We start from the raw sequence: 57,094 nt of genomic DNA, 5'->3' as shown, positions 1-57,094 counted from the left end.
TGATTTTGCGCCCACGCCAGCAGCAGGAAAGCCTGACCATCCCGCTGGCGGCGGTGCAGCAGGACGCGCAGGGCTTCTACAGCTGGGTGCTGACGGAAAATAACACCGCCGCGCTGCGTCGGCTGACGCTTGGCGAGCAGCAGGGACAGCGCTACGCGGTCGCGCAGGGGCTGGACGTTGGCGAGCGCGTGGTGACGGAAGGCGTACAGCGCCTGCGTGACGGCGCCGCCGTTGTGCTACTGAAATAAGAAAGGAGAAGGGATGCTGACGTTTTTTATCCGTCGCCCGCGCTTTGCGATGGTGATTGCGCTGCTGATAACCTTTGCCGGCGCGGTGGCGCTGAAGCTGATTCCGGTTGAGCAGTATCCACAGATTACGCCGCCGGTGGTGAGCGTCAGCGCCAGCTGGCCGGGCGCCAGCGCGGCAGACGTGGCCGAGGCCATCGCCGCGCCGCTGGAAACCCAGCTCAACGGCGTTGACCATATGCTCTATATGGAGTCCACCAGCTCCGACGAGGGGACCTACAGCCTGAGTCTGACCTTCGCGGCCGGTACCGACGCCGACCTGGCGGCGATCGACGTGCAAAACCGCGTCTCGCAGGCGGTGGCGCAGCTGCCCGCTGAGGTGCAGCAGAACGGGGTACAGGTGCGCAAGCGGGCGACCAATCTGCTGATGGGGATCAGCCTCTATTCGCCGACGGAAACGCTCTCGCCGCTGTTTGTCAGCAACTATGCCAGTACCCAGGTGCGCGAAGCGCTGGCCCGGCTGCCGGGCGTCGGCGAGGTGCAGATGTTCGGCGCCCGCGACTACAGCATGCGCGTCTGGCTGCGTCCGGATCGCATGAATGCGCTGAACGTCACCAGCGAAGATATCGCCCAGGCGCTGCGCGAGCAGAACGTGCAGGGCGCCGCCGGGCAGGTGGGGACGCCGCCGGTCTTTAACGGCCAGCAGCAAACGCTGACCATCAACGGTATTGGGCGCCTGAGCGATGCGGCAAGCTTCGGCCAGATAGCGATCCGCAGCGGCGAGCAGGGGCAGCTGGTGCGCCTGGCCGAGGTGGCAACCATCGAGCTCGGCGCCCGCAGCTACAGCTCCGGCGCGCAGCTCAACGGCCGCGACTCGGCCTATCTGGGGGTTTATCCGACGCCGACCGCCAACGCGCTGCAGGTAGCCAGCGCGGTGCGCGCCGAGCTCACGCGGCTACACGCGCGTTTCCCGCCGGATCTCACCTGGGAGGTGAAGTTCGACACCACGCGTTTTGTGTCGGCGACAATCAAAGAGATTGGCGTTTCGCTGGTGCTCACCCTGCTGGCGGTAGTCGCAGTGGTTTCGCTGTTCCTGCAAAGCTGGCGGGCGACGCTGATCGTCGCGCTGGCGATCCCGGTCTCGCTGATCGGCACCTTTGCGGTGCTCTATCTGCTGGGCTACAGCGCCAATACCCTCAGCCTGTTTGCGGCGATCCTCGCCCTGACGATGGTGGTGGACGACGCCATTGTGGTGGTGGAGAGCGTCGAGAGCCAGATGGCGGAAGGCCTGAGCCGCCTTGAGGCCACCGCCCAGGCGCTGCGCCAAATCGCCGGGCCGGTTATCGCCACCACCCTGGTGCTGCTGGCGGTGTTCGTGCCGGTGGCGCTGCTGCCGGGCATCGTCGGCGAGCTTTATCGCCAGTTTGCGGTCACCCTCTCCACGGCGGTCACGCTGTCGAGCGTGGTGGCGCTGACGCTGACGCCGGCCCTCTGCGCGCTGCTGCTGCGCCCGCGACCGGCGCAGCCTGCGGCCGTCTGGCGGCTGTTCAATCGCGGCCTTGATGGCCTGCGCGACGGCTACGGGGCGATCGTCGCCCGCATGAACCGCCGTCCGTGGCTGGCGCTGGCGGCGGTCGCGCTGGCCGCCGGGGCGGTGGCGTTCAGCTTCAGCAGCATGCCGAAGGGCTTTCTGCCCGAGGAAGATCAGGGCTACTTTTTCGCCAGCGTCCAGCTGCCGGAGGCGGCTTCGCTGGAGCGCACCGAGGCGGTAATGTCCCAGGCGCGCGAGCTGCTGCTGGCCAATCCGGCGGTGGAGGACGTCATTCAGGTGTCGGGCTTCAATATTCTGAACGGCACCAGCGCCTCAAACGGCGGGTTTATCTCGGTGATGCTGAAAGACTGGCACCGGCGGCCGCCGCTGGAGCAGGTGATGAGCAAGCTGCAGGGGCAGCTGCTGGCCCTGCCGGAGGCGACGATTATGGCCTTTGCGCCGCCGACCCTGCCGGGGTTGGGCAATGCCTCGGGCTTTAACCTGCGCATTCTGGCCCAGGCCGGGCAGTCGTCGGCGGAGCTGGAGCGCGAGGCGCTGCAGGTGCTGCAAATCGCCAACCAGCATCCGCAGCTGAGCCGGGTCTTTACCACCTGGAGCAGCAGCGTGCCGCAGCTGACGCTTACCGTTGACCGCGATCGCGCCGCCCGCCTGGATGTCCCGGTTTCGCGGATCTTCAGCAGCCTGCAGACGGCATTTGGCGGCACCCGCGCCGGGGACTTTAGCATCAATAATCGGGTCTACCACGTAGTGATACAAAACGAGATGCAGTGGCGCGAGCGGGCGGAGCAGATAAGCGAGCTCTACGTGCGCAGCAACCACGGCGAGCGGGTGCGGCTGAGCAATCTGGTCACCGTTACCCCGGCGGTGGGGGCGCCGTTTATCCAGCAGTACAATCAGTCCCCGTCGGTTTCGATAAGCGGATCGGCGGCTGAGGGCGTCAGCAGCCGGGCGGCGATGGCCGCAATGGCGGAGATTCTGCAGGCCCATCTGCCGCAGGGTTACGACTACGCCTGGAGCGGGATCTCGTGGCAGGAGCAGCAGACCGGCAACCAGGCTATCTGGATCGTGCTGGCGGCGGTGGCGATGGCGTGGCTGTTCCTCGTCGCGCAGTATGAAAGCTGGACGCTGCCGGCGAGCGTGATGCTGTCGGTGCTGTTCGCCATCGGCGGGGCGCTGCTGTGGCTGTGGGCAGCCGGCTACGCCAACGACGTGTACGTGCAGATTGGCCTGGTGCTGCTCATCGCGCTGGCGGCGAAGAACGCGATTCTGATCGTCGAGTTTGCCCGCGCGAAGCGCGAAGAGGGGATGTCGATAGCCGATGCCGCCCGGGAAGGGGCCACCCGCCGCTTCCGCGCGGTGCTGATGACCGCGGTCTCGTTTATTATCGGGATCGTGCCGATGATGTTCGCCACCGGCGCCGGGGCGCAGAGTCGGCGGATTATCGGCACCACCGTGTTCAGCGGCATGCTGGTGGCGACGGTAATCGGCATTCTGTTTATCCCCACGCTGTTCGTTCTCTTTCAGCGCCTGCGCGAGTGGGGGCACCGGCGGATGTCGGCCCGGCGCTAGCGGGCTTCCACCGTAATCATGCTGACGAACGGATGGTACTGCCAGGGCACGCCGCCGCCCTGCTGGTACATTTTCGAAATGGTGCCGTCGAGGTAGAGCATCTGCCGGACGTTGAGCTTTGACTGCGCGTAGCAGGCGAAATCGTAGAAGTTGGTTTCGCGCTCGCTGAGCATGAATATCACCTGACCCTGGCGGGTGAGGCCGACGCCGTTGCGCAGCTTGCGCGATCCGGCGGACGGCTTCAGCCGCCAGTTTATCCTGCCGTTTTCAATCAGCATCGGGCCGGACTGCACGGCGTAATCGATGGCCGGCGACGGCCGGTATTTATCGATGCTGACGATCCCCGCCTGCTGGCCTTTAACAAAAAAGACCCCGCCGGGACGAATGAAAAAGTTGCCGCCGCCGGAGGCGCGGTTGAGCGCAACCCTCTGTTTGCCCTTTTCGATATAGAGCCCCAGCGGCGCATAGGCCTTATCGTAAATCCCGCCGTTCATCGCCATCCGCACCCGGCCGTCGCGGTTGATATCCGCCAGCAGCGATCGCAGGGAGCTCCAGGCGCTGCCGTCGCCGTTTTTCCAGTACATGGCGATCCGCTCCTGCTGCGGATTGACGGCGTAGCTTTGCAGCGTCAGCGACGGGTCGGTGAGGGCGCATTTTGCGGCGGCAAAGGCCGAAAACGGCAACAGCATAAGCGCGACGAGTCGCGGCGAGAGGCGCGGGGGCATGGGTATTCCTTGAGGCGGCAAAGGCGGGCAGTATACCTTTTTGCCGCCGCTACGCCGCCCAGATCTCGCAGTGCTTTTGCACCAGGCCGATCAGCGAGCCGCCGTTGGCGACAAATTCGCGCATCCGCTGGGCCTCGCTGCGATCCTGCTGCGCCTGGCGCACGATGGCGTCAAGGGCGCTGGTGGCGTTGAGCCTGTGGGCGAAGGGCTCCAGGCGCTCCGCCAGGCGTAAAATCTCTTCCCGAATGCTGCGCTGCTCGCCGGAGTGGACGTCGGTGACGATCCCCTCAAGGCCGTAGCGGCAGGCCTGGTAGCGGTTGAAGGGATAGAGCAGATAGTCCTCGGCCTGCGGCTTAAACGGCCTTTCCGCCAGCAGCCAGCAGGCAATTATCTGAATATAGCCGGCGATATTCACCGCCTGCGCCACGGTCAGCGGGGTATCCATCACCCGCACCTCCACGGTGCCGAAGCGCGGGCTGGGGCGGATGTCCCAGTGCAGGTCCTTCATGCTGTCGATCATGCTGGTATAGCTGAGGCGCCGGAACAGCCCGTTAAACGCCTGCCAGCTGGTAACCCACGGCATCGGACCGTTGTCGGGGTAGGCGGAAAAGAGGTTCAGGCGGGCGGTGGCGAAGCCGCTGTCGGCCCCGTCGAGCCAGGGCGATGCCGCGTTAAGGGCAATGAAATGCGGCACGAAGCGCGACAGCCCGTGGACAAGGTAAATCGCATCGTCGCCGTTTTGGCAGCCAACGTGGACGTGCTGGCCGAACACCGTTGACTGCTGGGCGAGGTAGCCAAAGTGCTCGACGGTTTTCAGGTAGCGCGGATTGCTGCTGATCTGCTGGCGCTGCCAGGCCTGGAACGGATGGGTGCCGCCGCCGCAGATTTGCAGATGCTGCTGCGCGCCGGCGCGCAGTATCTCCTGCCGAATAGTCGTCAGCTGCGCCATCGCCTGGTGGATGTCGCGGCAAATCCCGGTCGCCACCTCCAGCATGCTTTCGGTGATGTCGTGCTTCACCTCCCCGGCGGGAATGGCGTCCTCCACGGCGGCAATCAGCGCCGAGGAGTCCTGGCTCAGATCGTATCCCGGCGGGTTGACCACCTGCAGCTCCAGCTCGATACCGAGCGTAAAAGGCGCCGAAACGTGAAAATCAGGTAATGACATGGCGATTCCTTGCGTACGGATATGCAGGAAGTATAGGTAAAATTTCTCCGGCTTAGCGTCGGCCCTCGTCAGGCGATCGGCGCGAGCCCTTATAAATAAAGCAGAATTATGAATTTATTTTATATTAAGTTGCGCTGCGTTATTATTACCTGCCGCGACAAAATAGGCTGGTGCAGTTCTGCAACATATTTCACAACGGCGGTGCGCAAGCATAAGCTGTTATTATTTTATCAATACATATCATGTAGATAGTATAATTTATTCTTATTTTATAAGCACTTTCACACTTATTTTCCTTGCTTTCATAAGTGGTATGCATCTTGCCTGTTAAATAACGACTTTTTATTTAACAGGGACAATGTGATGCTCAAAAATACCTTACCTTTGCGTAAACGCCGCCCCCTCGTCGCCGCGGCCGGCGCGCTGGCGCTGCTGACCTCCCTGCAGGCGAGCGCCTCAACGCTGCGGATAGCGATGACCGCCGCCGATATCCCGTTAACCCTCGGCCAGCCTGACCAGGGCTATGAAGGCAACCGCTTTACCGGCATCCCGCTGTATGACGCGCTGGTGGAGTGGGACCTCTCGCAGGGGGAGAAACCGAGCGGGCTGGTGCCGGGCCTGGCGACGGAGTGGCACGTCGATCCGCAAAATCAGACCCGCTGGATCTTTACCCTGCGCCCCGGGGTGAAGTTTCATGACGGCACCGAGGTTAACGCCGACGCCATCGTCTGGAACGTCGATAAGGTCCTGAACAAAACGGCCCCGCAGTATGCGCCAGGGCAGATCGGCAATACGCTGTCCCGCATGCCGACGCTAACCGGGGCCGAAAAAATTGACGATCGCACCGTGGCGCTCACCACTTCCGAAGCCGATGCCCTGCTGCCGTACAATATTACCAACCTGTTTATCGTCTCGCCGACGGCATGGCAGAAGCTGTATGCCGCGGTGCCGGCCAGCGCCGGCGATACCGCCGCGCGCAGCAAGCTGGCGTGGACGGAGTTCGCCGCCCACGCGGTGGGCAGCGGCCCGTTCAAAATGGAAAAACTGGTTCCCCGCCAGCAGCTGATCCTCGATAAAAACCCGGACTACTGGAATAAAGATCGCATCCCGCGGGTCGATAAGGTGGTGCTGATCCCGCTCCCGGAGGCCAACGCCCGCACCGCGGCGCTGCTGTCGAAGCAGGTGGACTGGATTGAGGCCCCGGCCCCGGACGCGGTGGATCAAATTAAATCCCAGGGCTTTAAAATCTACGCCAACACCCAGCCGCACCTGTGGCCGTGGCAGTTCTCATTCGAAAAGGGCTCGCCGTGGCAGGATATTCGCGTGCGCAAGGCGGCCAACCTGTGTCTTAACCGCGCGGAGCTGAAGAGCTACCTCGGCGGCTATATGACCGAAGCGACCGGCGTCTACGAGGCCGATAGCCCGTGGCACGGCAAGCCCACTTTCCAGATCAAATATGACCCGGAAACCGCCCGTAAGCTGATGACCGAAGCCGGCTACAGCGCCGGTAAACCGCTGCACGTCACCGTCGCCACCTCGGCCTCCGGCTCCGGACAGATGCAGCCGCTGCCGATGAATGAGTACATTCAGCAGAGCCTGAAAAGCTGCTTCTTTAACGTCGACATCAAGGTGACCGAATGGAACACCCTGTTCACCAACTGGCGCCTCGGGGCAAAAGACCCTTCGGCAAAAGGCATTGATGCCATCAACGTCAGCGCGGCGGTTAACGACCCTTACTTCGGCATGATCCGCTTCTCGACCGCCAAAGCGTTCCCGCCGGTGGCGACCAACTGGGGCTACTTCTCTACCCCGGAGACCGAAAAGCTGGCGACCGCGGTGAAGCACGCCTTTACCCCCGATGAGATGAATAAGGCGGCCGGCGAGCTGCACGCCGCGCTGGTGGACCAGGTGCCGTTCCTGTTCGTCGCGCACGACGTGGGGCCACGGGCCATTTCGCCGGCGGTGAGCGGCGTGGTGCAGCCGCAGAGCTGGTTTATCGATCTCAGCCTGGTAAGTAAGAAAGAGTAATCGTGACGGGAGCCAAAGATGATCAATACGCTGCTGTACCGCGTTCTGCTGGCCGTGCCGACCATGCTCGGCGTGGCGATAATCTGTTTTATGCTGGTGCAGATCGCGCCGGGGGACCCGCTGGTGTCGGTGATGCCGCCGGACGCCTCGGAGGCGCTGCGCCAGACGCTGATGCAGGCCTACGGTTTTGATAAACCGCTGCCGCTGCAGTTCGTTCACTGGCTGTGGCGAGCGCTGCACGGCGACCTGGGGATGTCGGTCGCTACCGGCCGCCCGGTGATCGGCGAAGTGATGACCGCCGTCAGCTACTCTCTGCGCCTGGCGCTGCTGGCGACGATTATCGGCTTCGTGCTCGGCAGCCTGTTCGGCTTTGTCGCCGGCTATTTTCGCAACAGCATTATCGATCGCCTGGCATCGGTGCTGTCGGTGTTTGGCGTCAGCGTGCCGCACTACTGGCTGGGAATGCTGCTGGTGATCGCCTTTAGCGTCAAGCTGGCGGTCCTGCCCGCCACCGGCGGCGGGCCGATCGGCGAAATTGGCTGGCAGTGGGACTGGCAGCATCTGCAGTTTATGCTGCTGCCGGCGATAACCCTGTCGGTTATCCCGACCGGGATCATCGCCCGCACCGTGCGCTCGCAGGTGGCCGATATTCTCAGCCAGGAGTTTATCGTCGGGCTGCGTGCCCGTGGCCTTGGCGAATCGCGCATTTTCCTCCACGTGGTAAAAAATGCCGCCCCCACCGCGCTGGCGGTGATGGGGCTGCAGGTGGGCTATCTGATGGGCGGCTCGATTCTGGTGGAAACGGTGTTCTCGTGGCCCGGCACCGGCCTGTTGCTCAACACCGCTATCTTCCAGCGCGATCTGCCGCTGCTGCAGGGCACCATCTGGGTGCTGGCGCTGTTCTTCGTGCTGCTCAATCTGCTGGTGGATATGCTGCAAACCGCCCTCGACCCGCGCATTAAGAGGAGCTAACCATGGTGGATACCTTGACGACAAAAGCGCGACCCGCATCCGTGGCCATCCCCGCCCGCCAGGGCTACTGGCACGGCGTATTCCGCCGCCTGCTGCGCGATCCCGGCGGCGTGGCGGTCGGGTCAATCATCCTGCTGCTGCTCATTCTGGCACTGTTTGGCCCGTGGCTGATCGCAAAAGACCCTTACCAGACGTCGATGTTTCTGCGCCTGAAGCCGATTGGCACCGACGGCTTCCCGCTGGGCTCCGACGAGCTGGGCCGGGATATGCTGTCGCGGCTGATCCTCGGCACCCGGCTGTCGCTGTTTATGGGGATTGTCCCGGTGGTCTTCGCCTTTTTCATCGGCGGCGCTATCGGCATCGTTGCCGGCTACGCGGGCGGCAAAACTAACACCATCATCATGCGCACCGTCGACGTGTTCTACGCCTTTCCCTCGGTGCTGCTGGCGATCGCGCTCTCCGGCGCGCTGGGCGCCGGCATCGGCAATGCGCTGCTGTCATTAACGCTGGTATTTGTCCCGCAGGTGGCGCGCATCGCCGAAAGCGTCACCGCCCAGGTGCGGCACATGGACTATATCGACGCCGCCCGGGCAACCGGGGCCAGCGCGCTGACCATTATCCGCGTTCAGGTATTGGGCAACGTGCTGGGGCCGATCTTCGTCTTCTCAACCGGTTTGATTTCGGTCTGCATGATCCTCGCCTCCGGGCTCTCGTTTCTTGGCCTCGGCGTGCGTCCGCCCGAGCCGGAGTGGGGATTGATGCTCAACACGCTGCGCACGGCGATTTACACCCAGCCGTGGGTGGCGGCCCTGCCGGGATTGATGATTTTTATCACCTCCATTTCGTTCAATATCCTCGCCGACCGCCTGCGCGCGGCGATGGCGATCAAGGAGTAAACGATGCAACCTTTTGTCAATATTGACCTCGGCGGCCCGGCCCAGCCGCTGCTGCAGGTCAACAATCTGTTGAAGTACTTTCGCGCCGGTGGCGGAAAGGGACATGAAGTGGTGCAGGCGGTGGATGACGTCAGCTTTACGGTGGTCAAAGGCGAAACGCTGGGCGTCGTCGGGGAGTCGGGCTGCGGGAAATCAACCACCGCGCGGCTGCTGATGCAGCTCCTGAACCAGGATCGCGGCGAGCTGGTTTTCGACGGGCTGGAGGTGGGATCGTCCCGCCTGCCGATGAAAGAGTACCGTCGCCAGGTGCAGATGGTGTTTCAGGATAGCTACGCCTCGCTCAACCCGCGGATGACCATGGAGGAGAGCATCGCCTTCGGCCAGCGCGTGCACGGCGTCGGCGCGAAGGAGGCCAGCGAGTACGCGCGCTATCTGCTGGCGCACGTGGGACTTGAGCCGGGGCGCTTCGCCCACCGCTATCCGCACGAGCTCTCCGGCGGCCAGCGCCAGCGGGTGAATATTGCCCGCGCGCTGGCGATGAAGCCGCGGCTGGTGATCCTCGACGAAGCGGTTTCGGCGCTGGATAAATCGGTAGAGGCGCAGGTGCTGCAGCTTTTGCAGGAGCTGAAGCGCACGCTGGAGCTGACCTACGTATTTATCAGCCACGACCTGCACGTGGTGCGCTGGCTGTCGGACCGGATCCTGGTGATGTATCTCGGCGAGGTGGTGGAAATCGGGCCGGCGGAGCAGCTGTTTACCGCTTCGGCCCATCCCTATACCCGGGCGCTGCTGAGTTCGATGCCGTCGATGGACCCGCAAAACCGCACCCTGACCTCGCCGCTCAGCGGCGATCCGCCCAGCCCGATTTCCCCTCCGGCGGGCTGCCGCTTCCATACCCGCTGCCCGCACGCCAGAGCGGTCTGCGCCGAGGTGAAACCCACTCTCGAAAGCGTGGGGGAGGGGCACCAAAGCGCCTGCCTGATGGCGCAGCCGGCGTCGCCCTGGCATCAGGCTGTCACCGTACGGGAGGTGCGCCATGTCGCATGAAGCCTTTGTCCATATCCGCGACCTGCGGGTTGAGTTCCGCCGCGACGGTCAGACGATCAATGCGGTCAACGGCGTCTCTTTTGATGTGCAAAAGGGCGAGGTGCTGGCGCTTATTGGCGAGTCTGGCTCCGGAAAAAGCGTGACCCTCAGGGCGCTGATGCGCCTGCATCCGCCTAAAAGCAGCGTTCTTTCCGGAACCCTGCGGGTGGATGGCGAAGCGGTGCTGGAGATGAACGCTTCCCGGCTGCGGCGCTATCGCGGCGCGCGCTGCGCCATGATATTTCAGGAGCCGCTGCTGGCCTTCGACCCGGTCTATACCGTCGGGCAGCAGATTAGCGAAGGCCTGCGCCGCCACGAAGGGCTTTCGCGCCCGGCGGCAAGGGCGCGGGCGCTGGAGGCGCTGCGTCAGGTACGTATTCCGAGCCCCGAGCGGCGGCTGGATGCCTATCCGCACGAGATGTCCGGCGGGATGCGCCAGCGGGCGATGATCGCCCTCGCGCTGTCGTGCAACCCGCAGCTGCTGCTGGCGGATGAGCCGACCACCGCCCTCGACGCGACGGTGCAGATCCAGATCCTGATCCTGCTGCGCGAGCAGCAAAAGGAGCGCGGGCTGTCGATTATCTTTGTTACCCACGACATCGGCGCGGCGGTGGAGATTGCCGACCGCGTGGCGGTGATGTACGCCGGGCGCATCGTCGAAGAGGCGTCGATGGAGGATATTCTCTACCGTCCGCGCCACCCTTATACCCAGGTTCTGCTGGGCAGCCGCCCGAAAGAGGGGCTGAAAAAAGGCGATGCCCTGCGCTGCATCCCCGGTTCGCCGCCGGATCTGGCGCGCCTGCCGGCGGGCTGCGCGTTTGCCGACCGCTGTCCCCACGCGAGGGCGGCCTGCGGGCAAAGCCAGCCGGCGACGGAGCAGGCTGGCGAGCGCCACGTGGTGAGCTGCCATCGCTGGCGGGAGCTGGCCGCCAGCGTCGAGAGCCCGGCGCAGTACGCCTGAATTCATTAAGGAGACAAGCATGCAGGATGATATTCGCGCGTTTATGCCCTATCCGGCGCACCCGGTGCCGCACGCGCACGGCGGGCCGCTGAGCGGCATAACCTTTGCGGTAAAAGATCTGTTCGACGTGGCGGGCTACCCGACCGGCGGCGGCAATCCGCATCTGCTGGCGCTCTCAGGGATTAAAAGCCGCACCGCGCCGGTCGTGCAGAGGCTGCTGGATAGCGGCGCCCGCTTTATGGGTAAAACCCACACCAGCGAGCTGGCCTATTCGATGAGCGGCCACAACATGCATTACGGCACCCCGCGTAACGGCGCGGCGCCGAATCACATCCCCGGCGGCTCCTCTTCGGGGTCGGCCTCGGCGGTCTCCAGTGCGGTCTGCGATTTTGCTCTCGGCACCGACACCGGCGGCTCGGTGCGCACGCCGGCGAGCTACTGCGGGCTGTTCGGCCTGCGCCCCAGCCACGGGCGGATCTCCCTCGACGGCTGCCAGCCGCTGTGCGCCACCATGGATACCTGCGGCTTCTTTGCCCGCTCGGCGGAGGTCTTTCGCGCTGTCGCCGAATGCCTGCTCGGCGGCGAGCGCCCGGCGGTAGATGGCGTCAGGCTGGCCTGCCACGAGGCGCTGTTTTCGCGCCTGCCGCTGCGCAGCCAGCAGGCGCTGCTGCCGGTACGCCAGCGTCTGGGCCGCGCTTTTGGCGAAATCGCCTCGCTCAGCGCGCCGCTGCCGGACGTCGACGAGATCTATCTCGCCTTCCGCCAGATCCAGGGCTATGAAGCCTGGCAGGCGCAGGGAGAGACGATTGAGCGCTACGGGCTGCAGCTGGGGCCGGACGTGCGCGAGCGCTTTCTGTGGGGAAAAGCGGTGACGGCGGCGCAGTTCGACAGCGCCTGTCAGCTGCGGGCCCGCTTCAGCGACTGGTGGGATCGGCAGCTGGGCGAGGCCATCTTAGTGCTGCCGACGGTGCCAGACGGCGCGCCGCTGCTGACGGCGCAGGCCGCTGAAATTGAGGCGGTACGCCGCCTGTCGCACGATCTGCTGCTGATTTCCGTGATGACCCGGCGCCCGCAGGTGACGCTGCCGGTCGCTCAGGTGGGCGGCCTGCCGCTGGGTATTTCATTTTTGGGGCCGCGCGGCAGCGATCGTCTGCTGGTCGAGCTGGCCGCCGCATTTATGCAAGGAGAAGACCATGAGCAGTGATGTCCTTTTTACCCCGGTTGCCGGGATTGACGCCGGTCGGGTCAACGGCGAACGGCTGTGGGATTCGTTAATGGCGCTGGCGGAGATTGGCGCCACGGCGAAAGGCGGCTGCTGCCGCCTGACCTTAACCGATCTCGACAGGCAGGGGCGGGATCTGGTGATCGGCTGGGCGAAAGCGGCCGGGATGAGCGTCAGCGTGGATAAAATCGGCAACGTCTTTATGCGCCGGGAAGGGCGTAACCCGCAGCTGCCGCCGATCGTTTCCGGCAGCCATATCGATACCCAGCCCACCGGCGGCAAGTTTGACGGCAACTACGGCGTGCTGGCGGCGCTGGAGGTGGTGCGCACGCTCAACGATCTTGAGATCGAAACCGAAGCGCCGATTGAAGTGGTGTTCTGGACCAACGAGGAGGGCTCGCGCTTTGTGCCGGTGATGATGGGCTCCGGGGTCTTTGCCGGCGTGTTTGCGCTGGAAGAGATCTATGCCGTACAGGATGCGGAAGGGAAAACGGTGGGCGAAGAGCTGGCGCGCATTGGCTATATCGGCAGCCAGACGCCGGGGGAGCGGCCGATCGGCGCCTACTTTGAAGCGCATATTGAGCAGGGCCCGATCCTCGAAGCCGAAGAGAAGGTGATTGGCGTGGTGCAGGGCGTGCTGGGCATTCGCTGGTACGACTGCGTGGTCAGCGGCCAGGAGTCACACGCCGGGCCGACGCCGATGCGCCTGCGCAAAGATGCCCTGCAGGTGGCTACCCACATTATGCAGGAGGTAGTGGCGATCGCCGGGCGCAGCGAAGAGGGGCGCGGGACCGTGGGCCGGGTGCAGGTCTATCCGAACAGCCGCAACGTGGTGCCGGGCGAAGTGACCTTCTCTATTGATATGCGCAATCTCAGCGACGCGCTGGTGGATGAGATGGACCGCCAGCTGCGGGAGTTTATCGGCAAAATCGAGCAGGAGAGCGGCCTCGCGGTGGCGCTAAAGGAGGTCAGCCACTATCCGGCGGCGCCGTTCCACGCCGAGTGTCAGGCGGCGATTGCCGCAGCGGCCCAGCGGCTGGGCTATCCGGCCCGCGAGATCGTCTCCGGCGCCGGGCATGACGCGGTCTACATGAGCTATCTGGCGCCCACCGGCATGATTTTTATCCCCTGCAAGGACGGCATCAGCCATAACGAAATTGAGTACGCCTCGCCGGAGCACGTCACCGCCGGCGCTAACGTGCTGCTGCAGGTGATGCTGCAGTACGCCCGGGCGCTATAGTCCGACCCGCGCAACGGTAGCCCTTAGCCGGGCTACCCCATCTGCTCCAGCTGACCGCACAGTACCTCAACTCCCTGCTCGATGGCGTCGGGGTTGATGGCGTGAAACCCCATACGAAAGAAGTTATCCGGCGGCGCGTCGCTGAGAAAATGGCGCGCGCCGGGCTCAATCAGCACTCCCGCATGGGCGGCGCGCCAGGTGAGCTGCTGGGTATTGATATGTTCCGGCGTCGCCAGCCAAAAGGCGTTGGCGTACTCGCTGCCGGGGATGATCCGGCACTCCGGGAGATGGTTCTGCAGGGCGCTATTGAGCCGATCCCAGCGCTGGGCCGAGTCGTAATGGTAGCGCCGCAGGTGCGTTTCATAGTGCCCCTGGGCGAGGAAGTGCGCCATCTGATACTGAATATTGGTGGGCGGATGGCGATAGATCAGGCGCCGCAGCGCCCGCGCCTCGTCGATAAGATCCGGGTCGGCCACCATAAAGCCCAGGCGCAGCCCCGGCGACAGCGCTTTGGACAGGCTGCTGACGTACACCACCCGCCCGCTGCGATCGCTGGCCTTCAGCGCCGGCAGCGGGTTGAGCATAAAGTTACTCTCCGAATCGTAATCATCCTCCACGATCACCGCGTCATGGCGCGCGGCGTATTCCAGCAGCTGGCTGCGCCGGGCTTTACTCATCGCCACGCCGGTGGGGACCTGGTGGCCGGGCGTCACGTAGTAGTAATCGCAGGGGGCCTCGTTGAGCACAATCCCTTCGTCATCCACCGGATGCGGCACGATGTCGGCATCTGCCAGCAGGAAGGTATTGATCGCCTCGCGAAAGCAGGGGTTCTCCACGCCGACCCGGGTGGCGGAGGACATCAGCAGGCGGGTGAGCAGGTAGAGCGCGTTCTGCGAACCGAGGGTTATCAGAATTTCATCCGCGGCGGCCACAATCCCGCGCTTCGGCAGCACCCGGGTGCGGATTTGCTCAATCAGCATCGGCACGTCCTGGTCAACGTGATCGACCACCCACGCCGGATCGCGCACGCCGCCGTGCAGCCAGTTGGCCGCCGAGCGCCAGGTGGCCAGCGGGAACTGGCGGGTATCCGGCTGGCCGTAGATAAACGGATAGCGGTAGTTCATCCAGCCGGCGGGTTTGAGAATCGACTCCTGCTGGCTGGGCGTCATCTGCAGCCGGGCGCTCCAGCGTGGTGCAGCGGCCTCGTCCTGCGGTGCACTTTGCACGGCGGCGCCGGCGGCGGGCTGCACATAATCCGGGTGCAGATAGAACCCGCTGCGCGGCCGGCTGATGAGATAGCCTTCGTTGACCAGACTTTCAAAAACCAGCGCCGTGGTATTGCGCGAGACCCGCAGCTGGCTGGCCAGCTGACGGCAGGAGGGGAGCGGGGTATCGGCGGCGAAGAAGCCGCTCAGAATGGCGTTAATCAGCGTCTCTCGCACCTGTTCCTGCAGCCCGCGATGCGGGTCGAAATCGACGTGTAAAAGGTGACGGATCATGCTCAGCTCCTTACGCAAAAACGGTATCGGTCATGCTGCAAACTCCATACCACCCTGAAAATGACTGACACATCTGCGCGGCGAATCTGGCTCTATGGGGAAATTGAAAACGCTCCCTACAGTAAGAAACCGTCTATCAGTCGTGGACCGGAACGTCCGTCGGCACATATTTTGCACAACCTTTCCGTGTTCCGGAGTGAACCAGTCTGGCGAATTAATAAGGGGTAGATTGATGAAAAAATCATTGGGTTCAGTTTGTCTGGGTGCCGTGATGGCAATGGCCTTTTCCTGGCATGCCGCCGCCGCCGATCTTCCGGCAATAGAAAAATCGGGCACCCTGAAGGTTGCGACCGAGGATGACTACGCGCCTTTTAACTTTATGAATAACGGCCAGGCGGATGGTTTTAACAAAGATATGCTCGATGAGTTACGCAAGTACGCGAAATTCAACGTTGACCAGAGCATCCTGCCGTGGACCGGCCTGCTGGCGGCGGTCTCAACCGGCCAGTACGATATGGCCCTCACCGGCGCGGTGATCACCGACGACCGGCTGAAGGTGTTTGACTTCACTCCGCCGTGGGCGTCGGCCCAGCACTACTTCGTGAAACGCGCCGGGGACAACTCCCTCGACACCATCGCCGCCCTCAGCGGCAAAAAGGTCGGCCTGCAGGCCGGTAGCGCACTGCTGGCGCGACTGCCGGAGCTGAAAGCGATGCTGGAGAAAACCGGCGGCAAGCTTGGGCCGGTGGTGGAATATCCCTCTTATCCGGAAGCCTATGCCGATCTTGCCAACAAGCGCCTTGATTACGTGATTAACGTGGTGATTTCGGTAAACGATCTGGCGAAGTCGAAGCCCAAAGTCTTTGCCAAAGGGCTGGCGGTGTCCGGTCCGGGCTATATGGCGTGGCCTATTCCGAAAAACTCACCGCAGCTTTTGGCCTATATGACCAAATTTATGAACCACATGCATGAAACGGGGCGTCTGGCTGAGCTGCAGAAAAAATGGTTTGGCGAAACCTACGATAACCTCCCGACGGAGGCGATAACCAGTCCTGAGCAGTTCCATAAGCTGGCGGGTCTGTAACACGTCGCGGCGGGCAACCGCCGCCTGTTGATGCGAAGGAGGGCCACATGGATGCAATTTCCTGGCAGTTATTGATTGAAGGCGCGTGGACGACCCTCTGGATTTCGGCCATCGCCATCGCCCTCGGGGTGGTGATTGGCCTGCTGATCGCCCTGGTTCGGATGATGCGAATTCCGCTTGTCGATCAGCTGCTGGTCGTCTATATCAGCCTCGCCCGCGCCACGCCGCTGGTGACGCTGGTGCTGTTTCTGTTCCTTTCGCTACCGACGATGGGGATTAACCTCGATAAGAACCTGTCGGCAATCGTGGCGCTGACGCTGAATACCTCGGCCTTTAACGCCGAGATCTGGCGCAACGCGTTTCGCACTTTCCCCCGCGACCAGCGCGAGGCCGCCGAATCCGTCGGCATGCGGCGCTGGACCTACTTCCGCTACATTATGCTGCCGCAGATGTGGATCGAGAGCCTGCCGGCGCTGGTGAACGAAATGTCCTTTTTGATTAAAGGTAGCCCGGCGATTGCGGTGATTGGGGTGGTGGACCTGACCCGCGTCACTAACCGCATCTCCTCGGTGACCTACGAACCCCTCTCGCCGATCCTCGCCGCGGGGCTGCTGTATGTGGTCATTATCGGGCTGCTGCTGAAGCTGCAGAGTATGGCGGAACGCAAAGCTAAACGCCTGGCGCGCTAAAACAGGAGATCCTATGAATCAGTGGGCCGTTATCTGGTCGGTGCGCGAGAGCTTTATTGCCGGTTTGCTTGCCACCCTTGAGCTCTTTATCATCGCGGCGCTGGCCGGTTTATTTATCGGGATTGCGCTGTGCTATCTCAGCGAATATCAGAAGAAGTTCCTTAACCGGCTCATTATTGGCTTCGTCAGCCTGATGCGGGCCATTCCGTTTTTAATTCTCGCCTATCTGCTTTATTACGGACTGCCGGAAATCGGTATTAGCCTCGAGGCCTGGACGGCGGGGCTGGTGGCGCTGATTATCTATCACGGCGCCTATTTCTTTGAAATACTGCGCAGCCAGCGGCGGGTCTTCTCCAGCGGCTATATTGAGGCGGCGGTGGCCCAGGGCTTTTCGCGCTACAAAATATTTACCCGCATTATTCTGCCCAATATCGTTTCGTCGGCGCTGCCGCTGATGGGCAACCAGCTGATTATTTGCCTGAAAGATACCGCCTTTCTGAGCATTATCACCGTCCAGGAAATTACCGCCGCCGCCAACAGCGTCCAGGCGACCTATTTTATCCCGTTCAACGCGTTTATCGTCGCCATTGCGCTCTACTGGGCGATCGGCATTCTGCTGGAGCTGCTGATTAAGCGGCTGAGCGCCTGGGGAGCGAAAAGAGGAATGAGCCATGCCTGATTCAACCGCTGTCAGCATTAAAAACGTCTCCAAACAGTTCGATAATATTGAAGTGCTCCGCGACATCAACCTGACGGTTGAAAAAGGCTCGGTGGTCAGCATTCTGGGGTCGTCGGGCTCTGGAAAATCGACGCTGCTGCGCTGCATGAACTGGCTGGAGCAGCCGGATCGCGGCGAGATTCATATCGGCGGCCTGCGCCTCGGGGTCGATGAACACAGCGGCCGGGCGATGTCCCACCGCCAGCTGTCGAAGGTGCGAGAGCGGGTGGGCATGGTCTTCCAGAGCTTCAACCTGTGGCCGCACCTGACCGTGCAGCAGAACGTTAGCGAAGCCCTGCTGCACGTGAAGGGCATGAAGCGCGGCGAAGCCAACGAGATAGCCCTGCGCCAGCTGGAGAAGGTTGGCATGGCGCACAAGGCCGACGCCTGGCCGATTACCCTCTCCGGCGGGCAGAAGCAGCGGGTGGCGATTGCCCGCTCGCTGGCCATGTCGCCGGAGGTGATCCTGTTCGATGAACCCACTTCGGCGCTGGATCCTGAGCTGGTCAACGAAGTGCTGGGAGTGATGAAAGCGCTGGCGGCCGAGGGCTACACCATGGTGGTGGTGACCCACGAGATGGACTTTGCCCGCCAGGTCTCCGACGAGGTGGTGTTTCTGGAGAAGGGGCTGCTGATCGAGAAAGCGCCGCCGGAGAAGTTCTTCACTGACCCGGACTCCGAGCGGGTGCGGCAGTTTTTGCAGAGCAGCCGCTAGCGCTAAAAAGCCCGGTCGGCTGGCCGACCGGGCTTTCTCAATACGCTGCGTTAATCGCGATCGATGGCGAACGGCTGCCAGGCCTGACGTACCGGCATCACCTCCACGCGGTTGATATTCATATGATCCGGCAGGGTGGCGATATAGAACATCTGCCCGGCAATATCCTGCGCGCTCAGCGGCGTGGTGCCGCGATAGAGGTTATCGGATGCCGCCTGGTCGCCTTTGGTGCGTACCAGAGTGAATTCGGTCTCGGCGATCCCCGGCGCGAGGTCGGTGACCCGCACGCCGGTCCCCAGCAGGTCGCAGCGGAGGTTGTAGCTGAACTGCTTCACGAACGCCTTGCTTGCGCCGTAGACGTGGCTGCCTGGATAGGGCCACTGGCCGGCGATCGAGCCGATGTTGATAATCGAGGCCCCGGCGCCGTGCTTAATCAGCGTCGGCAGCAGCGCGTGGGTGACGTTGACCAGCCCGGTGACGTTGGTATCGATCATCGTTTTCCAGTCCTGCAGGTCAACCTTTTGCGCCGGCTGCGGCGCCAGCGCCAGCCCGGCGTTGTTGATTAAGGTTTTAATATCGGCGAAATCCGCCGGCAGCGCGGCCACCGCCGCCTCCACCGCGTCGCTGTCGCGCACGTCGAGCTCGATAATATGCACCGGCACCTTCTGGCTCAGCGCATCCTTTAGCTTCTCCAGCCGCGCCAGACGGCGGCCGCTAAGCACCAGCGACCAGCCGGCCTCGGCAAAAACCTGCGCCGCCGCTTCGCCAAAACCCGAGGTTGCCCCGGTAATAAATACCACGTTGTTGGTCGTCATTTCATTCTCCTGTGTGCCTGGTCCTCCCACTATAAAAACCCGCGGCGGGCACGCACAGGCCCAGTCGTCATGCGGCGATGTGACACCGTGTCACATCGCCTGCCGCGCACTGGCTCTATCCCTTTTTCGCCAATGCGCCCAATGATAGTGACAACAACAACGCCATCAGAGGGGCAGGGTATGAAGCTGGCACTACAAGACGATGTATCGGTAAGCAACGATGACGTACGCCAACTGGATCGCGCTTATGTATTTCACTCATGGTCGATGCAGGGCAATTTGAACCCGCTGGTGATTGCCGGAGCCAAAGGCTGCGAGCTGTGGGATTACGAAGGGAAAACGTACCTTGATTTCAGCAGCCAGCTGGTCAACGTCAATATCGGCTATCAGCATCCTCGGGTGCTGGCGGCGATGAAGGCGCAGCTGGAGGAGCTGGTGACCATCGCACCGGCTACCGCCAACCTCGCGCGCGGCGAAGCGGCAAAGCGCATCGTCGAGCTGGCGCCGGAAGGCTTTAGCAAGGTGTTCTTCACCAACGCCGGCGCGGACGCCAACGAAAACGCGATCCGCATGGCGCGGCTGTATACCGGGCGCGATAAGGTGCTCTCCGCCTACCGCTCCTATCATGGCAATACCGGCAGCGCCATTGCCGCCACCGGCGACTGGCGCCGGGTGCCGAACGAGTATTCGCGCGGCCACGTTCACTTCTTCAACCCGTACCTCTACCGCAGCGAATTCAATGCCACCAGCGAAGAGGAGGAGTGCCAGCGCGCGCTGGCGCACCTGCGCAGAATGATCGAGTGCGAAGGTCCCGGCGCGATTGCCGCGATCCTGCTGGAGTCTATTCCGGGCACCGCCGGGATCCTCGTACCGCCTGATGGTTATATGCAGGGCGTGCGGGCGCTGGCCGACGAGTTTGGCATCGTGCTGATCCTCGATGAAGTGATGTCCGGCTTTGGCCGCACCGGCAGCTGGTTTGCCTTTGAGCAGGATGGGATTGTGCCGGATCTGGTGACCTTCGCCAAAGGGGTTAACGCCGGCTACGTACCGGCGGGTGGGGTGCTGATCAGCGAGCCGATTGCCCGCCACTTTGACGACCACTTCTTTGCCGGCGGCCTGACCTACTCCGGCCACCCGCTGGCGATGGCGGCCATCGTGGCCACTATCGACGCGATGAAAGAGGAAAAGATCGTCGAAAATGCGGCGACGATTGGCAACGGCGTACTGCGCCAGGGGCTGGAGGCGCTGGCGCAGAAGCACGCTATCATCGGCGAGGTGCGCGGGCGTGGGCTGTTCCAGGCGCTGGAGCTGGTCAGCAGCCGCGCGCGCAAAACGCCGCTGGCGGCCTCCGATATGGCGGCGATCAAGGGGGCATTAACCGAGGCCGGACTGCTGGCCTTCGTGGTGGAAAACCGCATCCACGTGGTGCCGCCGTGCACCATCAGCGCCGAGCAGGTCGCCAAAGGGCTGGCTATTTTTGACGCGGTATTCGCCCGGTTTGCCGCTCTGGCGGAGTAGAACAGACGCCGCGACCGCTTCCCGACCAGGGCGTTTACGCCGGGAGCGGTCTGCGGTTCGCGAACCTCAGCTCATCCGATGCTCGCCGTTAACCAGCGCTTCGCGGTCGAAGAAGCGCTGGATCGCCCCTTCAGCCATAAACGCCGCCCGGTCCGACATATGCGCCACCACGTCGGCGTCGTGACTCACCAGCAGGTAGGTCATACCGTGCTCCTGCTTCAGCCGGTTCAGCAGGTTGAGGATCTCCGCCTGTACCGACATATCCAGCGCCGACGTCGGCTCATCCAGCAGCAGAATCTGCGGGCGCAGCAGCAGCGCGCGGGCAATCGCCACGCGCTGGCGCTGGCCGCCGGAAAGCTGGTGCGGATAGCGACGCGCGGCGTCGGCGGGCAGCCCAACCTGCTCCAGGGCGGTCGTCACCCGCTGCGCAATATCGCTGATGCCGTGAATCTCCAGCGGCTCCGCGAGGGTGCGCCACAGGGTATGGTTTGGATGCAGCGAGGCGTAGGGGTCCTGAAACACCATCTGCACGTTGCGCCGCAGCGGGCCCTGGAAGCGAACGCCCGGCGTAATGGCCTTGCCGAACAGCGCCACCTCGCCGCTCCAGTCGCGCTGCAGCCCGCCCAGCACCCGCAGAATGGTGGATTTTCCGCAGCCGGAAGCGCCGATCAGGCTGAAGGTTTCCCCGGCGTCAACGCTGAAGCTGGCGGCGGAAACCGCCGTTTTAGCGCCGAAAATGACCCGTAACGCCGCGAGATTAACGACCGTCATGCGTCGCCTCCGTAAAAGATTGATTTCTGTCGAGGGTCGGCAGCATCCGGCCGTAGGTCTGCGCGTCGGGACGGCAGGTCCACAGCGTGCGGGTATAGGGGTGGGTGGCCGCAGGCAGATCGCGCGCCGCCATCCCGTCGACCTGCGCCCCCTGATACATCACCAGCACCCGATGGCAGTGCTCGGCGACCAGCGGCAGGTCGTGGCTGATCAGCAGCATCGCCATCTGGCGCTGCTCGCACTGTTCGACCAGCAGCTCGAGGATCTGGTTGCGCAGGCGGGCGTCGAGCGCCGAGGTGGGCTCATCGGCAATCAGCACCTTTGGGTTATTAAGCAGCGCCAGGGCGATCATCACCCGCTGGCCCATGCCGCCGGAGAGCTCCCCCGGATAGCGGGTCAGCACCGGTAAATCGAGGCCCACGGCGGCCACGGCGGCTTTCACCGCCTCCAGACGCTGGCGGCGGTTCAGGCGCTGGTGGAGCGTAAGCGCCTCCTCCAGCTGCGCCTGGATGCTGAGCACCGGGTTTAGCGCATAGCGCGGGTCCTGCAGCACCATCGCCATATCGTTGCCGCGCAGGGCGCGCCAGCCGCGGCTGCTGAGGGTTAGCGCGTCGCGGCCGAGTACGTTGAGCGCGCCGGCGCTGACCACACCCGGTCTGCGCACCAGCCCCATCAGGGCGCGGGCGGTCATCGATTTCCCGGAGCCCGATTCGCCCACCAGCGCCAGGCGTTCGTTGCCGAGCGTAAAGCTTAAATCGTTCACTACCCTGGCGCTGGGGTAGTCAATGGAGAGCCCCTGGACGTTGAGTCGGATATCAGTCATGTTGTGGCTCCAGTACGTCGCGCAGGCCGTCGCCCAGCAGGTTAAACGCCAGGCTGGCAATCAGGATCGCCGCGCCGGGCGCGGCGGCAATCCACCACTGGTCGAAAATCACCTGCATCCCATCGGCGATCATCGCCCCCCATTCCGCCATTGGCGGGCGGGCGCCGAGGCCGAGAAAGCCCAGTCCGGCGGCGGCGAGGATGATGCCCGCCAGATCCAGCGCCAGGCGCACGATGGCCGAAGGCAAGCACAGCGGGAGAATATGGCCCATCAGCAGCCGCCGGCCGCGAATGCCCATCATTTCCGCCGCCGCCAGGTAGTCGCTGTGGCGCAGGCGCTGAATTTCGCTGCGCGCCTGGCGGGCGTAGGCCGGCCAGGCGGTGAGCGCCAGCGCCAGCGCGCCGTTGACCAGCCCCGGGCCGAGCATGGCGACAAAGGCAAAGGCCAGAATCAGCCGCGGCATCGACATCACCACGTCGGTAAAGCGCATCAGCCCGCGCTCCAGCCAGCCGCCGTAGTAGCCGGAGAGAATACCCACCAGCAGGCCGGCGGGAAGGGTGATCAGGGTGACCAGCGCCACCAGCCCCAGCGCCGGCCGGGTGCCGTAAATCAGGCGCGAAAGCAGGTCGCGGCCGTAGCTGTCGGTGCCGAGCCAGTGTTGGGCGCTCGGCCCCTGCAGGCGGGCGGCGGCATCCTGCCAGTTGGGGTCCAGCGGCGCCAGCCACGGCGCGAACAGCGCCATCAGCACCAGCAGCAGAATAATCACCAGCCCGCAGAAGGCGGCGGGGGAGCGGCGCAGGCGGCGTAAAAACAACCAGGTCGGCATCAGCGCACCCTCGGGTCGGTTAACCGTACCAGCAGGTCGGTAAGGTTATTAATCAGGACGAAGCTGACGCCAATCAGCAGCGTACCGCCCATGATCGCCGTGGTGTCGCCGGCAAACAGCGCGGTAGTGAGATAGCGGCCGATTCCCGGCCACGAGAAGACGGTTTCGGTGAGCACCGCGCCTTCCAGCATGGCGGTCCAGGCCAGAGCTATGACCGTCAGCAGGGTGCCGCGAATATTGGGCAGCACGTGACGAAAGAGGATCGTCATTTCGCCGGCCCCTTTGGCGCGCGCCAGCAGGACGTACTCTTTGTTCATCTCGCTCAGGCAGGCGGAGCGCGTCAGGCGGGTGATGCTCGCCAGCGAGTAGTAGGCCAGCAGCAGCACCGGCAGCAGCAGGTGGCCGACGGCATTTTTAAACGCCTCTCTATCACCCGACAGCCAGGTGTCAATCAGCGCAAACCCGGTGCGCGGTTCGACGCTGTACTGATAAATATCGTCCAGCCGCCCGGGGCCAGGCGTCCACTGCAGCCTGGCGTAGAACAGCGCCAGCATCAGCAGGCCGAGCCAAAAAATCGGCACCGAGTTGCCGAGCAGGGTAAAGGTGCGTACCGCCAGGTCCCAGGGCGAGCCGACGTAGCGGGCGCAGAGCACGCCGGCAGTCACGCCAAGTAGGGCGCCAATAATCAGCGCCAGCGTCGCCAGCTCGAGCGTTGCCGGGAAGGTGGAGAGCAGGTCGTGAAGTACCGGCTGGCCGGTCGCGCTGGCGGTGCCAAGATCGCCGTGTGCGAGCCGGGTCAGATAGTGCCAGAACTGGACCGGTAGCGGCCGGTCAAGGCCGAGCTGATGGCGTACCTGATCGTAGGTGGACTGGCTGGCGTGGTCGCCGACGATTTGCAAAACCCGGTCAACCGGCGACAGCGCCGAGAGCGCGAAGGTCACCAGCAGCAGGCCGAGCAGGGTCAGCGCCAGGGTCAGCAGCCCCTGAAATAGCGCGAGCAGAGGGCGCTTTGCGCGCCGCTCCGCTCCGGTGGGTGCAACAGCAGACATGGTTATTCCGTAGGTAAAGGGTGCCGTGAGGACGTTGCGGATAACATCCCCGGAGCGCGGCGTAGATCCGCGTCCGGGTGGCTAACGCGTCGCTATTTGCTGACCCGATCGTACCAGACCATATCGGCGTTCAGCCCCTGCTGGTAGCCCTTGACGTTGTCGCGAACCACGATCTGCGTTTTCCCCTGATCGACAAACACGTACGGCGAGCTGCGCTGCAGCTCTTCCTGCATCTGTTTATAGAGTCCGAGGCGTTTGGCGGCATCCGGCTCGGCCACCGCCGCGAGGGTGGCTTTATTCAGCTCCGGGATTTGCCAGCCGTTAAGACCGGCCACGGTGCTCGACTTCCCGTCGTTGTAAGCAAAGGCGCTGGCGTTGGAGTGGGCGTCGAAGTAGTCGGGGATCCACAGGCGAATCGCCGCCTGATGCTGCTTCGCCCGCACCCGGGCGTACACCTGGCTGCCGGCCGCCGGCAGCAAGTCAATCTTGACGCCGCCCTGGGCGAAGCTGGCCTGCATGGACTGGGCGATGGTGATAAACGGCGGCTTGTTTTCGACATCGAGGGTGAAGTGGGCGTCTTTAATTCCGGCTTTGGCGAGGATCGCTTTGGCCTTCGCCGGGTCGAATTTAAACGGATTGTTGTCCAGCGCCCCCGGCAGACCCACCGGCAGGAAGCTCTGGTGGACAAAATACTGGCCCTTGAGCAGGTCCTTCGTGATGCCGTCGTAGTCCACCAGCCAGCGCGCGGCTTCCCACAGCGCCGGGTTTTTCAGCAGCGGGTTGGCGTCGTTGCCGGTGTTAAACGCCAGGTAGTTTTGCTCCGCCGACGGAATGCTCAACACCTTCACGCCGGGCTTGCCCTGCAGGGCGGCAATCTGATCGGCACCCAGATCGCGCGCCACGTCGGCGTCACCCTGCTGGATCAGCAGGCGGCGGGAGGCCGGGTCTGGAACGTTTTTGATGATGATGCTTTTCAGCTTCGGCGCGCCGGTGGGCGAGCTGTCGTTGGCCTCCAGCACGATGGCCTGATGCGGCTGGTAAACGCGCATTTTGAAGGCTCCGCTGCCCGCCGAGTGCATCTTCAGCCAGCCGTTGCCGAAATCGTTATCTTTGGCATTCGGCGCCACCAGCTTTTCATCGACGATAGAGGCGATAGGCGTGGAGAGAATATTCAGCGCCACCGCCGGGCTCACCTCGGCGGTCCAGTGCAGCACCAGCGTGTGGTCATCCACCTTTTTCAGCTGGCTGGCAATATTGTCCGGCTGCCAGCCGAGAACGTTGAGGATAAAGGCCGGGGATTTATTCAGGGTCACCGCGCGGGTGTAGGAGAAAATAACATCTTCCGGGCGTAGCGGGTTGCCGGAGGCGAACTTCGCGTCGGGCTTGAGTTTAACGGTCAGGGTTTTCGCCGCCGGGTCCGCCTGCCAGCTTTCGGCCAGAACGGGGGTGATTTTTTCAGGGTTGTCGCGGTCCGGCTGCACCAGACGCTGGTAGAGGCTCGGTACCGTTTGAATGCTGGAGAGTTCGTTGGCTTCCGCCGGGTCGAGGCTGACGATGTCGTCGAGGCCTTGGGCAACCACCAGGGTGGTTGGCGGCGTGGCGGCATGGACGGCGGCGGATAGCGCGGTCAGCACCAGTAATGACAGCAGTTTTTTAGTCATGAGCAATCCCTGAAAAATGATGTTTTGATTATTGATGTGCCGCTAAATTAGGCCCCTTCACCAAAGGCGTAAAGTCAAAATGCGGATAAGCTTATGCTTAAAAAGCATAATTAATATCATCGGGCGATGAGTGAAAAATAACGCGGTCGTCTTTCTGCGCGCTGCGCTTCTTGATATAACCATTTGCTCACAATTTAACGGAACGTGAAAATGCCGGAAATCAATCAGTATGGCCAGCAGGTGAACGATGTGGTCGTTGGCTGGCAGGGCGCCAGCGTGCTAAAGCGCAGCGCGTTAACGGGACGCTATTGCCGGCTTGAGCCGCTGGATACCCGGCGACACGCCGCCGATCTGTTTGCCGCCTACGCCCTGGGCGACGGTAGCGACTGGACCTGGCTTGCCAGCACGCGCCCCGAAACCGTGGAGGCCACCGCGCACTGGGTGGCAGGTAAAGTCGGCGACGACGCGCTGGTTCCCTTTGCGGTTATCGATCTCGGCTCCGGCCAGGCGGTGGGGCTGGTGAGCTTTATGGCGATTGAGCAGGCGATGGGCTCGGTCGAAATCGGCCACGTCACCTGGTCGCGGAAGATGAAAAATACTCCGCTGGGTACCGAGGCGGTTTGGCTGCTGCTGACGTACGCGTTCGCCGCCGGCTATCGGCGCCTGGAGTGGAAGTGCGACTCGATGAATATCGCCTCCCGCCGGGCCGCCGAGCGGCTGGGCTTTACCTGGGAAGGGCGCCTGCGCCAGAAGCTGGTGCGCAAGGCGCGCAGCCGCGACAGCGACATGCTGTCGATTATCGACGGCGAATGGCCGCAGCGTGACGCCGAACTGCGGGCGTGGCTGGCGGCGGACAACTTCGATGCTCATGGGCGGCAGATAAAGCGGCTGGATGAGTTCAGGGAAGCGCTCTCCCCCGCCTGAATAATCGGAGGGGGAGGCGCGTAGCGGGCCGCGTCAAAGGGCTGACGTGGTCGAAGAGGCGGCGCGGCTTACCAGCAGATAAATCCACCGTCAACCACCAGGTCGACGCCGGTGCAGAATGACGCGGCGTCGCTGGCGAGGAACAGCGCCGGGCCCGCCATCTCCTCAACCTTCGCCATCCGCTGAATCGGCGTCTGGCTTTCGAATTCGCGGGTCTGATGGACCATTTCCGGGCGGGTGTTCATCGGCGTGGCGGTATAGCCGGGGCTGATGGAGTTCACGCGGATCCCCTTGCCGACCCACTCCATCGCCAGGCTTTTTGACAGATGGATGACGCCCGCTTTGGCGCTGTTGTAGTGCGCCTGCTCAAGGCCGCGGTTAACGATAATGCCGGACATGGAGGCGATATTAATGATCGAGCCGCCGCCGGATTCCAGCATCAGCTCCGCCTCGGCTTTACAGGAGTTCCACACCCCGGTGAGGTTGATATCAATCACCCGCTGCCACTGCTCGGCTTCCATCTCCAGCGCCGGGTTGGCGTTGGCGATGCCGGCGGCGTTCACGGCGATATCCAGGCGGCCGAAGCGGCTTTTCGCCAGCGCGACGGCGGCGCGGAGATCGCCGAGCTGGCGCACGTCCCCGGTGTAGAGGCAGGCCTGGCCACCGATGGCTTCGATGTTATTCACGGTCTCGGTGAGGCCGCCGTCTTCCCGCAGATCGAAACACACGACCCGCGCGCCGGCGCTGGCCAGTCCGTAGGCAATGGTCTGGCCGATCCCGCTGCCCGCGCCGGTGACGAAGGCGACGCGACCCTGCAGATTAAACAGCTGTTGAGCAAAATCTTTGGCGATCATAGTAATTACTCTGTTAATGAATATTCCGTGGCCCGGCGCGGTGCGCGCGATCCGGGCTATCCGTTGTGAACCATCGCTTAGCGGCGCTGCCCGATTATCCCCTGCGGGGATCAGGACATAATCAGGCCGCCGTCGATGTTAATCGTTTGTCCGGTGAGGTAGCGCGCGTCGTCGGAGGCGAGAAACGCCACCAGCCCGGCGACATCTTCCGGTTTCCCGGCGCGTTTCATTGGAATACCTTCAACCCACTCCGCCATCAGCTCGCCTTTGGCGTAGCGCTTGCTATCGCTGCTGAGGACCTCCCCCCACACGCGGTCGTTGTAGTCCCACATTTCGCTCTCGATAATCCCGGGGCAGAAGGCGTTAACGGTGATATTCCACGGCGCCAGCTCGTGGGCGAGGCTTTGGGTAATTCCGATAACGCCCATCTTGCTGGCGGCGTAGTGCGGGGTATAGATAAAGCCCTGGCGGCCCTGGCCCGAAGAGGTATTAATCAGGCTGCCGTGGTTCTGCTTGACCATGTACTTCGCCGCTTCGCGGCAGCACAGCCAGACGCCGGTGGTGTTGACCGCCAGCACCTTCTCAAAATCGGCCTTTGGCATACGGTCGAAGTAGTCGATAGTGATCACCCCGGCATTTTGAATGGAGACGTCAATGGTGCCAAAGCGCGCGGCGGCCTGCTCATACAGAGACTGAACCTGGGCCTCGTCGGTGACGTCGACCTCGAGGGAGAGAATCTCCGCCTGGTAGCGCTGGCGCAGGGTTTCCGCGGTTTCATGGACGCGAGCGGCGTTAGAGACCATCACCAGCCTGGCGCCATCGCGCGCAAAGCGCTCGGCGATCCCCGCGCCAATGCCGCGACAGGCTCCGGTAATAACAATCGTTTTGTTGTGAAAATTTCTGTTCATATTATTTTCCCTTTAGCGAGGCCGGGCGAGCGACGCCCGGCGCAATGATCGTTAGCCGTCGCGTATTAGCTGGAGGCGGCGCCGCCGGGCAGCGCGGCGGCCTGCTTCTCTTCGTGACGACGCATCAGGATGACTTTGTTCTGCAGCTTTTGCTGGAACTGGTCAACGACGACGGCGGTCACAATCACCACGCCTTTAATGACCATCTGCCAGAAATCGCTGACCCCCATCATGACCATGCCGTCGGCGAGGAACACGATAACGAAGGCACCAATAATCGAACCGGTGACCCGACCCCGGCCGCCTGCCAGCGCCGTGCCGCCGAGCACGGTGGCGCCGATGGCGTCCATTTCAAACATGTTGCCGGTCATCGGATGGGCGGTTTGCAGCTGGGAGGCGACGATCAGCCCAACGAACGCGGCGCAGAGGCCGGAGAAGGCGTAGACGAAGATCTTCGCCTTCACGATAGGCACTCCGGCGAGGCGGGCGGCGGATTCGTTGCCGCCGATCGCGTAGATGTAGCGACCGAGCGGCGTTTTGGTCGTCAGCCAGTAGCCGAGCACGAGGAAGGCGATCATCAGCCAGATGGGCAGGTAAATCCCGAGCACGGTGCCGGAGCCGAGGATCGAGAAGCCGGTATTCCCCAGGGCCTCAATACCGTTGAGGTTAGGGTAGGTGCTGCCGTCGTTGAACAGCAGCGCGGAGCCGCGGGCGACGTACATCATGCCGAGCGTGCAGATAAAAGGCGCCACGCCAAAGCGGGTGATCACGGCGCCGTTAATAAAGCCGACCAGGATGCCAAAAATGGCCACGCAGAGGATCACTTCTGGCACGTTAAAGAAGATAACGCTGCCGTTCCACAGCGGCAGCCCGTTGGTCAACAGGGCGCCGGCGACCATACCGCAGATCCCGGCGACGGCCCCGACCGAGAGGTCGATACCGCCGGTGAGGATCACCAGCGTCATCCCAATGGCCAGCAGGCCGGTAATCGCCACGTGCTGGGTCATGATCAGCAGGTTAGAGGCGGTCAGGAAATTCGGTACCATCACGCTGAAGAATGCAATAACCAGCAGCAGAGCGATAAACGTTCTGGCCTTCAGCAGGTACATATAAATCATATATTTCTGGTTCATGATGGTTTCCAGCCTGATTAATCTTGGGGTGTTGAAGCCGCGATAAGCTTTTCGCGGGTAACCGCATGGCGCGGCAAATCGGCGGTAATACGGCCATCGGCCATCACCAGAATGCGGTCGGCCAGGGCCATAACCTCATCCAGCTCCGAAGAGGAGAACATGACGGCCAGCCCCTGATGCGCCATTTTGCCGATCAGGTGATAGACGTCCGTTTTGGCGCCGACGTCAATCCCGCGGGTGGGTTCATCGAGGAACACCACCTGCGGCTGCGTCATCAGCGCTTTACCCAGCACGACCTTCTGCTGGTTGCCGCCGCTCAGGGAGGTAATGGGCAGCTCGGGGTCGCTGACCTTGATGGCAAGCTGGCGGATCATCTCCTTCACGCTGGCGCTCTCTTTATGCGGATTCAGCCACTTCCACGCCCGGCGAAATCCCTGCAGGCTAAAGTCAGAGAGCGTCATGTTGGATTGAATGGACATCATCTGCACCACGCCTTCGCCCTGGCGGTCTTCCGGTACCAGCGCCAGCCCCTTTTTTAAGCGGGTTTGAAAGTGGGCTTTGCCGATATTCTCGCCGTTGAGATGGACGCTGCCGGTCTGGCAGGTCATCAGGCCGATCAGCCCCTTAAACAGCTCGGTGCGCCCGGCGCCCAGCAGGCCATAGATGCCGATGACTTCGCCTTTATTGAGCGTGAAGGTCACGTCGTTAAGCTTGTAGCCGCCGCTGTGATGCAGCGCGGTCAGGCCCTCGACGGCAAGCACCGCTTCGCCCTGCGGCGCCGGCTGATAGTCGAAGTGCTTTTTCTTATCCCCAACCATCTGCTCAATGATCCAGGGAATGCTGGCGTCGCTGACGGTGCGTTCGCTGATAAAGCGACCGTCGCGGAAAATAGTGATGTGGTCGCCAATCTCCATCAGCTCTTCCAGGCGATGGGAGATATAAATAATGGTGACGCCGCGTCGTTTTAGCTGCTCAATAACGTTAAACAGGACCTTAACTTCCGACTGGCTGAGCGCAGAAGTGGGCTCATCCATAATCAGCACCCGGGTATCCTTTGACAGCGCGCGGGCGATTTCCACCAGCTGCTGATGGCCGATCCCCAGCTCGCCCAGCGGGGTGTAGGGGTCGACATCAAGCTCGAGCCTTTCCAGCAGTGATTTCGCCAGTTCGTACTGATATTTTTCGTTAATTCGGCCTTTCTGGAAAAATTCGTTAGCCATGAAAATATTATCCATGACGTTCATATTGGGGAATAAATTAAGCTCCTGGAAAATAATGCTAATTCCCTGACGTTCGGCCTGGTGAGTTGAGCTTAATGAAACTTCGGCACCGTCGAGAATAATCTGTCCGGAGGAGGGCGTTTCGACACCGGCAAGCATTTTCATCATGGTGGATTTACCCGCACCATTTTCTCCGATCAGAACGTTTACTTTATTTCGATATACCCGGTAATTAACGTTATCTAAGGCGATAACCCCCGGATAAACGCGGGACAGCTCGCGCGTTTCGATAATAACTTCAGATTCGACTGGTTGAGGAGCGACGATGGGTTGCGACGGCATCTTATTGTCCTCCGGAGCGTACGATTTTGGCTGGCGTAATGTCGGGAATCGTTTGCGGAATATCCCAGGCAGAGAAGACGCCATATACCTGGATCGTTTCGCCGCTTTTTACCTGCGCGGCCTGGATCATTTTCAGCGCCTGTTCATTAATGGCCCGGCCGTATTCACCAAACAGCACCTGGTCATTAAAATCCTGATAGCTGGTGCCTTTATAGCCATCGCGCAGCTGGGTGCCGCGAAGCGTCGGACCAATCTGCACCACTACCGGGCCGCCGGCGCTATCTGCAACCGTCATTTTGCCGCTGCGGGAGGTGGCGTCGATCTTGTCGATTTTACCCGCTACCGTGACGTAAAAAATGCACGGGTTTTCCTCCTGAGAGCGGTAGCCCAGAGCCTGACAGGCGCTGTCGAAATCTTTAGCGGCGCGCAGGGCGGCCATCAGTTCGCTGACCGGACGGGCCTGCGCCACAACCTGCGGCACGATGTTGTTCTGCCAGGTTTGATCGATATTTGCCATGTGCGGATTGGGCGGGGATTTAAGATCGGCCAGCTCCTGCTGGGAGACGATACGACAGCCCCCGAGAGCAAGAACGGCCAGTGCCAGCCAGGTTTTTTTGTACATATCACTCTCCTACGCGCCCCCGAAGGGGCGCAACAACCCGAACTCAGGATTTGATGTTGAAGTCCTGAACTTTATCTGCGTTATCTTTGGTTATCAGAATGCCGCGGAACATGACGCGCTGCTTGACGGGCTTGACGCCTTTTTGCAGGTAGTTATCGAGGTCGGTAACGCCCTGCGCCGCAATAGCCTGGGCCTGCAGCATCACGGTTGCCTGCAGCGTGTCAGCCTTGACCGCATCGCGTTCGTCGTTGCTGCCGTCGATGCCGACCACCACGACGTCAGTCCGGTTGGCCGCCTTCAGGGCGGCGATAGCGCCAAGGGCCACCGGACCGTTGCCGCAGATCACGCCTTTGACATCAGGATGGGCCTGCAGAATGCTGTCCATAATGCGCTTGCCGTCAATGAGCGTACCTTTAGCATCCTGTTTGGCGACGCTGACCATATCCGGATACTGGTCAATAACCTGGTGGAATGATTTAGAGCGCGTGACGCAGTTATTATCCGCAAGGTTGCAGGTCAGTTCGGCGTATTTACCTTTTTCCGCCATTTTCTCGACAAAAACGTTAGCGACTTCCGAACCGGCCTGGAAGTTATTATGCGTAATCTGTTCAAGGGCCACGTCGTCGACAGGAATTTCGCGGTTAATTAATACGATCGGAATACCCGCTTTTTTCGCTTTTTCAATCGCCGCGACGCTGGCGGTGGAGTCGGCGTTATCCAGAATAATGCCCTGAACTTTTTTACCGATGGCGGTATCAATCAGTTCGTTTTGTTTTTTTACATCTTCGCCATGAGACAGAATGGTTGTTTTATATCCGAGTTCTTTTGCTTTCTCGCTGGCCCCTTTGGCTTCAGAAGCGTAATACGGGTTATCCAGCGAGTTAACCATGATCATGATGGTGCCTTTTTCTACTGCCTGAGCAGTAAAAGAAAACGCGGTCAGGGTTGCAGCAGTTAAAAGCGTTAAACGTAATTTCATGACAATGTTCTCTCTGTGTTGTTATTGTCGGGTACGGTGAAACAACGTAAGACCGGAATGGCGGTTGTATGGGCCGGAATTCTCCTTCTGTTAGTGATTAAGGTTCGTCACCCGCGGATTCCCTGGTGGGCGTCAGGCGGACGTAGCCGGTTTCCATAATGTTCTGTCCACCGCATGGCGCCACTCCTGCCATCTTGCCTGCAGGCGCTGGTGGCGGGCCATGTCGGGGCTAAATTCACCGTGTGCGGTTAAAAAGGCCGTCAAATCGACCGGTTCATCGGGATTGAGCGCCTTGCGGGCAAGCAGGGCAGCGCCAATGGCCGAGAGCTCCGGCACGTCGCTGCGCATCACCGGGCAGCCCAGCAGATCGGCCTGGTACTGCATGAGCCAGTCGTTTTTGGTCGGTCCGCCGTCGACCATCAGCGCCGAGAGGCTGAAATCATCGTGCTGGCGCATGGCGACAACCACATCGGCAATTTGGTAGGTGATGGATTCCAGCGCGGCGCGGATCAGGTGCGCGCGTTTAACGCCGCGGCTCAGCCCGCAAATCACGCCGCGGGCGCTATCGTCCCACCACGGCGCGCCAAGCCCGGTCAGCGCCGGCACAAAATAGACTCCCATCGTCGACGCAACCGAAGCGGGCAGGGTGTTCAGCTCGTGGGCCAGCTCGTCGGCGGAGAGCTCGCTCAGGCCGGTGCTGTCGGCCATCCACGCCACGGCATCGCCGGTGTGGGGAATATTGCCTTCCAGCCCGTAGGTGATGCGCTCGCCGTCGTGCCAGGCAATGGTGGTGGCCAGCGCGTCAATGTCGCACTGGGCTGATTTAACCGGCGCCATCACCGACGAACCGGTGCCGTAGGTGGCCTTCACGCACCCGAGTTCCCCCAGCGCGTGGCCAAAAAGCGCGGCGTGGGAGTCGCCGACCATCGCCATGATCGGAATGCCGTCAGGTATCGCCGCGAGCCCGCGGGTGTAGCCAAACAGCCCGCTGGAAGGCTTAATCTCCGCCAGCGCGGCGCGGGGGATCTGGAACAGCGCCAGCATGTCGTCGTCCCACTGCCCGCTCTGCAGATTGAGCAGCTGGGTGCGCGCGGCGTTGGAGTAGTCGCAGCAGAAGGCGTCGCCGTGGGTTAAGTTCCACAGCAGCCAGCTATCGATGGTGCCGAGGCAGATCTCGCCGCGTTCGGCGAGAAGCTGACCTTCGGGAATGGACTCCAGCAGCCAGCGCATTTTGGAGGCGGAAAACAGGGGCGCAATCGGCAGCCCGGTGATGGCTTTGATCTGCTGCTCTTTGCCCGCATGGCGCAGCTCGTCGCAAAACGCGGCGCTGCGGGTGCATTGCCAGGTGATGGCGGCGTTCACCGGCTTTCCGCTGTGGCGATACCAGCCGATGGCGGTTTCCCGCTGGTTGCTGATGGCGAGTGCGGCCACGTTATCCGCGCCAACGTGCTCAACCGCTTTGGCAATCACCGCAAGGGAGGCCTCGATCAGCGTCTCGCCGGATTGCTCTACCCAGCCATCGCGCGGGGTTTGAATCGCCAGGGGCTGTGAAAACTTGACAATAACGTTGCCGCGGCCGTCGAGCACGACCGCTTTGGCGTTGGTCGTCCCCTCGTCGAGCGCAATAATGAACTCTTGCTGTGTTGCCGGCATTAGATAGTCTCCTGAGTCACACTGCGTCCTGGCGCTGAGGGGCGAACATTCCTCGCTATCGCGTTGCGACTTAGCAGGCCATGATGTGACATTTCGTTATCACTTTTGTAATCACTGAATATATATTCGATAGTGATTATTTATTTAATACCTTAGCCAGAAACTTTCCCCGGGGCTAGAGGGAAAGTTATCAATTGTGCTGGCAATCACACTTATCTGAATGGATAAATGCCTGGAGAGCAGAGGAGATAAGCGCGGAGATATTTGATCAGGATATTGAAATATAACTGTTTATTTCGCACGCCTCGGCATCTGAAAGGGGGGCGCAAAGGCATGCAAAAAAGATATCTGATGGAAAATTAGCCGGTAACCAGCAGCCTCGCGGTCGGGTAATCGGTGATTAAAACGTCGATATAACCGCCGGAGAGGGCGCCTTTGATCGCCGCAACCTTATCGCTACCGCCGGCCAGCGCCACGACGTTGGGGCATTTTTTTACTTTTTCCAGCGCCATGCCGATAACAGGATCTTCATCATCGCTTAACACGGCCCGGCCCTTTTTGTCGTAGTAGTGCAGGCAGATATCCCCCACCGCGCCGCGCTCGGCCAGCACCTGCAGCATATCTTCGTGGTAGTAGTTACCGGACGTTTTCAGCAGCTGTGAGGGTTCGAGAATACCGATCCCGACGATGGCAATATCAACCTCATCGAAGCGTGAAACCACGTCGGCGACGTCCTGGCTGGCGATAAGGCGGTTTTTCTCCGCCATCGAGCCCTCAATGCTCTGCGAAGGAAGCAGCCAGGCCTGACAGTTAAGATGCTGGGCGAGGGTCTGGGTCAGAATAGTGGCCTGGACGTTGCCGTTCGGTCCGACGCCGCCGAGCAGCTGGATGACTCCGCTGGCCTTTAAGTTCTGCGCGTGGACCTCATCGACCATCGCCCTGATGGTCGAACTCCATGAGGAGACGCCGATCAGATCTTTTGGCCGCAGGCGGGTTTCCAGATAGTGGGCCGCAGCGGATCCAATCGCGCGCTTGAGGGTGTGATCGCTGGCATCCTCTTCGGTATCGACGACGATAGCCTGCTTAATTCCGTAGCGATCTTCGATGCCTTTTTCGAGGTTAAGAAAAATATTCGAGGGCTGAACGACGCTAATTTTTACCACCCCTTCTTTCTGGCAGCGGGTGATGGCGCGGGAGACAAATGACTGGGAGAGCGAAAGAAGTTGTGCAATGTCGGACTGCTTTCGTCCTTCAAGATAGTAAAGCGTGGCAATCTTAACTAACAGCCTTTGTTCATCCTGCTTAGCCATATATATCCCCGAAAATCATTAACGTATATCCATTATGTTATACCCGTCATGCCAAAACCGCATGTCTGTTGGCGCTGCGCGTTAACCGCGCCGGCCCTCTGCCTGAGCAGACCGCAGGGCGAATAATTCAGGGTATAGAGGCTTTTATCATACGTGAAAAAGAAAGAGAACTAAGTGTGATGAAACTCTAACTTTTATCAATCCTCAAAATCAGCTGTGGACAAAAACAAAACAGTCACGGCATAATTGAATAAAGAATCATTATTGAATATATATTCATGGTGATGTCAAGTCAACTGAAAACTTATCCAGGCACAGACAGGCCTGATAGTTAAGGAGGCAGAATGTTCCTGAGTATGATGCAGCGGCGGAAGCCTGATGATGCGCTGCCTGGGGATGTCTGGTTTTTTTAGTCCCTGACGGAATAAATATTCCAAGTTGAAATTAAATTCAGAGGTATTAAATGAATCCCTATAGCTACGATGTCCAGGCACTTGAGCGTCAAGCTCGCGCGGTGCGCCGCCACATTATCAGATTGAATGCCAACAGCCCGGCCGGAGGGCATACCGGCGCCGACCTGTCGCAGGTAGAGCTCCTGACCGCGCTCTATTTCCGCGAGCTGAACGTCTCCCCGGAGCAGATTGCCGACCCCGAGCGGGATATTTACATCCAGTCTAAAGGCCACGCGGTGGGGTGCTACTACTGCGTGCTGGCTGAAGCCGGCTTTTTCCCGGTCGAGTGGCTGGCGACCTATCAGCACGCGAACTCGCATCTTCCCGGCCACCCGGTTCGCCAAAAAACCCCCGGCATCGAGCTGAATACCGGCGCGCTGGGCCACGGTTTGCCGGTTGCGGTGGGGCTGGCGCTGGCGGCGAAAAAGAGCAACAGCCGCCGCCGCATCTTTTTAATTACCGGCGATGGCGAGCTGGCCGAAGGCAGCAACTGGGAGGCGGCGCTGGCTGCGGCGCACTACGAGCTCGATAACCTGATTATTATCAACGATAAAAACAACCTGCAGCTCGCCGGGCCGACCCGCGAGATTATGAATACCGACCCGCTTGCTGAAAAGTGGAAAGCGTTTGGCATGACCGTGACCGAGTGTCAGGGAAACGATATGGCCTCAGTGGTGGCCGCTCTGGAAGGGCTGCAGCAGGCGGGTAAACCTAACGTCATTATTGCCAACACCACCAAAGGTGCCGGTATTTCCTTTATCCAGGGGCGCCCGGAATGGCACCACCGGGTACCGAAAGGCGACGAGATTGAACTGGCACTGGAGGAACTGAAAGATGAGTAATGCAGAACACCTGGCGAGCGTAATGGTGCAGGCGTTTATTGACGCGGTAGAAAGCGGCGTCGATCTGGTGCCGGTCGTTGCTGATTCCACCTCGACGGCGAAAATTGCGCCCTTTATTAAACAATTCCCCGGCCGTCTGGTTAACGTCGGGATTGCCGAGCAAAGCATGGTCGGCATGGCGGCAGGGCTGGCGCTGGGGGGGAAAGTAGCGGTGACCTGTAACGCCGCGCCCTTCCTGATTTCGCGCGCCAATGAGCAGATTAAAGTCGACGTCTGCTACAACAACACCAACGTTAAGCTGTTTGGCCTCAACGCCGGAGCCAGCTACGGCCCGCTGGCGAGCACCCATCACTCGATTGACGACCTTGCCGTGATGCGCGGGTTCGGCAACATCCAGATCTTTGCCCCCTCTACGCCGCGCGAGTGCCGGCAGATAATCGACTACGCCATCCAGTATCAGGGGCCGGTCTATATCCGCCTGGACGGCAAGGCGCTGCCGGAGCTGCACGATGAGAACTACCGCTTTGTGCCTGGGGCGGTGATTACCCTGCGCGAAGGCCGGGATATTGCGCTGGTTGCGACGGGTTCGACGGTACATGAAATCGTTGACGCTGCGGAGCTGCTGGCCGAGCAGGGCATTGAGGCGAAGGTGGTGAGCGTTCCGTCAATCCGCCCTTGCGACACTCAGGCGCTGCTGGCGGCGCTGCAGGGCTGCCGCGCGGTTATCACGGTTGAAGAGCACAACGTCAATGGCGGACTTGGTAGCCTGGTTGCCGAAGTGCTGGCCGAAGGCGGTGCCGGTATCCCCCTGAAGCGCCTGGGGATCCCTGACGGCGAGTACGCGGCGGCGGCGGACCGCGGCTGGCTTCGTCAGCACCACGGTTTCGATGCGCCGGCGATCGCGGCGCTGGCCCGGACGCTGGGCTAACCGTAGCGCTAAAAACCCGTGCGGGTGGCGCTATTTGCGCTTCCCGCAGAGGGTGATGACCCGCCCGTCGCTTTGCAGCCAGTGAACCTCAACGCGCTCATCATCAATTTGCATCCGCAGCATTCCCTCCTTTATAGACGTTATCCGCATGCGCAGAAAATCCATCCCGGTCTGACGGGGAAGGGGGAGCGCCTTAAACCCGCTCTCTTTCGCCGAGAACGCCAGCGTCAGCGCCAGCGCAAAGGGCAGGCCGCTGGCCGCCAGCAGCGGTTTTTCCGCGGCGTTGATAATGCTGCTTTCGAGCTCCGCCGCCAGCGCCGGGGTCAAGCACCGCTCAATATCAATCCCTATCGGGTAAGAGGAGACCACCGCCAGGGCGCTGTTTTCACAGTGGCTGATGCTGCCGAACCACGGCGCGGGCCACAGCGGCTGGCGCTGCTCGCCGGGCGGCGGCGGCATTTTTTCGCCAACTTCGCGCAGGGCGTGCACGGCGGCGATGCGTCCGGCAAGGTGTTCGGTCTGGCGCTTGCGGCCGCCTGCGGCGAGCAGGGCGTGATGGGGCAGCCACAGCAGATCCGCGGGCTGGAAGCTGGCAGGGTCGAAATCAATCCGCTGAAGCAGATGGCCGGCAAGGAGAAGCGTGCTGTGACGTGTGTGCATGAAAGGATGTTAACCGATTTGCCCGCCGCCCTCTATGGTCAGAGGGCGGCGGGATTCAGGCGAGCAATCAGAAGTGAGTGTTGATGCCCATATACCAGGTACGGCCCGATTCGTTATAGGTTTCGGCACCCGCGCCGTACATATAACCGGTGGTACCGCCGGTAGTTTGGGCGTTACCCGCGCGCCAGTGGCGCTTATCGAAGACGTTATCCACGCCGCCGGTCAGGCTGACGTATTTGGTGACGTCCCAGGTCGCGCTCAGGCCGAGGATGCTGTATGGGCTAACCTCGTTCTTCTCGCTGCCGGTAACCGGTTCGCCCTTGTAGTTATACTTTTTCGGCTCCTGCTTGCCGTACCAGGTAAAGGTCGACTGTACGGAAACGTCCTGGTATATCTGCCAGCTGAGGGTCGAGTTGAGCGTATATTCCGGGATAATCGACAGGCGATCGCCGGTCTCTTTGTTCTTACTCTGCAGCATGTAGGTGATGTTATTGGTCCAGTTAACGGTCTCGCTAACCGGCACGTTTAACGTCCCTTCCAGACCTTCAACCACCGCTTTCGGCACGTTCTCCCACTGGTAAATATCGGTTTTCACTTTACCAAGTGATGTATAGGAGAGCGGAGCGTAGCCCGCTTCGATTTTGTCGCGGTAGTCGTTGCGGAACCAGGTCACCCCGGCCAGCCAGCCGTCGCGTTTAAACTCGAGGCCAATCTCTTTGTTGATGCTGGTCTCCGCCTTCAGGTCATCGTTACCCACCATATAGCAGCCGGTGCCGGTCGCGCTGGCGTAGCAGCCCTGGCCCTTACTGTACAGGATGTAGTTCGGGTTGGTCTGATACAGGCTCGGCGCTTTATAGGCGCGGGCAATACCCATCTTCAGGGTAAAGTCGTCGCCCAGGCCCTGGGACAGGTTCAGCGACGGGCTCCAGTTATTGCCGACGATGCTGTGGTGATCGAAACGCAGCGCCGGCGTCAGCATGGTGGAGTCGGTTAGCTCAACGTTGTCTTCGGCAAACAGCGAGAAGATCTCCGCCTGTGAGTACGGGCTGCGGTTGGTACTGCTTACGCCAGGAATATCGCCGCCCATAAAGGTCTGGGTATTGGAGGCGTTATCCTTCATCCGCTGCTGGTTCCATTCGCTCCCCAGGGTCAGGTTCTGATTGACCCACCGGTCGAACGGAATGCTGATTTCGCTGTGCAGCATTACGTCGGAAAGGTCGGTATCGGAGAACTTATCGCTATTAAAGATCCCTTCCGTGCCCCCGGCCAGGCCTTCGCCCTTACGCGAGTTGCGGGTGTGCTCGTACTGCGCCCAGTTGCTGGTGGTGATACCGTTATCCCAGCCGCCGTTCCAGGTGACGGAGTAGGTGTTACGGTAGAGACGGTTGGTCTCTTTACCGTAGTTCTCTTTCACCAGGTCGTTGGTGTTGGTGTTCTGCGTGTCGCCCGCGTAGAGGTTGCCCTGGCGGCTGTAGCCCGACTCAAACTCCAGCGACTGCATCGGTGCGAAGTCCCAGCGCACCACGCCGTTGATGTTTTTGTTTTCGACCCCTTCGCGTCCGGCCGGCAGGGTATCGGCGTAGATGCCGGTACGTTCGGACTGATGCCCCTGGTTAATATCCCAGGCATCGGCCTGCGTTTTGTCGAGGTTGCCGTAAAGGCGGAAGCTGAAATCGCCGCCCAGCGGACCGTTGAGGCTAAAGTCGGTGCGCTTGGTGGAGCCCTCATCTTTATGTTCCGGGGCGTTCATATAGGCATTCCATGAACCGTGCCACTCGTTGCTGCCTTTTTTGGTGATGATATTGACCACGCCGCCCGCCGCGCCGTTGCCGTAACGCGCCGCCGCCGGGCCGCGAATGACCTCAATGCGTTCGATCATTTCCGGCGGCACCCAGCTGGTATCGCCGCGGGTATCGCGCTCGCCGCGCCAGCCGAGACGAATGGAGTTACGGCTGGTGACCGGCTTACCGTCAATCAGGATCAGGGTATTTTCCGGGCCCATGCCGCGAATATCAATCTGGCGGTTGTTGCCGCGCTGGCCGCTGGTGGAGTTACCGGTCAGGTTAACGCCCGGCATGGTGCGGATGATTTCTGAGACATCGCGGGCCGGTGGACGTTTACGAATTTCATCGGCGGTGATGGTGGAGACGCCGGGAGCCTGCAGGTTCTGCTCCGCTGCGGTAACCACCATGGTTTCTTCGGCGGCCGTTTGTTTGCTGTCTGTGGTCTCTTCCGCGCACAGCGGGAAGGCAACACCATAAATTCCCAGATTGACCAGCAAGGCCAGGGATTTGATCCTGTTTTTCATTTTAATATCATCCAGCTGTCTGTTGCCGCTTTCCCCAAAGGCCTCTTCCCACAGGAAGAGACGACGGCATGCACAAATGTTGCCAGTAGAGGACAAATGCCTGCCATCTCTGACATGTTTTTCGAAGTTACTCATTCCAACGCGCGGTAATACGCTATTGCAAATGCAAATAGTTATCAATAATATTATCAACAAAATATTACGTTTATTGATAAATATCACGATAAACATAGGGTTATTTAATGTTGAAAACAGGAAGCGATGACTGGTGGCAGAGCCTGAGCGGCCCGCAGTCGGAGGCGTCTGGCGATGCGTACCGGGTGACGTTCTGGTGGCGGGACCCGGCGGGCAGCGAGGCCACCTCGGCGACGCGGCGGGTGTGGATCTATATCACCGGCGTCACCGACCACCACAAAAATGCCGTCCCGCAAACCCTACGGCGCGTCCCGGGCACCGATGCCTGGCAATGGCAGACCACGCTCTCGCCGACCTGGCGCGGCAGCTACTGTTTTATCCCCTCCGAACGCGATGACGATTTTTCTCCCGAGATTTTTAACGGCGACGCGCCGGACCGCACTTTGCTGCGCGAGGGCTGGCGACGCCTGCTGCCGCGCGCGGTAGCCGATCCGCTCAATGTGCAAAGCTGGAAGGGCGGGCGCGGCCACGCGGTCTCGGCGCTGGAGCTGCCTCAGGCGCCGGAGCAGCCCGGCTGGGCGCTGCGTGATGAACGCTATGCCCCGCCGGTCTGCATTCAGTGGCGCAGCGCGCGGCTTGGCAACAGCCGTCGGGTATGGGTTTATGCCACCGGCGACGGCGCGGCAAAAGAGCGCCCGCTGGCGGTGCTGCTGGACGGCCAGTTCTGGGCCGAGAGCATGCCGGTATGGTCGCCGCTGGCCGGACTGACCCGCGAGGGCCGGCTGCCGGCGGCGGTGTATCTGCTGATCGACGCTATCGATAACGCGCACCGCAGCCGCGAGCTGCCGTGCAACCGCGATTTTTGGCTGGCGGTACAGGAGGAGCTCCTGCCGCAGGTGCGCCAAATCGCGGACTTTAGCGACCGGGCCGAGCGTACCGTCGTGGCCGGGCAGAGCTTTGGCGGCCTGGCGGCAATGTTCGCCGCCCTGAACTGGCCGCAGCGTTTTGGCTGCGTGCTCAGCCAGTCCGGCTCCTACTGGTGGCCGCACCGCGGCGGCGCGCAGGATGGCGCGCTGATTGAAGGCCTGAAAGCGGGGGAACTGCGCGCCGACGGGCTGCGAATCTGGCTCGAAGCCGGCGAGCGGGAACCCCTTATTTTCCGCGCCAATCAGGCGCTTTTAGCCCAGCTGCCGCCGCCAAAACGGTCGGTTTTCTGGCGCCAGGTTGACGGCGGGCACGATGCGCTGTGCTGGCGCGGCGGGCTGACGGCGGGACTGATTCAGCTGTGGCAATCCGCGGAATCCGTCCCATCGGGACGCCCGGCAGAACCGAATCATTGATCGTGCGCGAGGGCTGCGGATGCGGCCAGCAGGATAGCGAGTATTAACAGGAGTTTGAAATGCAATTCAGTAACCCCTTCGATAATCCGCAAGGGCAGTTTTACATTCTGCGTAACGAGCTGCAGCAGTACAGCCTGTGGCCCCATCACTGCGCGCTGCCGGAGGGCTGGACGGTAGAGTGTCCGCCGCAGTCGCTGGAAGCGTGCAATGCCTGGCTGGCGGCGAACTGGTCAACCCTCACCCCCGCGCACTACGCGTCCTAAGGAGCCGATGATGACCACTCGTTTACCGCTGGTTGCAGCGCAGCCGGGGATCTGGATGGCGGAGCGGCTGTCAACGCTGCCCGGCGCCTGGAGCGTCGCTCACTACGTTGAGCTCAGCGGCAGCCTCGATCCGGCGCTGCTCGGCCGGGCGATCGTCGCCGGCCTGGCCCAGGCCGACACGCTAAGCCTGCGCTTTTGCGAAGACAACGGCGAAGCCTGGCAGTGGGTCGATGAGGCCCGTCGCTTCGACGAACCGCAGCACGATGATCTGCGCGAGGCGGACGATCCGCACGCGGCCGCGCTGGCCATTATGCGGGCCGACCTTGAACAGAATTTGCGCGTCGATAGCGGTAATCCGCTGGTCTGTCACCGGCTACTGCGCACGGCGGATAATCGCTGGTACTGGTATCAGCGCTATCATCATTTACTCGTCGATGGCTTTAGTTTCCCTGCCATTACCCGCCAGATCGCCGCTATTTACCGTGCCTGGCAGCGCGGAGAGGCGACGCCGGATTCGCCGTTTACGCCGTTCGCCGAGGTGGTGGAAGAGTATCAGCGCTACTACGGCAGCGACGGCTGGCAGCGGGACAAGCAGTTCTGGCAGGAGCAGCGCAGGACGCTGCCGGCGCCGGTTTCGCTCTCCGACGCGCCGCTGGCGGGACGGGCAACCGGCACGGAGATCTGGCGCCTGAAGCTTGACGCTGACGCCGCGACGTTCAGCCGCCTTGCCGCCAGCGCCCCGCAGTGCCAGCGCGCCGACCTGGCGCTGGCGCTGACCGCGCTGTGGCTGGGGCGTCTCTGCGGGCGGATGGACTACGCCGCCGGCTTTATCTTTATGCGCCGCATGGGATCGGCGGCGCTGACCGCGACCGGGCCGGTGCTTAACGTCCTGCCGCTGGCGATCGCTATCGATGCCGAGGAAACGCTGGCCGAGCTGGCGCTGCGCCTCGCCGGACAGCTGAAAAAAATGCGCCGCCACCAGCGCTATGATGCCGAGCAAATCGTCCGCGATAGCGGCAAGGCCGCCGGCGATGAGCCGCTGTTTGGCCCGGTATTAAATATCAAAGTTTTCGATTACCTCATCGATATCGACGGCGTGCAGGCGGTAACGCACACCCTGGCGACCGGCCCGGTTAACGACCTTGAGCTGGCGCTGTTCCCGGACGAAGCCGGCGGCCTGTCGCTGGAAGTGCTGGCCAATAAGCAGCGCTACGATGAGGCCACGCTGCGCGCGCACGTTGAGCGCCTCTCCGCGCTGCTGGCGCAGTTTGCCGCCGACCCGACGCTGCGCTGCGGCGAAGCGAACATGCTGTCCGCGCGGGAAACGCAGCGGCTGGCGGAAATCAATAATACCGGCATTGCGCTGCCCGCCACCACGCTGAGCGCGCTGGTGGCGGAACAGGCGCGGAAGACCCCGGACGCTCCCGCGCTGGCGGACGCCCGCTGGCAGTTCAGCTACCGCGAAATGCGCCAGCAGGTGGTGGCGCTGGCCGAGGTGCTGCGCGCGCGCGGGGTTAAGCCCGGCGATAGCGTGGCGGTGGCGCTGCCGCGCTCGGTGTTCCTCACCCTGGCGCTGCACGCCATCGTTGAAGCGGGCGCCGCCTGGCTGCCGCTCGATACCGGCTATCCTGACGATCGCCTGCGCATGATGCTCGAAGACGCGCGCCCGACGCTGCTGCTGACCTCTGACGATCAGCTGGCGCGCTTTAGCGATATCCCCGGGCTTGCCAGCCTGTGCTACCAGCAGCCGCTGGTGGCGGGGGATGACGCGCCGCTGGCGCTCTCCGCACCGGAGCATACCGCCTATATCATCTTTACCTCCGGTTCCACCGGCCGCCCGAAAGGGGTGATGGTGGGGCAGACCGCGATCGTCAACCGCCTGCTGTGGATGCAAAATCACTATCCGCTCGGCGCCGATGACGTGGTGGCGCAGAAAACGCCGTGCAGCTTTGACGTCTCGGTGTGGGAGTTCTGGTGGCCGTTTATCGCCGGCGCCCGGCTGGTGATGGCGGAGCCCGAAGCGCATCGCGATCCGCTGGCGATGCAGCGCTTCTTCGCCCGCTACGGCGTGACCACCACCCACTTTGTGCCGTCGATGCTGGCGGCGTTCGTCGCCTCGCTCGACGCGGAAAACGTCGCCGCCTGCCGCACGCTGCGGCGGGTCTTCTGCAGCGGCGAAGCGCTGCCGACCGGGCTGTGCCGCGAGTGGGAAGCGCTAACCGGCGTGGCGCTGCACAACCTCTACGGCCCGACCGAAGCGGCGGTTGACGTCAGCTGGTATCCGGCCTGCGGCGCGGAGCTGGCGGCGGTGACCGGCAGCAGCGTGCCGATCGGCTGGCCGGTGTGGAACACCGGATTACGTATTCTTGACGCCACTATGCGCCCGGTGCCGCCCGGCGTGGCGGGGGATTTGTACCTCACCGGCATCCAGCTGGCGCAGGGCTATCTCGGCCGACCGGACCTCACCGCCAGCCGCTTTATTGCCGACCCGTTTAGCCCAGGCGAGCGCATGTACCGCACCGGCGACGTGGCGCGCTGGCTCGACAGCGGGGCTGTGGAGTATCTGGGGCGCAGCGACGATCAGCTGAAAATTCGCGGCCAGCGCATTGAGCTCGGCGAAATAGACCGCGTCATGGCGGCGCTGCCGGACGTGGCCCAGGCGGTCACCCACGCCTGCGTCTTTAATCAGGCGGCGGCGACCGGCGGCGATGCGCGCCAGCTGGTCGGCTACCTGGTCTCCGAATCCGGGCTGCCGCTCGATACCGCGGCGCTGAAGGCGCGCCTCGGCGAACAGCTGCCGCCGCACATGGTGCCGGTGGTGCTGATCCAGCTGCCGGCGCTGCCGCTGAGCGCTAACGGCAAGCTGGATCGTAAAGCGCTCCCGCTGCCAACGCTGAGCCAGGAACGCCGCGGCCGGCCGCCGGAGTCGGAGAGCGAGCGTGCAGTCGCCGAGGCGTTCAGCCAGCTGCTGGGCTGCGACGTGAACGATATCGAAGCCGATTTCTTTGCGCTTGGCGGCCACTCGCTGCTGGCGATGCGCCTGGCGGCGCAGCTGAGCCGCCGGTTTGCGCGTCAGGTGACGCCGGGACAGGTGATGGTCGCCTCGACGGTCGGCCAGCTGAGCGCGCTGCTGGCGTCCGATCTCAGCGACGAGCAGGCGCAGCGCCTGGGTTTTGATGCGCTTTTACCCCTGCGTAAAAGCGACGGCCCGACGCTGTTCTGCTTCCATCCGGCCTCCGGCTTTGCCTGGCAGTTCAGCGTGCTGGCGCGCTACCTCGACCCGCGCTGGTCAATTACCGGCATTCAGTCGCCGCGCCCGCAGGGGCCGATGGCGAGCGCCGCCAGCCTCGATGAGGTCTGCGAGTCCCATCTGCAGACGTTACTGGCGCAGCAGCCGCACGGGCCGTATTACCTGTTCGGTTACTCCCTCGGCGGCACCCTGGCGCAGGGAATTGCCGCGCGCCTGCGCCAGCGCGGTGAAGCGGTAGCGTTCCTCGGGCTGCTGGATACCTGGCCGCCGGAGTCGCAAAACTGGGCGGAAAAAGAGGCCAACGGCCTCGACCCGCAGGTGCTGGCGGAAATTGACCGCGAGCGGGAAGCGTTCCTTGCCGCGCAGCAGGGGCAGCCGTCCGGCGAGCTCTTTAGCACCATCGAGGGCAACTACGCCGACGCGGTGCGCCTGCTGACCACCGCGCACAGCGCGAAGTTCGACGGCAAGGCGACCCTGTTCGTGGCGGAAAAAACGCGCCAGCCGGGGATGGACCCGCAGGCGCTGTGGGGACCGTGGGTTGGCGAACTGGAGGTCTTCAGCCAGGCGTGCGCGCACGTGGAGATTATCTCTCCACAGGCTTTTGAGTCGATAGGTCCGGTGGTGCGGGAGATTCTGGGATAGGTCGCGCGTCGTCCGGAGGTTTCCGGACGACCTCTGCACATCGCTCTGTAGCCCCGGTCAGCGTCGCGCGAACCGGGGTTTTTTTATGCTTCAGCCGGGGGAGTACCAGCGGCTAGCGGCGGCCCAGCGGTACCACCAGCGGCGTGTGGGCGACCGGGTCGTCGATGATGGTACAGCGCAGGCCGTAAATCCGCTCGATAAGCTCGGCGGTCACGATCTCTTTCGGCGCCCCTTCGGCGATAATTTTGCCGTCGCGCAGGGCAATCAGATGGGTGGCGTAGCGGCAGGCCTGGTTGAGGTCGTGCAGCACCGCCGCCAGGGTATAACCCTTCTCGCGATTTAGCTCGCTCAGCAGCTCGAGGAGATCGATCTGATGGCTGATATCCAGCCAGGTCGTCGGTTCGTCGAGCAGCATGATGGCGGTTTCCTGCGCCAGCACCATCGCAATCCACGCGCGCTGGCGCTGGCCGCCGGAGAGCGTGTCAACGCTCTGCTGCGCAAGGTCGGTGATGCCGGTGGCGCGCATCGCCTGATTGACCGCCTCATCGTCCTCTTTCCGCCAGCGGGTGAACATCGGCTGATGCGGATAGCGGCCGCGGGCGACCAGCTCCTGGACGGTAATATCGCCCGGGGTGGTGGCGTTTTGCGCCAGCAGGCCGATGCGTCTGGCGACGTCCTTGCTGGCGTAGCGCTGGATCTGCTCGCCGTCGAGGTAAACATGGCCGCTGGCCGGGGTCATCAGGCGGCTGAGGGTGCGCAGCAGCGTCGATTTTCCGCAGCCGTTGGGGCCAATGATGGCGGTGAAGTGGCCGTCGGGAATGGTCACGTTCAGCGATTCGGCGATGATCTTTTTGCCATATGCCAGGGTCAACTGGTCGCCGCGCAAACGGGGGGTTACAGCGGTCATTTTTTGCGGGACTCCTGAATTAACAGTGCGATGAGATAGATTCCGCCGAGGCTGACGGTGACGACCCCCACCGGCAGCTGATAGGGCATAAACAGGCGCTGGGCGCTGTAGTCGGCCAGCGCCAGCAGCAGCGCGCCGCACAGCGCCGACTGGGTCAGACCCCAGCGCGCGGTGCCGCTGAGGCGGCGGGCGATATGCGGGGCTACCAGCGCAATAAAGGAGATTGGACCCGCCAGCGCGGTGGCGGCGGCGGTGAGCACCACCCCCACCAGCATCAGCAGCAGGCGAGAGCGCTCGACCCGCACGCCCAGCGCGCAGGCGGTATCGTCACCCATTTCCAGCAGGCGCATGCGCCGTACCAGCAGCACGCTGCACGCCAGCATCAGCACAATAAGCGGCGCCGACGGCCAGGTTTTGCCCCACGTCAGCCCGTTGAGCGAACCGGCGTTCCACAGCCCGGCGGAGAGCGCGGTCTCCAGCGACGCGCGCAGCAGCAGCCAGGTATTGAACGCCACCAGCATCGCGCGGATGCCGATACCGATAATAATCAGCCGGAAGGTTTCAATCCCGTTACGCCAGGCCAGCAGCCAGACCAGCAGGGCGGTCAGCACGCCGCCAACCATCGCCGCCAGCGCGATGGCCGTCAGGTTCTGCCCAAAGAGCACCATCGCCACCAGCACGCCGCTCCACGCGCCGGTGTTGAAGCCCATCACGTCCGGGCTGCCCAGCGGGTTGCGCATCAGCGACTGAAAAATCGCGCCGCTAACGCCCAGCGCCGCGCCGATCAGCAGCGCCATCAGCACCCGCGGCAGCCGCCATTCGGTGACCACCATGGTGATATTACGCGGCGCATCGCCCAGCAGCGCGGAGATAACCTGCTCCACCCGCAGCGGCACCAGGCCGCTGCCGAGCCCCCAGAGGGAGACGACCACGCTGGCGACAATCAGGATAAAACAGCTGAGCAGCAAACGACGGGAAGGGGCGGTCACATTGCACCTCCGCGCGGCTGGCGACGCACCAGCCAGATCAGCACCGGGGCGCCGATAAAGGCGCTGACCACCGAGACCCGCAGCTCTCCGGGCACCAGCAGACGGCCAAGGACATCGGCGAACAGCAGCAGCGCCGGGGTGGCCAGCAGCGTGACCGGCAGCGACCAGCGGTGGTCGGCGCCTACCAGCCAGCGCGCCATGTGCGGCATCATCAGGCCGATAAAGGCGATGGGCCCGACCACCGCCGTAGCGCTGCCGCAAAGGACGGTGATTGCCAGCAGGCCGATAAACTGCGTGCGCGCCACCCGGCTGCCGAGCGCGGTGGCGGTGTCGCTGCCGAGGCTCAGGCTGTTCAGCGCCCGGCTGAGCAGCAGCGTCACCGCGCCGGCGATCAGCACCGGGAGCAGGACGATTTTTAGCGTTTGCAGGGTGCGGATATCCAGCGAGCCGGCCTGCCAGAAGCGCAGCTGGTCGTATACGTCGGGGTTAAGCAGCGCAATGCCGTTAGAGAGCCCTTCAAGCACCGCCGCCAGGGCGACGCCGGCCAGCGTCAGGCGCACCGGGCTAAGCTGGCCTCCGCCCTGGCTGCCGGTGAAGGCCACCAGCAGCGAGGCGGCAAAGGCGCCGCAAAAGGCCATCAGCAGCTGCTCCTGCGGTGAATGAATGCCGAACAGCGCGGCGCCCAGCACGATCGCGAAGCTGGCGCCGGAGTTGACGCCCAGGATACCGGGGTCGGCCAGCGGGTTGCGGGTGAGGGTTTGCATCAGCGCCCCCGCCAGCCCCAGCGCGGCGCCGGCAAGCAGTCCGGCAAGGGTACGCGGCAGACGGGCATCGAGCACGATGGTGCAGTCAGCGCTCTGACAGGTGCCGGTAAAGGCATCCACAACGACGTTGAGTGGCAGAGGTTTGGCGCCAACGAGCAGGCTGAGCGCAATCGCAACGGCTAAGACCAGCAGCAGACCCGGCACGGCGACGGCGCGCACCCTGGTCGTAGAAAACGACATAGTTCACATCCCTGACATGATAATGATAGTAATTATCGTTATCGATTCTATTCAGTTATGTTAGCATGGCGGCCCCTAAGAATGGTATACGCAAATCATTCGGGATGCATCGCGACGGCAGGGCGTGCGTGCCCGAGCGGTCAGCGCCCGGCCTCGTGTCAGCGTGCACCCGGCGGCCGACGCGCCGCTATCGCGAGGCCGGGATCGGCCGTCTGCCGCCAGCGCATCTGTCGCCCGACGTATAACGAGTATCGATGGAAAATAATAACAAGGTGTTGTAATGAACCGACAATCCCGGCTGCTGAACCTGAGCCTGCTGAAAACGCATCCGGCGTTTCGCGCCGTCTTTATCGCCCGCTTTATCTCTATCCTCTCGCTTGGCCTGCTGGGCGTTGCGATCCCGGTACAAATCCAGATGATGACCCACTCCACCCTACAGGTGGGGCTCTCGGTCACCCTGACCGGCGGCTCGATGTTTATCGGCCTGATGGTGGGGGGCGTGCTGGCGGATCGCTACGAGCGTAAGCGCCTGATCCTGCTGGCGCGCGGCACCTGCGGGATCGGTTTTGTCGGCCTGTGCCTCAACGCCATGCTGCCCGAGCCTTCGCTGGCGGCTATCTACCTGCTGGGCGTCTGGGACGGCTTCTTCGCCTCGCTGGGCGTCACGGCGCTGCTGGCGGCAACCCCCGCGCTGGTTGGCCGGGAAAATCTGATGCAGGCCGGGGCGATTACCATGCTGACGGTGCGCCTGGGCTCGGTGATTTCGCCGATGATCGGCGGCCTGCTGCTGGCGACCGGCGGCGTAGCCTGGAACTACGGCCTGGCGGCGGCCGGAACCTTTATCACCACTTTAACCCTGCTGCGTTTACCGCAGCTCCCGCCGCCGCCTCAGCCGCGCGAGCATCCGCTGAAGTCGCTGCTGGCGGGGCTTAAATTCCTCTTTAATAGCCCGCTGATTGGCGGTATTGCGCTGCTCGGCGGCCTGCTGACGATGGCGAGCGCGGTGCGCGTGCTCTATCCGGCGCTGGCCGAAGGCTGGCAGATGTCGGCCTCGCAAATCGGCCTGCTGTACGCCGCGATCCCGCTGGGCGCAGCGCTCGGGGCGCTCACCAGCGGCCAGCTGGCGCAAACCGCCAGGCCTGGCGCGGTGATGCTGACCACCACCGTCGGCTCCTTTGTCGCCATCGCCCTGTTTAGCCTGATGCCGCTGTGGCAGCTGGGCGCGCTGTGCCTGGCGCTGTTTGGCTGGCTGAGCGCCATCAGTTCGCTGCTGCAGTACACCCTGATTCAAACTCAGACGCCGGAAGCGATGCTTGGGCGCATCAACGGCCTGTGGACCGCGCAGAACGTCACCGGCGATGCCGTTGGCGCCGCGCTGCTGGGCGGCCTCGGCGTGATGATGACTCCGGTCGCGTCGGCAAGCGTCAGCGGCTGGGCGCTGGTTATCGTTGGTGCAATGTTGATTGGGCTGCTGAGCGAACTACGCCGCTTTCAGCGCCCGGAGACGGTGAGCGAAAGTTGATTGGATTCCCGGCCGGGCATGGCGCCGGCCGGGAAGAGGATTTAACCGAAGAAGGCTGCGAGGCGCTGCAGCACCAGCATGGCGCTGTAGTAGTCAAGACGGAAGGTTTCGATGCCCAGCGGATAGACGCGTTTGGCTTCGACCGCAGGCAGGTGGGCGAGCAGCGGATTGGCGTAAATTGCCTGAGCGTCCTTCTCGTCGCCGGCGAACAGGAACAGGCTTTGGCCGTTGAGGCCGGCGGCTAAGTTCTCTCCGCCCAGCTGGATGATATCGTGGCGTTTACCCTGACTCTGGCTGGCGTGCAGCCCGCCGGGAAGGGTAGCCAGCGTAAAGCCCAGCTGTTCGAGCATCTGGCCCTGGGCCGACTCCGGGGTCCACAGATTGGCGCTATGGGCTGCGGCGGTATAAACCAGTGCGCTAACCGGCTGCGGCGGCAGTTTCATCTGCTGCTTCAGCGCCGCCAGCTGCTTATCAAATTCGGCAATGCGCACCGCGGCCTGCTTCTCCTGGCCGGTAATCTCTCCGAGCTGGGTGAGCAGCGCCTGCCAGCTCTTATCGTCGTAGTTAATGATAAGGGTCGGCGCAATAGTAGAAAGCTGATCGTAGAGCGCCAGCGCGGAATCGCCGCCGGTGGCGCTAATCAGGATCAGGTCCGGCATCTGTGCGGCCACGGCCTCGGCGCTCGGCTCACCGATATAGAGCCGCGCCAGCTTACGCTCGCGGGCCACGCTGCTCCACTGGCGCAGGAATCCCTGGCCATCGGCCACGCGGTTATTCGGCGTGGTGGCCCCGCTGGCTACCACCGGGGCATCAATCGCCAGCAGCGAGCCGGTGAGGGTGACGCTGGTGGAAACAATGCGCAGCGGCCGCTGTTCGAGGGTATGCGCGCCGCGGCTGTCGGTTATCTGACGCGGCCAGTCGGCGGCGAACGCTGAGGTAATTCCTAAATACGCCAGCCCGCAGGCCAGCAGGGTACGGCGGCACAAAGTGGAGAAATTCACGAATTTGCGTCCTGATTGAGTTGAGATAAATGCGTCTCATTTTCAACTTTGTGCCGCAGGGATGCAAGCCTAAGTAGCACAACATGCTGTTTATACGGTTGACATGTAGAGCAATACCTTTTAGGTTAGCCAACCAAAATATAAATGATAATTATTCGTAATATCTTTATCGTTTTTGGAGGATGATATGGAAACGTCAATGGCCGAGGATGTACGGGAACAAAAAATGACCCTGGCACCAGAAAGCTTCTTCTTTATGTCGCCGTACCGCAGTTTTAGCACTTCAGGCTGTTTCAGGCGCTTCTCTCATTCCGCCGCCGGCGGCGATGCGCTGTCCGGTGAATTCCAGCAAAAAATGGCCGCCGCGTTCCAGGAGGCGAAAGCCGCCGGGATCCGCAAGCCGGTGATGGTCGGCGCGATCCCCTTCGATACCCGCCAGCCGTCCGAACTGTTTATTCCCGAGCGCTGGGAAACCTTCTCCCGCACCGGCAAGCAGCGCTCCGCGCGCTACGCGTCGGGCCAGGCGGCAATGGACGTGGTGGCCCGCCAGGAGATCCCCGAGCAGGACGCATTTATGGCGATGGTCGAGCGCGCGAGCGCGCTGACCGCCACGGCGGAAGTCGATAAGGTCGTGCTGTCGCGGCTGATCGATATCACCACCCGCGATCGCGTGGACAGCGGTGTGCTGCTGGAGCGCCTGATCGCGCAAAACCCCGCCAGCTTTAACTTCCACGTGCCGCTCTCGGACGGCGGCGTTCTGCTCGGCGCCAGCCCGGAGCTGCTGCTGCGTAAAGAGGGCGATAGCTTTAGCTCTCTGCCGCTGGCGGGCTCGGCCCGGCGTCAGCCGGACGACGTGCTGGATCGTGAAGCGGGCAACAAGCTGCTGGCGTCCGGCAAAGATCGCCACGAGCACGAGCTGGTGACCCAGGCGATGAAGGCGGTGCTTGCGCCGCGCTGCCGCGAGCTGTCGCTGCCGGACTCTCCGCAGCTGATCACCACCCCAACCTTATGGCATCTGGCGACGCCCATCGCCGGGACCGCCGCGGCCGGGGAGAACGCCATGTCGCTGGCCTGCCTGCTGCATCCGACGCCGGCCCTCAGCGGCTTCCCGCACCAGGCCGCCACGCGCCTGATCCGCGAGCTGGAGCCGTTCGATCGCCAGCTGTTCGGCGGCATCGTTGGCTGGTGTGATGACGAAGGCAACGGCGAGTGGGTGGTGACCATTCGCTGCGCCCGCCTGCAGCAGAACACGCTGCGCCTGTTTGCCGGCGCGGGGATCGTTCCGGCCTCCTCCCCGCTGGGAGAGTGGCGCGAAACCGGCGTCAAACTGACCACTATGCTGAACGTGTTCGGCTTGTATTAAGAGGCGATGATGATTGCATTTAACCGCTGGCCGGAGAGCTTTGCCGCCCGCTACCGTGAAAAGGGCTACTGGCAGGATCTGCCGTTAACCGAGCTGATTACCCGTCACGCGGCAAGCGATGCCGTGGCGATTATCGACGGCGACGTTCAGTACAGCTATCGCCAGTTCAACCGGTTGGTGGATAACCTTGCCAGCTCCCTGCAGGGGATGGGGCTCAAGCGCGGCGAAACCGCGCTGGTGCAGCTGGGCAACGTCGCCGAGTTCTACATCACCTTCTTTGCGCTGCTGCGCATCGGCGTGGCGCCGGTCAACGCGCTGTTCAGCCATCAGCGCAGCGAGCTCAACGCCTACGCGACGCAGATTGAACCGGCGCTGCTGGTGGCCGATCGTCAGCACGCGCTGTTTGCCGACGATAGCTTCCTCAACGGCTTTATCGAGCAGCATCCGTCGGTGCGGGTGGCGCTGCTGCGCGGCGATAGCGGCGAGTATGACCTGGCCGCGGTGATCGCCCAGCCCGCTGAGGGCTTTATCGCCAACCCAACGCCTGCCGACGAGGTGGCGTTTTTCCAGCTCTCCGGCGGCAGCACCGGCACGCCTAAGCTTATCCCGCGCACCCACAACGATTACGCATACAGCATTCGCCGCAGCAACGAAATTTGCGCGATTAGCGCCGAGACGCGCTATCTCAACGCGCTGCCCGCTGCGCATAACTATGCGATGAGCTCGCCGGGATCGCTGGGAGTGTTTCTGGCCGGAGGCCGGGTGATCCTTGCCGCCGACCCGAGCGCCACGCTCTGCTTCCCGCTGATTGAAAAGCATCAGATAAACGTCGCCTCGCTGGTGCCGCCGGCGGTCAGCCTGTGGCTGCAGGCGATCCACGAATGGGGCGGCAACGCGCAGCTGCGGTCGCTGCGGCTGCTGCAGGTTGGCGGCGCGCGCCTGTCGGCGACGCTCGCCGCGCGCATTCCGGCGGAGATTGGCTGCCAGCTGCAGCAGGTCTTCGGCATGGCGGAAGGGCTGGTGAACTACACCCGCCTCAACGATAGCCCGCAGCGCATTATCAATACCCAGGGCTGCCCGATGAGCCCCGACGACGAAGTGTGGGTTGCCGATGCCGAAGGCAACCCGCTGCCGCGCGGCGAAGTCGGCCGCCTGATGACCCGCGGGCCCTATACCTTCCGCGGCTACTATAAAAGCCCGCAGCACAACCTGGAGGCGTTTGACGCCGACGGCTTCTACTGCTCGGGGGATCTTATCTCGATCGACGAAGACGGCTATATCACCGTGCAGGGGCGCGAGAAAGATCAGATCAACCGCGGCGGGGAGAAGATCGCCGCGGAAGAGATTGAAAACCTGCTGCTGCGCCACCCGGCGACGATCCATGCCGCGCTGGTGAGCATGGAGGATAGCCTGCTGGGCGAGAAAAGCTGCGCGTACCTGGTGGTCAAAGAGCCGCTGCGCGCGGTCGCGGTACGCCGCTTCCTGCGCGAGCAGGGCGTGGCCGAATTTAAGCTGCCGGATCGGGTGGAGTGCGTGGACGCGCTGCCGCTGACGCCGGTGGGCAAAGTCGATAAAAAACAATTACGTCAGTGGCTGGCTGAACGCAAGCTGGGCTGAAGGAGAAGACACAATGGCCATTCCTCAATTACGGGCTTACGCGCTGCCGGAAGCCAGCGATATCCCGGCGAACAAAGTGAGCTGGGCCTTTGAGCCGTCCCGCGCGGCGCTGCTTATCCACGATATGCAGGAGTATTTCCTCAACTTCTGGGGTGAAGATAGCGCGATGATGGCGAAAGTGGTTGCCAACATCGCCGCGCTGCGCGATTTCTGCAAGCAGCACGATATTCCGGTGTTCTACACCGCGCAGCCGAAGGAGCAGAGCGATGAAGACCGCGCCCTGCTGAACGATATGTGGGGACCGGGCCTGACCCGCTCGCCGGAGCAGCAGCGGGTGATTGCCGCCCTGGCGCCGGACGAAAACGACACCGTGCTGGTGAAGTGGCGCTATAGCGCGTTCCACCGTTCGCCGCTGGAAGAGATGCTGAAAGAGGCCGGGCGCGACCAGCTGATCGTCACCGGCGTCTATGCCCATATCGGCTGCATGACGACCGCGACCGACGCCTTTATGCGCGACATCAAGCCGTTCTTCGTTGCCGACGCGCTGGCGGACTTTAGCCGCGAAGAGCATCTGATGGCGCTGAAATACGTTGCCGGACGCTGCGGTCGGGTGGTGATGACCGAAGAGCTGCTGCCGCTGCCGGCGTCAAAGGCGGCGCTGCGCGCGCTGGTGCTGCCGCTGCTCGACGAGTCCGACGAGCCGATGGATGATGAAAACCTCATCGACTACGGCCTGGATTCGGTGCGCATGATGGCGCTGGCCGCGCGCTGGCGCAAAGTGCACGGTGATATCGACTTCGTGATGCTGGCGAAAAATCCGTCGATTGATGCCTGGTGGGCGCTGCTCTCCCGCGAGGTGAAATAGTGGCCGCGCTCGATTTTCAGGGTCAGACCGTATGGGTGACCGGGGCGGGTAAGGGCATCGGCTACGCCACCGCCCTGGCCTTCGTCGAGGCCGGGGCGCAGGTCACCGGTTTTGACCTCGCGTTCGCGGGCGAAAGCTATCCGTTCGCCACCGAGACGCTGGACGTGGCCGACGCGCCGCAGGTGGCCGAGGTGTGCCAGCGTCTGCTGGGCGGCATCGAGCGCCTGGACGTGCTGGTCAACGCGGCGGGCATTTTACGCATGGGCGCCACCGATGCGCTGAGCGTTGAAGAGTGGCAGCAGACCTTCGCCGTTAACGTCGGCGGCGCGTTTAACCTTTTCCAGCAGACGATGGCCCAGTTCCGCCGCCAGCGGGGCGGGGCGATCGTCACCGTGGCCTCCGACGCCGCGCATACGCCGCGCCTCGGCATGAGCGCCTACGGCGCGTCGAAAGCGGCGCTGAAGAGCCTGGCGCTGACCGTCGGGCTTGAGCTGGCGGGCAGCGGAGTGCGCTGCAACCTCGTTTCGCCGGGCTCGACCGACACCGATATGCAGCGCACGCTGTGGGTCAGCGATGACGCCGAGCAGCAGCGCATTCGCGGTTTTGGCGAGCAGTTCAAGCTCGGCATTCCGCTGGGTAAAATCGCCCGCCCGCAGGAGATTGCCAGCACCATTTTGTTCCTCGCCTCTCATCACGCCAGCCATATCACGCTGCAGGATATCGTGGTTGACGGCGGCTCGACGCTGGGGGCATAGATGGCCTGGAAACGTCAGCTGACGCTGGAGGCGCTTAACGCCACCAGCGCGAATACGATGGTGGCCCATCTCGGCATTGTCTATACCCGGCTGGAAGAGGGCCTGCTGGAGGCAGAAATGCCGGTCGATGCCCGCACCCATCAGCCCTTTGGCCTGCTGCACGGCGGCGCGTCGGCGGCGCTGGCGGAGACGCTGGGTTCGATGGCCGGCTGGCTGATGACCGAAGAGGGCCAGTGCGTGGTCGGTACCGAGCTGAACGCCACCCACCATCGGGCGGTTTCCAGCGGGAAGGTTCGCGGCGAGTGCCGTCCTCTGCACCTCGGCCGCCAGGGGCAAAGCTGGGAAATTGCCGTCTTCGACGAACGCGGACGGCGCTGCTGCACCTGCCGCCTGGGCACCTCGGTGCTCGGCTAGCTCTCCACCTTCCCCCGGCTCGCGCCGCGTCCCGTCCGGGCTACGCTTTTATTTCTGTAGCCC

The 57,094-nt window shown here is 62.5% G+C and carries 49 protein-coding genes (1 of these 49 cut by a window edge); 26 read left to right on the top strand and 23 right to left on the bottom strand.

All coding sequences use genetic code 11. The features are described 5' to 3' along the window. Both RTE01_RS06925 and RTE01_RS06920 read left to right on the top strand, forming a co-directional pair. Positions 1 to 248, top strand: partial view of an efflux RND transporter periplasmic adaptor subunit gene (locus RTE01_RS06925; RefSeq protein ID WP_134525387.1) — the 3' end only. The gene continues 832 nt to the left of window position 1, outside the view; 248 of the gene's 1,080 nt are visible here — the last part of the coding sequence; its start codon lies beyond the left edge, outside the window; the stop codon is at positions 246 to 248. 13 nt (positions 249 to 261) lie between these two features. Continuing rightward, the gene (locus RTE01_RS06920) at positions 262 to 3,366 is read left to right on the top strand and encodes an efflux RND transporter permease subunit (protein ID WP_141334856.1); all 3,105 of its coding nucleotides are present in this window, start codon (positions 262 to 264) and stop codon (positions 3,364 to 3,366) included. Here RTE01_RS06920 and RTE01_RS06915 read toward each other — a convergent pair. Beyond that, on the bottom strand, positions 3,363 to 4,091 hold the full coding sequence (locus RTE01_RS06915; protein WP_141334854.1) for a phosphodiester glycosidase family protein: 729 nt from the start codon (positions 4,089 to 4,091) through the stop codon (positions 3,363 to 3,365). The genes RTE01_RS06920 and RTE01_RS06915 overlap by 4 nt on opposite strands. 49 nt (positions 4,092 to 4,140) lie before the next feature. After that, positions 4,141 to 5,256 (bottom strand): YbdK family carboxylate-amine ligase, encoded by a 1,116-nt coding sequence (locus RTE01_RS06910; RefSeq protein WP_141334852.1) that lies wholly within the window; start codon positions 5,254 to 5,256, stop codon positions 4,141 to 4,143. Positions 5,257 to 5,619: 363 nt separating this feature from the next. On the opposite strand from RTE01_RS06910, the gene RTE01_RS06905 reads away from it, so the two are divergent. The 7 genes from RTE01_RS06905 to RTE01_RS06875 are packed head-to-tail and all read left to right on the top strand — an operon-like array spanning position 5,620 to position 13,661. Beyond that, positions 5,620 to 7,284 (top strand): ABC transporter substrate-binding protein, encoded by a 1,665-nt coding sequence (locus tag RTE01_RS06905; protein ID WP_115193372.1) that lies wholly within the window; start codon positions 5,620 to 5,622, stop codon positions 7,282 to 7,284. Between the two features lie 18 nt (positions 7,285 to 7,302). Beyond that, positions 7,303 to 8,256: an ABC transporter permease gene (locus RTE01_RS06900; protein WP_041144491.1), complete on the top strand. Its 954-nt coding sequence runs from the start codon at positions 7,303 to 7,305 to the stop codon at positions 8,254 to 8,256. A gap of 2 nt (positions 8,257 to 8,258) precedes the next feature. Then, positions 8,259 to 9,152 carry an ABC transporter permease gene (locus RTE01_RS06895; protein WP_041144492.1) on the top strand — a complete coding sequence of 298 codons (894 nt, stop codon included), beginning with the start codon at positions 8,259 to 8,261 and terminating at the stop codon, positions 9,150 to 9,152. 3 nt (positions 9,153 to 9,155) lie between these two features. After that, entirely contained in the window at positions 9,156 to 10,199 is a 1,044-nt protein-coding gene (locus RTE01_RS06890) for an ABC transporter ATP-binding protein (protein ID WP_134525389.1), read from the top strand. Then, positions 10,189 to 11,199, top strand: coding sequence for an ABC transporter ATP-binding protein (locus RTE01_RS06885; protein ID WP_076944866.1), 1,011 nt, complete (start codon positions 10,189 to 10,191; stop codon positions 11,197 to 11,199). Before RTE01_RS06890 ends, RTE01_RS06885 begins: the two co-directional genes overlap by 11 nt. A 19-nt stretch (positions 11,200 to 11,218) precedes the next feature. Further along, positions 11,219 to 12,403, top strand: a complete 1,185-nt coding sequence (locus RTE01_RS06880) for an amidase (protein WP_141334850.1) — start codon at positions 11,219 to 11,221, stop codon at positions 12,401 to 12,403. Next, the gene (locus RTE01_RS06875; protein ID WP_123551065.1) at positions 12,393 to 13,661 is read left to right on the top strand and encodes a Zn-dependent hydrolase; all 1,269 of its coding nucleotides are present in this window, start codon (positions 12,393 to 12,395) and stop codon (positions 13,659 to 13,661) included. The genes RTE01_RS06880 and RTE01_RS06875 overlap by 11 nt, the downstream gene beginning before the upstream one ends. 32 nt (positions 13,662 to 13,693) lie before the next feature. Here RTE01_RS06875 and pdxR read toward each other — a convergent pair whose 3' ends face one another. Beyond that, entirely contained in the window at positions 13,694 to 15,160 is a 1,467-nt protein-coding gene (gene pdxR, locus RTE01_RS06870; RefSeq protein ID WP_041144497.1) for a MocR-like pyridoxine biosynthesis transcription factor PdxR, read from the bottom strand. A 232-nt stretch (positions 15,161 to 15,392) separates the two neighbouring features. On the opposite strand from pdxR, the gene RTE01_RS06865 reads away from it, so the two are divergent. From RTE01_RS06865 to RTE01_RS06850, 4 genes are read left to right on the top strand one after another with little or no spacing between them, the layout of a single operon-like run. Then, positions 15,393 to 16,244, top strand: coding sequence for a transporter substrate-binding domain-containing protein (locus tag RTE01_RS06865; protein WP_115193367.1), 852 nt, complete (start codon positions 15,393 to 15,395; stop codon positions 16,242 to 16,244). Between the two features lie 47 nt (positions 16,245 to 16,291). Further along, complete coding sequence (locus tag RTE01_RS06860) at positions 16,292 to 16,933, top strand: amino acid ABC transporter permease (RefSeq protein WP_041144499.1); 642 nt, start codon at positions 16,292 to 16,294, stop codon at positions 16,931 to 16,933. Between the two features lie 13 nt (positions 16,934 to 16,946). Continuing rightward, positions 16,947 to 17,612, top strand: a complete 666-nt coding sequence (locus RTE01_RS06855; protein WP_041144500.1) for an amino acid ABC transporter permease — start codon at positions 16,947 to 16,949, stop codon at positions 17,610 to 17,612. Next, positions 17,605 to 18,366: an amino acid ABC transporter ATP-binding protein gene (locus tag RTE01_RS06850; RefSeq protein WP_141334848.1), complete on the top strand. Its 762-nt coding sequence runs from the start codon at positions 17,605 to 17,607 to the stop codon at positions 18,364 to 18,366. Before RTE01_RS06855 ends, RTE01_RS06850 begins: the two co-directional genes overlap by 8 nt. A 50-nt stretch (positions 18,367 to 18,416) precedes the next feature. Here the strand turns inward: RTE01_RS06850 and RTE01_RS06845 are convergent, their stop codons facing one another. Beyond that, positions 18,417 to 19,181, bottom strand: a complete 765-nt coding sequence (locus RTE01_RS06845; protein WP_041144502.1) for an SDR family NAD(P)-dependent oxidoreductase — start codon at positions 19,179 to 19,181, stop codon at positions 18,417 to 18,419. Between the two features lie 180 nt (positions 19,182 to 19,361). On the opposite strand from RTE01_RS06845, the gene RTE01_RS06840 reads away from it, so the two are divergent. After that, positions 19,362 to 20,699, top strand: coding sequence for an aspartate aminotransferase family protein (locus tag RTE01_RS06840; protein ID WP_115193365.1), 1,338 nt, complete (start codon positions 19,362 to 19,364; stop codon positions 20,697 to 20,699). Between the two features lie 66 nt (positions 20,700 to 20,765). On the opposite strand, the gene RTE01_RS06835 is transcribed toward RTE01_RS06840, so the two are convergent. The 5 genes from RTE01_RS06835 to RTE01_RS06815 form a co-directional block, all read right to left on the bottom strand. Beyond that, positions 20,766 to 21,470, bottom strand: a complete 705-nt coding sequence (locus tag RTE01_RS06835) for an ABC transporter ATP-binding protein (protein ID WP_076944871.1) — start codon at positions 21,468 to 21,470, stop codon at positions 20,766 to 20,768. After that, the gene (locus RTE01_RS06830; RefSeq protein WP_134525390.1) at positions 21,457 to 22,293 is read right to left on the bottom strand and encodes an ABC transporter ATP-binding protein; all 837 of its coding nucleotides are present in this window, start codon (positions 22,291 to 22,293) and stop codon (positions 21,457 to 21,459) included. Before RTE01_RS06830 ends, RTE01_RS06835 begins: the two co-directional genes overlap by 14 nt. Then, positions 22,286 to 23,119 carry an ABC transporter permease gene (locus tag RTE01_RS06825; RefSeq protein ID WP_115193364.1) on the bottom strand — a complete coding sequence of 278 codons (834 nt, stop codon included), beginning with the start codon at positions 23,117 to 23,119 and terminating at the stop codon, positions 22,286 to 22,288. Before RTE01_RS06825 ends, RTE01_RS06830 begins: the two co-directional genes overlap by 8 nt. Then, a complete protein-coding gene (locus RTE01_RS06820; protein WP_227544454.1) occupies positions 23,119 to 24,168 on the bottom strand; it encodes an ABC transporter permease in 1,050 nt (349 codons plus the stop codon). Before RTE01_RS06820 ends, RTE01_RS06825 begins: the two co-directional genes overlap by 1 nt. Before the next feature lie 92 nt (positions 24,169 to 24,260). Further along, positions 24,261 to 25,829 carry an ABC transporter substrate-binding protein gene (locus tag RTE01_RS06815; RefSeq protein WP_041144508.1) on the bottom strand — a complete coding sequence of 523 codons (1,569 nt, stop codon included), beginning with the start codon at positions 25,827 to 25,829 and terminating at the stop codon, positions 24,261 to 24,263. A gap of 210 nt (positions 25,830 to 26,039) precedes the next feature. Here RTE01_RS06815 and RTE01_RS06810 point away from each other — a divergent pair, with 210 nt between their 5' ends. Continuing rightward, a complete protein-coding gene (locus RTE01_RS06810) occupies positions 26,040 to 26,753 on the top strand; it encodes a GNAT family N-acetyltransferase (protein WP_134525391.1) in 714 nt (237 codons plus the stop codon). Between the two features lie 68 nt (positions 26,754 to 26,821). On the opposite strand, the gene RTE01_RS06805 is transcribed toward RTE01_RS06810, so the two are convergent. The 8 genes from RTE01_RS06805 to RTE01_RS06770 form a co-directional block, all read right to left on the bottom strand. Next, complete coding sequence (locus tag RTE01_RS06805; RefSeq protein WP_041144510.1) at positions 26,822 to 27,607, bottom strand: SDR family oxidoreductase; 786 nt, start codon at positions 27,605 to 27,607, stop codon at positions 26,822 to 26,824. 110 nt (positions 27,608 to 27,717) lie between these two features. Next, a complete protein-coding gene (locus RTE01_RS06800; protein WP_041144511.1) occupies positions 27,718 to 28,515 on the bottom strand; it encodes an SDR family oxidoreductase in 798 nt (265 codons plus the stop codon). A gap of 65 nt (positions 28,516 to 28,580) precedes the next feature. Continuing rightward, positions 28,581 to 29,648, bottom strand: coding sequence for an ABC transporter permease (locus tag RTE01_RS06795; protein ID WP_115193361.1), 1,068 nt, complete (start codon positions 29,646 to 29,648; stop codon positions 28,581 to 28,583). A gap of 17 nt (positions 29,649 to 29,665) precedes the next feature. Further along, positions 29,666 to 31,210 (bottom strand): sugar ABC transporter ATP-binding protein, encoded by a 1,545-nt coding sequence (locus RTE01_RS06790; protein WP_041144513.1) that lies wholly within the window; start codon positions 31,208 to 31,210, stop codon positions 29,666 to 29,668. A gap of 1 nt (position 31,211) precedes the next feature. Next, entirely contained in the window at positions 31,212 to 31,832 is a 621-nt protein-coding gene (locus tag RTE01_RS06785; protein ID WP_134525392.1) for a DUF2291 family protein, read from the bottom strand. Between the two features lie 43 nt (positions 31,833 to 31,875). Further along, positions 31,876 to 32,811: a D-ribose ABC transporter substrate-binding protein gene (locus RTE01_RS06780; RefSeq protein WP_134525393.1), complete on the bottom strand. Its 936-nt coding sequence runs from the start codon at positions 32,809 to 32,811 to the stop codon at positions 31,876 to 31,878. Between the two features lie 132 nt (positions 32,812 to 32,943). Further along, entirely contained in the window at positions 32,944 to 34,464 is a 1,521-nt protein-coding gene (locus RTE01_RS06775; RefSeq protein ID WP_134525394.1) for an FGGY family carbohydrate kinase, read from the bottom strand. A 359-nt stretch (positions 34,465 to 34,823) separates the two neighbouring features. Continuing rightward, entirely contained in the window at positions 34,824 to 35,774 is a 951-nt protein-coding gene (locus RTE01_RS06770) for a sugar-binding transcriptional regulator (RefSeq protein WP_076944882.1), read from the bottom strand. 463 nt (positions 35,775 to 36,237) lie between these two features. Here RTE01_RS06770 and RTE01_RS06765 point away from each other — a divergent pair, with 463 nt between their 5' ends. Together RTE01_RS06765 and RTE01_RS06760 are read left to right on the top strand one after the other, a co-directional pair. Beyond that, positions 36,238 to 37,068: a transketolase gene (locus RTE01_RS06765; protein WP_041144518.1), complete on the top strand. Its 831-nt coding sequence runs from the start codon at positions 36,238 to 36,240 to the stop codon at positions 37,066 to 37,068. Further along, the gene (locus tag RTE01_RS06760) at positions 37,061 to 37,996 is read left to right on the top strand and encodes a transketolase family protein (protein ID WP_123551071.1); all 936 of its coding nucleotides are present in this window, start codon (positions 37,061 to 37,063) and stop codon (positions 37,994 to 37,996) included. Before RTE01_RS06765 ends, RTE01_RS06760 begins: the two co-directional genes overlap by 8 nt. Before the next feature lie 30 nt (positions 37,997 to 38,026). Here the strand turns inward: RTE01_RS06760 and entD are convergent, their stop codons facing one another. Both entD and fepA read right to left on the bottom strand, forming a co-directional pair. After that, positions 38,027 to 38,656 carry an enterobactin synthase subunit EntD gene (gene entD / locus RTE01_RS06755; protein ID WP_115193356.1) on the bottom strand — a complete coding sequence of 210 codons (630 nt, stop codon included), beginning with the start codon at positions 38,654 to 38,656 and terminating at the stop codon, positions 38,027 to 38,029. 67 nt (positions 38,657 to 38,723) lie between these two features. After that, positions 38,724 to 40,964 carry a siderophore enterobactin receptor FepA gene (gene fepA / locus RTE01_RS06750; protein ID WP_134525395.1) on the bottom strand — a complete coding sequence of 747 codons (2,241 nt, stop codon included), beginning with the start codon at positions 40,962 to 40,964 and terminating at the stop codon, positions 38,724 to 38,726. A 242-nt stretch (positions 40,965 to 41,206) separates the two neighbouring features. On the opposite strand from fepA, the gene fes reads away from it, so the two are divergent. Genes fes through entF form a run of 3 tightly spaced genes read left to right on the top strand, consistent with a single transcriptional unit; the run spans position 41,207 to position 46,594 of the window. Further along, positions 41,207 to 42,439 (top strand): enterochelin esterase, encoded by a 1,233-nt coding sequence (gene fes / locus RTE01_RS06745; protein WP_123551074.1) that lies wholly within the window; start codon positions 41,207 to 41,209, stop codon positions 42,437 to 42,439. A 59-nt stretch (positions 42,440 to 42,498) separates the two neighbouring features. Next, the gene (locus RTE01_RS06740) at positions 42,499 to 42,702 is read left to right on the top strand and encodes an MbtH family protein (RefSeq protein WP_041144522.1); all 204 of its coding nucleotides are present in this window, start codon (positions 42,499 to 42,501) and stop codon (positions 42,700 to 42,702) included. Positions 42,703 to 42,712: 10 nt separating this feature from the next. Beyond that, positions 42,713 to 46,594: an enterobactin non-ribosomal peptide synthetase EntF gene (gene entF, locus RTE01_RS06735; RefSeq protein WP_134528417.1), complete on the top strand. Its 3,882-nt coding sequence runs from the start codon at positions 42,713 to 42,715 to the stop codon at positions 46,592 to 46,594. Between the two features lie 112 nt (positions 46,595 to 46,706). Here the strand turns inward: entF and fepC are convergent, their stop codons facing one another. From fepC to fepD, 3 genes are read right to left on the bottom strand one after another with little or no spacing between them, the layout of a single operon-like run. Continuing rightward, positions 46,707 to 47,501, bottom strand: a complete 795-nt coding sequence (fepC, locus tag RTE01_RS06730; protein WP_041144524.1) for an iron-enterobactin ABC transporter ATP-binding protein — start codon at positions 47,499 to 47,501, stop codon at positions 46,707 to 46,709. After that, the gene (fepG, locus tag RTE01_RS06725; RefSeq protein ID WP_041144525.1) at positions 47,498 to 48,490 is read right to left on the bottom strand and encodes an iron-enterobactin ABC transporter permease; all 993 of its coding nucleotides are present in this window, start codon (positions 48,488 to 48,490) and stop codon (positions 47,498 to 47,500) included. The genes fepC and fepG overlap by 4 nt, the downstream gene beginning before the upstream one ends. After that, positions 48,487 to 49,494 carry a Fe(3+)-siderophore ABC transporter permease gene (gene fepD, locus RTE01_RS06720; protein ID WP_041144526.1) on the bottom strand — a complete coding sequence of 336 codons (1,008 nt, stop codon included), beginning with the start codon at positions 49,492 to 49,494 and terminating at the stop codon, positions 48,487 to 48,489. Before fepD ends, fepG begins: the two co-directional genes overlap by 4 nt. 280 nt (positions 49,495 to 49,774) lie before the next feature. On the opposite strand from fepD, the gene entS reads away from it, so the two are divergent. Further along, a complete protein-coding gene (gene entS / locus RTE01_RS06715) occupies positions 49,775 to 51,016 on the top strand; it encodes an enterobactin transporter EntS (RefSeq protein WP_141334846.1) in 1,242 nt (413 codons plus the stop codon). 41 nt (positions 51,017 to 51,057) lie between these two features. Here the strand turns inward: entS and fepB are convergent, their stop codons facing one another. Beyond that, positions 51,058 to 52,017 carry a Fe2+-enterobactin ABC transporter substrate-binding protein gene (fepB, locus tag RTE01_RS06710; protein ID WP_134525396.1) on the bottom strand — a complete coding sequence of 320 codons (960 nt, stop codon included), beginning with the start codon at positions 52,015 to 52,017 and terminating at the stop codon, positions 51,058 to 51,060. A 187-nt stretch (positions 52,018 to 52,204) separates the two neighbouring features. Between fepB and entC the strand changes: the two genes are divergently transcribed. Genes entC through entH form a run of 5 tightly spaced genes read left to right on the top strand, consistent with a single transcriptional unit; the run spans position 52,205 to position 57,031 of the window. Further along, the gene (gene entC / locus RTE01_RS06705; RefSeq protein WP_141334844.1) at positions 52,205 to 53,380 is read left to right on the top strand and encodes an isochorismate synthase EntC; all 1,176 of its coding nucleotides are present in this window, start codon (positions 52,205 to 52,207) and stop codon (positions 53,378 to 53,380) included. 9 nt (positions 53,381 to 53,389) lie between these two features. Next, positions 53,390 to 54,997 carry a (2,3-dihydroxybenzoyl)adenylate synthase EntE gene (entE, locus tag RTE01_RS06700; protein ID WP_134528420.1) on the top strand — a complete coding sequence of 536 codons (1,608 nt, stop codon included), beginning with the start codon at positions 53,390 to 53,392 and terminating at the stop codon, positions 54,995 to 54,997. A gap of 13 nt (positions 54,998 to 55,010) precedes the next feature. Next, positions 55,011 to 55,862, top strand: coding sequence for an isochorismatase (locus RTE01_RS06695; protein ID WP_141334842.1), 852 nt, complete (start codon positions 55,011 to 55,013; stop codon positions 55,860 to 55,862). Further along, on the top strand, positions 55,862 to 56,617 hold the full coding sequence (gene entA, locus RTE01_RS06690; protein WP_134525397.1) for a 2,3-dihydro-2,3-dihydroxybenzoate dehydrogenase EntA: 756 nt from the start codon (positions 55,862 to 55,864) through the stop codon (positions 56,615 to 56,617). The genes RTE01_RS06695 and entA overlap by 1 nt, the downstream gene beginning before the upstream one ends. Then, positions 56,618 to 57,031 carry a proofreading thioesterase EntH gene (gene entH, locus RTE01_RS06685; protein WP_041144532.1) on the top strand — a complete coding sequence of 138 codons (414 nt, stop codon included), beginning with the start codon at positions 56,618 to 56,620 and terminating at the stop codon, positions 57,029 to 57,031. Positions 57,032 to 57,094: the final 63 nt, after the last annotated feature.

It is taken from the genome of Klebsiella terrigena, from assembly GCF_006539725.1.
GTDB lineage: Bacteria > Pseudomonadota > Gammaproteobacteria > Enterobacterales > Enterobacteriaceae > Klebsiella > Klebsiella terrigena.
Note: the sequence above shows the minus strand (reverse complement) of the source record. Positions and strands in the feature narration are given on the sequence as shown.

Bases quoted from the DNA above. Each gene is read 5' to 3' on its own strand.
- RTE01_RS06920 (WP_141334856.1), top strand. From the start codon at position 262: ATGCTGACGTTTTTTATCCGTCGCCCGCGCTTTGCGATGGTGATTGCG.
- RTE01_RS06915 (WP_141334854.1), bottom strand. From the start codon at position 4,091: ATGCCCCCGCGCCTCTCGCCGCGACTCGTCGCGCTTATGCTGTTGCCG.
- RTE01_RS06910 (WP_141334852.1), bottom strand. From the start codon at position 5,256: ATGTCATTACCTGATTTTCACGTTTCGGCGCCTTTTACGCTCGGTATC.
- RTE01_RS06905 (WP_115193372.1), top strand. From the start codon at position 5,620: ATGCTCAAAAATACCTTACCTTTGCGTAAACGCCGCCCCCTCGTCGCC.
- RTE01_RS06900 (WP_041144491.1), top strand. From the start codon at position 7,303: ATGATCAATACGCTGCTGTACCGCGTTCTGCTGGCCGTGCCGACCATG.
- RTE01_RS06895 (WP_041144492.1), top strand. From the start codon at position 8,259: ATGGTGGATACCTTGACGACAAAAGCGCGACCCGCATCCGTGGCCATC.
- RTE01_RS06890 (WP_134525389.1), top strand. From the start codon at position 9,156: ATGCAACCTTTTGTCAATATTGACCTCGGCGGCCCGGCCCAGCCGCTG.
- RTE01_RS06885 (WP_076944866.1), top strand. From the start codon at position 10,189: ATGTCGCATGAAGCCTTTGTCCATATCCGCGACCTGCGGGTTGAGTTC.
- RTE01_RS06880 (WP_141334850.1), top strand. From the start codon at position 11,219: ATGCAGGATGATATTCGCGCGTTTATGCCCTATCCGGCGCACCCGGTG.
- RTE01_RS06875 (WP_123551065.1), top strand. From the start codon at position 12,393: ATGAGCAGTGATGTCCTTTTTACCCCGGTTGCCGGGATTGACGCCGGT.
- pdxR (WP_041144497.1), bottom strand. From the start codon at position 15,160: ATGATCCGTCACCTTTTACACGTCGATTTCGACCCGCATCGCGGGCTG.
- RTE01_RS06865 (WP_115193367.1), top strand. From the start codon at position 15,393: ATGAAAAAATCATTGGGTTCAGTTTGTCTGGGTGCCGTGATGGCAATG.
- RTE01_RS06860 (WP_041144499.1), top strand. From the start codon at position 16,292: ATGGATGCAATTTCCTGGCAGTTATTGATTGAAGGCGCGTGGACGACC.
- RTE01_RS06855 (WP_041144500.1), top strand. From the start codon at position 16,947: ATGAATCAGTGGGCCGTTATCTGGTCGGTGCGCGAGAGCTTTATTGCC.
- RTE01_RS06850 (WP_141334848.1), top strand. From the start codon at position 17,605: ATGCCTGATTCAACCGCTGTCAGCATTAAAAACGTCTCCAAACAGTTC.
- RTE01_RS06845 (WP_041144502.1), bottom strand. From the start codon at position 19,181: ATGACGACCAACAACGTGGTATTTATTACCGGGGCAACCTCGGGTTTT.
- RTE01_RS06840 (WP_115193365.1), top strand. From the start codon at position 19,362: ATGAAGCTGGCACTACAAGACGATGTATCGGTAAGCAACGATGACGTA.
- RTE01_RS06835 (WP_076944871.1), bottom strand. From the start codon at position 21,470: ATGACGGTCGTTAATCTCGCGGCGTTACGGGTCATTTTCGGCGCTAAA.
- RTE01_RS06830 (WP_134525390.1), bottom strand. From the start codon at position 22,293: ATGACTGATATCCGACTCAACGTCCAGGGGCTCTCCATTGACTACCCC.
- RTE01_RS06825 (WP_115193364.1), bottom strand. From the start codon at position 23,119: ATGCCGACCTGGTTGTTTTTACGCCGCCTGCGCCGCTCCCCCGCCGCC.
- RTE01_RS06820 (WP_227544454.1), bottom strand. From the start codon at position 24,168: ATGTCTGCTGTTGCACCCACCGGAGCGGAGCGGCGCGCAAAGCGCCCT.
- RTE01_RS06815 (WP_041144508.1), bottom strand. From the start codon at position 25,829: ATGACTAAAAAACTGCTGTCATTACTGGTGCTGACCGCGCTATCCGCC.
- RTE01_RS06810 (WP_134525391.1), top strand. From the start codon at position 26,040: ATGCCGGAAATCAATCAGTATGGCCAGCAGGTGAACGATGTGGTCGTT.
- RTE01_RS06805 (WP_041144510.1), bottom strand. From the start codon at position 27,607: ATGATCGCCAAAGATTTTGCTCAACAGCTGTTTAATCTGCAGGGTCGC.
- RTE01_RS06800 (WP_041144511.1), bottom strand. From the start codon at position 28,515: ATGAACAGAAATTTTCACAACAAAACGATTGTTATTACCGGAGCCTGT.
- RTE01_RS06795 (WP_115193361.1), bottom strand. From the start codon at position 29,648: ATGAACCAGAAATATATGATTTATATGTACCTGCTGAAGGCCAGAACG.
- RTE01_RS06790 (WP_041144513.1), bottom strand. From the start codon at position 31,210: ATGCCGTCGCAACCCATCGTCGCTCCTCAACCAGTCGAATCTGAAGTT.
- RTE01_RS06785 (WP_134525392.1), bottom strand. From the start codon at position 31,832: ATGTACAAAAAAACCTGGCTGGCACTGGCCGTTCTTGCTCTCGGGGGC.
- RTE01_RS06780 (WP_134525393.1), bottom strand. From the start codon at position 32,811: ATGAAATTACGTTTAACGCTTTTAACTGCTGCAACCCTGACCGCGTTT.
- RTE01_RS06775 (WP_134525394.1), bottom strand. From the start codon at position 34,464: ATGCCGGCAACACAGCAAGAGTTCATTATTGCGCTCGACGAGGGGACG.
- RTE01_RS06770 (WP_076944882.1), bottom strand. From the start codon at position 35,774: ATGGCTAAGCAGGATGAACAAAGGCTGTTAGTTAAGATTGCCACGCTT.
- RTE01_RS06765 (WP_041144518.1), top strand. From the start codon at position 36,238: ATGAATCCCTATAGCTACGATGTCCAGGCACTTGAGCGTCAAGCTCGC.
- RTE01_RS06760 (WP_123551071.1), top strand. From the start codon at position 37,061: ATGAGTAATGCAGAACACCTGGCGAGCGTAATGGTGCAGGCGTTTATT.
- entD (WP_115193356.1), bottom strand. From the start codon at position 38,656: ATGCACACACGTCACAGCACGCTTCTCCTTGCCGGCCATCTGCTTCAG.
- fepA (WP_134525395.1), bottom strand. From the start codon at position 40,964: ATGAAAAACAGGATCAAATCCCTGGCCTTGCTGGTCAATCTGGGAATT.
- fes (WP_123551074.1), top strand. From the start codon at position 41,207: ATGTTGAAAACAGGAAGCGATGACTGGTGGCAGAGCCTGAGCGGCCCG.
- RTE01_RS06740 (WP_041144522.1), top strand. From the start codon at position 42,499: ATGCAATTCAGTAACCCCTTCGATAATCCGCAAGGGCAGTTTTACATT.
- entF (WP_134528417.1), top strand. From the start codon at position 42,713: ATGACCACTCGTTTACCGCTGGTTGCAGCGCAGCCGGGGATCTGGATG.
- fepC (WP_041144524.1), bottom strand. From the start codon at position 47,501: ATGACCGCTGTAACCCCCCGTTTGCGCGGCGACCAGTTGACCCTGGCA.
- fepD (WP_041144526.1), bottom strand. From the start codon at position 49,494: ATGTCGTTTTCTACGACCAGGGTGCGCGCCGTCGCCGTGCCGGGTCTG.
- entS (WP_141334846.1), top strand. From the start codon at position 49,775: ATGAACCGACAATCCCGGCTGCTGAACCTGAGCCTGCTGAAAACGCAT.
- entC (WP_141334844.1), top strand. From the start codon at position 52,205: ATGGAAACGTCAATGGCCGAGGATGTACGGGAACAAAAAATGACCCTG.
- entE (WP_134528420.1), top strand. From the start codon at position 53,390: ATGATTGCATTTAACCGCTGGCCGGAGAGCTTTGCCGCCCGCTACCGT.
- RTE01_RS06695 (WP_141334842.1), top strand. From the start codon at position 55,011: ATGGCCATTCCTCAATTACGGGCTTACGCGCTGCCGGAAGCCAGCGAT.
- entH (WP_041144532.1), top strand. From the start codon at position 56,618: ATGGCCTGGAAACGTCAGCTGACGCTGGAGGCGCTTAACGCCACCAGC.